The sequence below is a fragment of the Colwellia sp. BRX8-9 genome, assembly GCF_014077245.1.
GTDB lineage: Bacteria > Pseudomonadota > Gammaproteobacteria > Enterobacterales > Alteromonadaceae > Colwellia_A.
Genome location: NZ_JACGVN010000012.1, coordinates 57,672 through 115,342 on the forward strand (window position 1 = coordinate 57,672; position 57,671 = coordinate 115,342).

Below are 57,671 nucleotides of genomic sequence, written 5' to 3' on the forward strand. Positions count from 1 at the left end.
GCTACTGGTGCAGAGATAGGGTAAGGGGCGATGACCTTACTCAGCATAGTGATAATATCAGCATTAGCTAAAGTAAAGCCACAGCGTAAACCCGCTAAGGCAAATGCTTTTGATAACGTTCTAAGAATCACTAATTGCGGGTAATCTTTTAACCAGCTTGCGGTACTATTTTCAGGACTAAATTCAATATAAGCTTCATCAACAACCACAATTGCGCTATCACCAAACATCTCAAGTACGGTTCGAATTGAATCAGTGGTTAATACATTACCCGTTGGGTTACCTGGTGAGCATAAAAAAACAACTTTAACTTTACCCACTTGAGCTTTTATAGCCTCAATATTAAGTTGGTTATCAACTAGCGGTACGCGCATTATATTTGCGCCGTGATTCTCTGCGCTAATGGCATACATACCATATGTTGGTGGACAAATTAAAATACTGTCTTGATAGGCTTTACAAAAGGTACGTATGATAAGTTCAATACCTTCATCAGCACCGCGTGTAGCAAGAATATTAGCAGGGGACAATCCGGCATATTCACTATAAGCATTGATTAAGTTGTCAGGTTGAAAATCAGGGTAGCGGTTAATGCAATTGCTATCTATAGCATATATCCCTGGACCTGATGCTTCATTGGCATTAAGCCAAATTTTATTACTATTCGCAGACGATGTGTCACTTCCACTTGCATAAAGTCGCCTTGCTGATTGGTATGGCACCATATCAACAAGTTCCTCACGGGCAAGTTTATCAGCTATTGTTGACATGATTATTCCTCTAACCTGATGGTTACTGCTCGTTTGTGGCCGTCTAGTCCTTCGGCATCGGTGAGCTCAGTTATACATTCGGCAATATTTAATAAGCCTTGTTTAGTGATCTCTTGCACAGTAAATCGTCGAGAAAAATCGGCCAATGATAAACTAGAAATTACTTTAGAATAACCATAAGTCGGTAAAACATGATTTGTACCACTGGCGTAATCGCCTGCGGACTCTGGCGTGTACTCACCAACAAATATTGAACCTGCGTTGCGTAAGGTTTTTAATAGCTCTTGAGCATTATCGGTTTGAATAATTAAATGTTCAGGAGCATAAATATTTGAAACTTCAACCGCTTGCGACAAACTTTTTACTAAAATCAAACGACTTTGTGTAAGCGCTTGTTCTGCTATCTCTCGACGAGAAAGTACCGCGACTTGTTTGAGTAACTCATTTTGAACGTTAGTAATTAATTCGGCACTGTCAGATAATAAGATAACTTGGCTATCTGGTCCGTGTTCAGCTTGAGAAAGCAAGTCAGCTGCGACAAAGTTTGCTTTTGCATTGGCATCGGCAATAATTAACACTTCAGAAGGACCCGCTGGCATATCAATGGCAAAACCATTTACTTGTTGAGCAAGTTGCTTTTTGGCTTCGGTAACGTATTTATTACCTGGCCCAAATATTTTATTGACCGGTTTTATTGTTTCTGTGCCAAAAGCCATTGCTGCACAACCATGCGCGCCACCGACTGTGTAAATTTCATCAATTTCACATAATTTTGCGGCCACTAGAATTTCGTCAGCAAGGTTACCATTGATATCGGGAGGGCAAACTAAAACAGTACGCGGGCATTGGGCTAACTGTGAAGGTACACCAAGCATTAGTACCGTCGATGGCAAAGGTGCAGAGCCTGCCGGAATATATAAACCAACACTTTCGATTGCTTCAGTTTTTAAGGTACAACGAACGCCTGGGGATGTTTCTACAGTAATGTCGTCACATATTTGTGCTTGGTGAAAGCGCCTGATCTGACCATAAGCCGTTTCAATGGCTTTTAATCTTTTAGTCGACAATGCTGCTCTGGCTGCAGTTATTTGTTCATCAGTAACGGTTAATGTGGTTAGTTTTACACCATCAAATTTTTCCGTTAATTCATAAAGCGCTTTGTCACCATTTCGTTTCACGTTATTTAATATGTTTTCAACTTGCTGTGAAAGTAAACCACTCTCACTTATCGCGGGTCGAGCAAGTGCTGTTTGTTGCTCTCTTTTTGATAATGCTTGCCAATCGATCATTTTATTTATCATTACTTTTAACCTTAATACTTTACTTACCGTGAAAGGTACCCTAGATTTTTGGGATCACAGCCGTGGCGATGCAATCCCAAAGATGACGCGCATTAGCCCATCATTTTTTCAATTGGCATAACTAATATAGAGTTACAACCGAGTGCATTGAGTTTTTCCATTGTTTCCCAAAAAAACGTTTCGGTAGCAACAACATGAACAGCAACTAAATCATCGCGACCCGCTAAAGGTAAGATTGTTGGCGTTTCTTTACCAGGCATTAAGGCACTTACTTCGGCAATTTTATCTTTTGGCGCATGCAACATAATGTATTTGCTTTCTTTTGCTTTCATAACACCTTGGATGCGTGGCAATAAGGTATCAAGAATACTTTGTTTTTCGCTACACAAAGTACTCGCTGTTTGAATAAGCGATGCTTTAGATTTAAAAATCTCTTCTACTTCAACTAAACCATTGGCTTCTAGTGTAGCGCCGGTTGAAACTAAATCACAAATACCGTCAGATAAACCTACTCGCGGAGCAACTTCAACAGAGCCTTTTAATAAACAAAAATCAACATTGATGCCTTTTTCTTTAGCATAACGATTGAGTAGTTGAGGATAAGTCGTTGCAAAACGTAAGCCGTCTAAACTTTTGACGCCCTGATAATCAAAGCCTTCAGGCATCGCAATAGATAAACGACAACCACCAAAATTAAGCTGTGAAGTTCGAATGTATTGAGATTTTTGCCCCATCAATTCACGTTCTAATGCCGCTTCTTCTAGAGTGTTGTCACCAACAATACCTAAGTCACAAACCCCGTCCATCACTAAGCCTGGGATATCTGAGCTACGAACGCGCATTATATCGATAGGCATATTAGCAACATGTGCTAACAAACGTCGATCAGTAACATTGAGTGTTAAACCACAACGTTTGAGTAAGGCTTGAGTGTCGTCACTTAAACGACCTGATTTTTGCATAGCGATGCGTAAGCGAGTTTCTGTAGTCATGTTTGTATTTCCTTTAATAAAGCGTTGGCCAAAATTCTAGTACGTGTATATACAATTTCAAGGCCTATAAAATGCGAAAAACCCCCGAGAGAGATAGACTCTTTCGGGGGTTAAATCTGAGTTATACAACTCGCCGAAAGGTCACAGCCCCTCAGCGAATAAACCTGAGCAGCTAATCGATATGGTGATGATGGCGATGTAATGTGCTTAGGTTAATATTCATATTGTACTCATAGTTTGTTTTGTTATTTAACGAGTAAGTGTCATTCACTTTACACGTTAAATGGGTTAAATAATCTGACGAAGAATTTATTCCGTGACGATTATTCTCTCATGGCTTTTACAGTACTGATTATTTTTATAATGAGCAAGTAATAAATAAACACTTCTTATAAAATAATCGCATAAGGTAATAAAGAATTGTCTAAAATAGTCGATACTTAAGTAAAATGGTCGATACTTAAGTTAAGAGTTTAATAAAAGGACCTATAACTGATGGATATTTTTACCACCGTATTAACACGTGTTGTATCGGTGCCGATTAAACCTGAACGTCTGCGTGTGAAACCACTGACTAAAGAAGCTGCAATTAACGAGCTGACCGATGATTTGGATCATCTTGAAAATCATGAGCATTACGTTGTTTTAGCTAAAAAAGATTCTGATAAAAAAGAACATCAGCAAAATAAAAAGAAGCATCAATCAACGTCTGCTGTGATTGCCGATACTATTGTGGATAACACCCATGATGACACCGATAACGTGATCACTCATAAAGATGAACTGACTCACCCTAAGAAAAATCATGATGAACCCGATGAAGATATCACTCATTTGGATATTTTTGTTTAAGTTTTTTACTGGGCAACTCGCTCATTAATCGAATGTATATTTCTCTCTGGCTTTTTATTCTTTATACTGGTGGCAATATTTATCAGTAGTATTTTCTATGACCCTAGTTGAACAAGCATTTTCACCCTCAGGTATTCTCGCTAAAGTACTGAACGGCTATTCTCCTAGGCAGGCGCAAATTGATATGGCGATAGATGTTGAACGCGCCATCTCACAAAAGAGTTGCTTAATTGTAGAAGCGGGCACAGGAACAGGAAAAACCTTTGCTTACTTGATCCCATCTTTACTCTCTGAAAAAAAAGTCATTATTTCTACCGGCACTAAAAACTTACAAGAACAGTTGTTTCATAAAGATATACCGCTTATTCGTAATGCTATGGCAACGAATACGCAGATTGCTCTATTAAAAGGGCGGGCCAATTATCTGTGTATATATCGCCTTGAACTTTATGTAAAAGAGCGTGGTCAGCTAGATGCGGCAATGTTGACAGATTTTGTCAAAATTCGTACCTGGGCAACGTCGACTCGCAGTGGTGATATTGGCGAAATAGTCGATGTCGCTGAAGATTCTGGCATTTTTCCTTTTGTTACCAGTACCACAGATAATTGCTTGGCAAAAGATTGTCCTAACTTTGACGACTGTTACTTAGTGCAAGCTCGAAAAAAAGCGATTGATGCGGATGTTTTGGTTGTTAACCATCATTTGTTTTTTGCTGATATGGCCTTAAAAGACACTGGATTTGGTGAACTTATTCCCAAAGCAGATGTGGTGATTTTTGACGAAGCCCATCAAATACCTGATATCGCCAGTGAATACTTTGGTGACGCTTTTTCTACTAAGCAAATTCTCGATTTATGTTCTGATGTTATTCAAATATACAAAACAACCTTAACCGATGTGAAACAATTAGGCAGAGCTGCAGAGAAGTGCCAAAAAGCGGCACAAGAATTTCGTTTACTCTTTTTTTATGATCCTGAACGCGGCAACTGGCGAGAAAAATATGCCCAGCCAAGGTTTCAACAGGCCTTTGCTGCACTAAAAACAGATTTAGACTTTCTCTATCAAGTGATCAAGTTATGCATTTCTCGTAATGAAGCCATTGATAATTGCTACGATCGTGCCGTGGACATACTCGCGAAATACGACATTATGGCAAACGTTGATATCGATGGTATGAGCTTTTGGTATGAAACAACACGGCGGCATGTGGTCTTACATTTAACACCATTGAGTGTCGCCGACAAATTCAGTGATTATATTGCTAAGTCTGAAGCGGGTTGGGTTTTTACCTCAGCTACGTTGGCGGTAAATGGTGGCTTTGATCACTTTTCTCAGCAATTAGGTTTAAATATAGCGAAAACGAAAGCAGCGACCTTACTTGTTGATAGCCCGTTTGATTATCAATCGCAGTCACAGCTAATTGTACCGCGCTATTTACCTGCTGCTCAGCACCATAGTCGAGCACTAGCACTCGCTGAATTAGCGATACCGTTAATAACAGCAAGTAAAGGAGCTTGCTTTTTATTATTCACTAGCTATCGGATGTTAAACCAAGTTGCAGATATCTTAGCGGAAAAGATTGAATCACCCTTATTAGTGCAAGGGCGAATGAGTAAAGGACTTTTGTTAGCCGCTTTTATTGACAACCCACAAGCGATTTTATTAGCAACCGCCAGTTTTTGGGAAGGAGTTGATGTTAGAGGTGACAAATTAACTTGTGTCATTATAGATAAACTTCCTTTCGCTTCACCCGATGACCCGATGTTGCAGGCGCGCTGTGAAGATGTTCGACGGCGCGGAGGTGATCCTTTTGCTGAAATCCAATTACCACAAGCTGTTATTGCATTAAAACAAGGCGTTGGTCGTTTAATTCGAGATGTTACCGACCAAGGTGTCATGGTAATATGTGATGATAGATTAGTGAATCGTCCTTATGGCGAAGTTTTTTTAAAAAGTTTACCTATGATGAAACGCAGTCGAGATATTGAGCAAGCGAGTGAATTTCTTACTTCACTATCAGAGTAATAGTTAATTTAAATAGTAATAATGATAAGTATTAGAGAGAATAATTTGAATTTTTTGGCAATAGACGCTTCAACGGAAGCATGTTCAGTAGCATTAACGTTTAACGACCAAACGATCAGTGAATTTGAGCTAGCACCACAATCGCATAGCTTAGTGTTACTGCCGATGATTGACCGCTTACTTAAAAAAGCCGACATAACGTTAGCACAATTAGATGGGCTTATTTTTGGACAAGGACCGGGAAGTTTTACCGGCGTTCGAATTGGCGTTGGCGTCGCACAAGGCTTAGCTTTTGCTGCTGATTTAAAAGTTGTTGGGGTATCAACCCTGCAGGCTATGGCTCAACAAGCTTACAGTCGGCACCAGCAAGTAGAGGTTATTGCAACGATTGATGCTCGTATGTCAGAGGTTTATGCGGGCTATTATCGATTAAATGAGCAAGGTATTATGGAAGCTGCGCTGCAAGATACCGTATTAGCACCTGAAAAATTAGCTGAGTATTTGAATGAGTCTTTAACTGAAAATCAGCAGGTCTATGGTGTAGGAACTGGCTGGGACGCTTATAAAAATAAACTTGAGCCTTTAAAAATTAATGCGGGAACACCAGAGATACTTTTTCCTAATGCGGAAGAACTACTAGAAATTGGTCAGTATTACTTTTCTCAAGGTAAGGCGGTTAGTGCTGAAAACGCTCAACCGGTTTATGTACGTGATACTGTTTCATGGAAAAAGCTACCGGGTAGGTAATCGATTTTATTTAAGTGAAAATACAAAAAGTTTTGTAATTTGGCAAAACTTTGGTAAATTTAAACTATGCAAATAAATAGTACGAGTTCGTACACGCCCCAATCAAGCGCATCGTTGTCGGTTGATAATCAAAATCAGGTTGCTGAGCAACGTGATCGCTTTCGTGTCCAACAAATTGAGCAAAGTACAGGGCAAGCTGAAAAAACCAACAAAGACAGCACGCAACAAACCCAAGAGCAAGACCAACAAGCGAGTCAAGTTGCACGTTTTGATATCGATGAGCAAGCACTTGCTTTAGTCGAACAAGCTCAATTTGAAAATCAGCAAGCACAACCCAACTCAAGTGCATCACAAACCGTTTCAGCAAGTAATATTTCTTTTTCAGGCCAAACTAACCAGCAAGTCGGCAATAAAAATAATAGCCAAGCAAGTTATGACAGCCCATCAAAGCAAAACCAAACCGCAATTGCAGCATATTCTTCAGTAGATAATATCGCTCAACGTGAAAATATTCAGCAGGTATTTGGTATCGACTTACTTGTCTAATTAACACTAGCCGCGTTTTGTCACATATTCTTCTTTTATCATAATGAAAAATAATCCATGAATAGTAAGTCTTCGTCCTTTTTGAAAAAATATCACTTTTGGTTAATATTGATTACCGCATTAATTATTAGCCAAATCCCCATTGTTTCAATACCTTTCAAATGGCTTGAAAGTTATTTTCATGAAATCAGCCATGGCCTAGCTGCGCTCTTTACCGGGGGGACTATCGTACAAATTCAATTGTTTTCTAATGGGGCAGGGCTATGCACAACTCGTGGAGGAATGAATTTTTTTATTAGCTTTATGGGTTATGCTGGCGCGGCGTTATGGGGAATAGGGATTTACTTTATCGCGAGTATGCACCAACGGGCAGCACAAATACTAAGTGGTATTATCGCATTATTGTTACTAATCACTTTGATTTTTTGGGCGAGAGATATTTTAACGCTAATTATTATTAGTGTTTTGTTAGCACTCGTTTTATTGAAATTTAAATATAAAAAATTAAGTTACTTACAGACAAGTTTGCAAATAACAGGGGCAATTATTTTACTTAACAGTGTAAAAAGTCCTTGGTACTTGGTTGATGGACGAAACTTTGGCGATGGTGCTGCATTAGCACAACTCACTGGCATACCTGAATTTTTATGGGTCGTTATATGGTTTAGTATTGGTGTTGGTGGTATTGTTTGGTTAGCGAATATATCTAGAAAAGGTAAATATGATGAAAAAACGTAATATAATCTTAATGCTACCCTTATGGGTAAGTGCAATATTTATAAGTGGCTGTTCATCAGTTCCAGAAGCATTGCAGGTACCTGATAATACGGTATTAACAGACTTTGTCGTTGTTCGAGATAATGCTAATACAGAACAAGGAAATGCGGCTCGCTGGGGTGGCGTTATTGCAAAAGTAACCAATAATGCGAACAATAGTATGTTAGAAATTGTTCACTTTCCGTTAAAGTCATCAGCGATACCTAAGCAAGGTAATGAAACGTTGGGACGTTTTCGTGTTTATTTTTCAGGTCTACTCGATCCCGTTATTTATAAAGAAGGTCGCAGTATAACTGCATTAGGCACTGTCGCCGCTTCAGAAGAAGGGAAAATTGGCGAGCACGAATATAATTATCCGGTCCTAACCGCGACAAAAATACACTTGTGGAAAGAAAAAAAGCAAGTCGATGTGCGCGTTATCCATAATCCATTTTGGTCGTCTCCTTCTTTCTGGCAGCCTCGCTATTCCAATTATCCAAGAAGAGTTGTAGTGAGAAAAGCACCAGCGCCTGTTAAAAAGAAATAGTCACCTTGCGTATCCCCGATAACGTCGAAGAGGTGAGTTTTAACTTAGGTGAACTCACCCTGACTGGTCTAGCTTGTGGTGACAAAAACGACGAGCTAGTCTTGTGTCTACATGGTTGGTTAGATAACGCGGCTAGTTTTTTACCTATGTTACCTTACTTTAAAGGTAAGCGTGTTATCGCCATAGATTGGCCGGGGCATGGCTTATCGTCCCACAGAAGTACTGATGCCCATTATCATTTTATCGATTACGTTTATGATTTGTTATTGCTGTGGGAAGTAAATCACTGGCAGAAAGTTGATATAGTTGCCCATTCAATGGGCGGAATGATTTCATCAGCATTCTCAGCCGCTTTTCCTGAAAAGGTTAAGTCATTAACCTTACTTGATTCAATTGGCTTTATTAGTGGTGAAGCTGAGGAAGCGACCGAGCATTTACGTAAGGGGCTGTTAAGTCGTTTAACGTGCAATCAACAATTATCGCCTTCAGCAAAAAAGAAAAAATTTCACCCCAGTTTAGATTCTGCAATTAAGGCTAGAGTACAAGTGTCTGATTTAAACTTTCAACAAGCAAAATTATTGGTTGAACGGGGGATTATTGAAGATGGTAATGGCTTTATTTGGCGAACTGACCGTCGTTTAAGGAATACATCCCCGTATCGGCTGACGTTGGCGCAAGCAAAACAGTTTATTGAAGATATTACAATTCCTGTGCAATTAATTTATGGTGACAAAGGCTTGTCATTTGTACAAACTGGTTTGAAAGAATTTGGTCCATTGTTTGATAACTTTATTAGCTATAAATTAATTGGGGGACATCACTTCCATATGGCTGATCCTGAGCAGACTAGTAGACATATTTTAGAGTTTATTGGCTGATTTTTTCTAAATGTTACCGTTTATAAAGAGAAAACGGTAAACGTGGCTAAAATTTATAGACATCAGACCAGTAATCACGTAAAAAGAAAATTCAAACATCCGTTTTAAAAAATAAAAATTCATTCATATAGAGTAAAATGACGATATCGATTAAAAAATAATACGTAAAATATAAAAGTATTAATCGAGTAAAACCAATAATCGTCTACAGTTAAGCTATTATTAGAGGAGTCGCAAAGTGCAACAAACGCAAAAAATTTGGCTTGAAAAAAGTTATCCACCCGGTGTCCCATTTGAAATCGATGCAGATAAGTACTCCTCGTTATCTGATATGTTCAATAAATACGTTGATATTTATGCCGAACGCACTGCCTTTATTAATATGGGCGCAGAAATCAATTACCGAGATCTAGAGATACAATCAAAAGCGTTTGCTGCTTATTTACAAAATGATTTAGGTTTAGTTAAGGGCGATAAGTTTGCCATTATGGTACCTAATTGTTTGCAGTATCCTATTGCATTGTTTGGTGCTTTACTTGCTGGTTTGACCGTGGTTAATGTTAACCCGCTATACACGGCCCGTGAACTCGAGCATCAATTGAAAGATTCAGGCACTAAGGCAATGTTAATCATTGAAAACTTTGCTAGTACCTTAGAAAAAGTCATTGATAATACCTCAGTTGAACATGTCATTCTTACTTCATTAGGCGACCGACTGGGTACTGTAAAAGGTGCGCTAGTTAATTGTGTGGTCAAATATGTTAAAAAAATGGTACCAGCCTTTAAATTATCAAACACCATTAGATTTAATAAAGTTGTCTCTCAGGGGATGCTCAAAGCTTACACGCCAGTAGAACTTTGTGGTGAAGATCTTGCGTTCTTGCAATATACCGGTGGTACAACAGGTGTTTCAAAAGGGGCTATGCTGACCCATCGCAATATGATTGCGAACTTATTACAAGCAAAAGCCGCAATAAAGCCTTTGATGGAAGATGGCAAAGAACTCGTGGTCACCGCATTACCGCTTTATCATATCTTCGCATTAACGGCTAACTGCCTAACCTTTTTAACGTTAGGTGGTACCAACTTATTGATCACCAACCCTCGTGATATGCCTGGTTTTGTAAAAGAGCTGGCTAAATATCCTTTTACCGCAATTACTGGCGTTAACACTTTATTCAATGGCTTATTAAATACTCCTGGTTTTAAAGACCTTGATTTTAGTACGTTGAAAATGTCGCTTGGCGGCGGTATGGCAGTGCAACGTTCTGTGGGTGAAGCATGGGAGCGTGTCACAGGCACACGTTTATTAGAGGGCTATGGCTTAACTGAGTGTGCACCTTTAGTAACATTATGTCCTTATGATCAAAAAAGCTATAGTGGCAACATTGGTTTACCGGCGTCATCGACAGATATACGCATCATTAAAGATGATGGTAGTGATGCTGAGATTGGTGAACCAGGTGAGATGTGGGTAAAAGGTCCACAAGTCATGAAAGGATATTATCAGCGCGAAGCGGACACGGCTGAAATTCTAAAAGAAGGTTGGCTGGCGACAGGCGATGTAGCTCTTATGGATGATAAAGGTTTCTTTAAAATTGTTGACCGTAAAAAAGATATGATTATCGTTTCAGGCTTCAATGTTTATCCTAATGAAATTGAAGAAGTGGTCATGATGCATGAAGGTGTATTAGAAGTCGCTGCTATTGGTATAGATAATGACGCAACAGGTGAAGCGGTCAAGATATTTGTTGTGCTTAAGGATAAAACATTAACGGAAAAAGATCTGATTAAACATTGTCGCGCCAATTTAACCAGTTATAAAGTACCGAAGTATGTTGAGTTTCGAGATGACTTACCAAAAAGCAACGTAGGTAAAATTTTAAGAAGAGAGTTACGATAATTCTTAATTGATAAAACATAAAGGCTGTGAGTTTATTCTTACAGCCTTTTTTTTAGCTCTTTATTTTGCTTTTTGTGCGTTCACTCGTTGGCCATTAACAGCCAAACTATCACTCGTCATTAAATACACATAGGCTGGCATTATATCTACCGGTTTTGCTGAATCGTTTTCATGTTCTGCTGGGTAGGCAGTGTTACGCATATTAGTGCGTGTTGCGCCTGGGTTTATCGCATTTACACGTAACGTGGTATTTTCGTATTCGTCAGCAATAACTTGCATTAACCCTTCTGTTGCAAACTTTGAAACGCTGTATGCCCCCCAATAAGCTTTACCACTATTACCAACACCAGAGGTGGTAAAGACCAATGACGCATGATCACTGAGCAGTAATGCAGGGATTAACGCTTGAGCCATTAGATGCTGAGCCGTGACATTAACTTGCATTACATCTTGCCAAATTTGTTGATGTATCTGCGTGTAAGGTGTTAACTCACCTAGCATTGAGGCATTGAGTAACGCGCCATCAAGTTTACCAAATTGATTAACAATGGTCGCGGTCATATCTATGTAGTGCTGTTTGGTCGCACCCTTTAAATCAAGGGGGATAATGGCAGGTTCAGCGGAACCTTGTGCGATGATTTCGTCGTAAACTGACTCTAATTTAGCGGTTGTTTTTCCTAATAAAATAACCGTAGCACCTAATTCAGCATAGGTTAATGCCGCTTGGCGACCAATACCATCGCCTGCGCCGGTAACTAAAATTATTTTATTGGCTAAAGAATTTGCTGTTATTTGGTAATTAAACATAGTATCAATACAAATTATTTGAAGGTAAATAAGGCAGTAATTCTACTACTTTGACCTATTGACTGACGAGTAATATTTAAAAGTTTTAGCTAAAATGTTAGTTAAAGTTATAATAAAAGAAGAAACCGCTAGCACTTAGGCAGTTCTTACGGTAAGTTTAACTGGTCGAACAAGTTAGTTTTGTGAGCTACGCTTCACGAAATTACAGATAAATAAAAAATAAAAGCATAAAAAGCTAAATAATATAAAGCTCGTCTGTGGGGAGATAAAATGAAAAAGCTCGTACTTAGTGTTGCTATTGCCAGTGTTCTTGGACTAACGGCATGTGATGATGAATCAATTAAAGATGTTCAAAATGAAGTGGTTGAAAACGGCAGTGCCGTAACACCAACCGCTCGTGTTAAATTTAATCCAAGTGCGGGTGCTGCCGGACTTTCTATTCCGAATGACTTGATTTTTTCTGGTACCGTTGACGGTACGTTAGAAATTCCTGTTGCAGATCCAACTGATGGTTCAGACCCTTTTGTAGCCATTAGTGCACTGGACGGTTGGTCTATTTCTCAGCCTTTTCCTCTTGGAATTGAATTCCCAGCGGGTACATCTTTAGATGCCGCTAGTGCTTCTGAACCTGCGTCGGTAAGAGTCTTCGAAACAATTATGGGTGGTGATGCGAATGACAGTGATTGTACTGCTGTAACTCGTGGCCTTGCCTGTAAAGTTGTTGGTGAACTTGTGTTCATGCAAGATTTTGTTACGCAAAAATCTGGCGATAATGTTTTATTTATTCCGATTCAACCGCTTAAAGCAGAAACGACCTATGTTATGGTAATGACGAACAATCTTCGTGATAACAATGGTAAAGCTATTGCGGGTTCAACTACCTATGAATTAGCACGTCAAGATATTAATACTTTGCCACTAGGCAATGCATCGCAATTAGGTTTGCAAGCTGCAATTAATAGTTATGAGGCTGCTGTAGTCGCAGCAGGGGTTAGCAGTGATACTATTGTTTATACCGCTGCAATGACAACACAATCAACGACGCGTGTATTAAGCACGGTTAAGTCTTTGATGGCTGCGGGCGTACCTCAAATGGTTGCTAATGCTCAACAAGGAATCCCAGCAATTGGCGTAGCCGATACCGGTATTTCAGTTGCAAACGTATTAACGGGGTTAATTCCAGAAAGTTTGATCCCATTATATTCAGCAGCAAACTATATTCGTGGTTCAATTACACTTCCTTATTACTCAGCTGTACCTTCTGCCGAAAACCCATTAGCTCCTGTTAATGACTGGTGGCGTGCACGTTGTGATTCTGGCGCTACACTTGCTGGCTTAGCAGCAGCAAACCCAGGGGCGATCCCTGCTGATGCGTTAGATGCAAATGATGGTTTTTGTATGAATTTTGGTTTACGTGATTTAAGCTCAAGCGAAAATCCAGGATTAGCCACTCTTGATACTGAACGTAATTTAACTAAGTTTAACCCTATTCCAGCAACAAGCGCGATGATGCCAATAGATGTGCAAATGACTACCCCTGATTTAGCTTGGGCTAACCCAGTGCGTGCAAGCATGGGCTTACCGGCATTAGAAATGCCTGAAAATGGTTGGCCAGTAGCGATTTTAGTGCATGGTATTAATTCAATAAAAGAAGAAATGTTACCGATCACCGGTATATTATCGGCATTTGGTATCGCAACTATTGCGATTGATCAGCCGTTACATGGTAGCCGTGGTTTTGATTTAGACGGTGACGGTACTGATGAAATTAGTACCAATGAAGTGTCGATATTACACTATATTAACTTAGGTAATATGCTAACCATGCGTGATAATACTCGCCAAAGTACGGCTGATTTATTAGGTTTGCGTTTAGGCATGAACTTTTTAGGTGGTGCTGACAGCGATGGTAACCCAATTAAAATTGATAGCAGTAAAGTACACCTTCTAGGACATTCATTAGGTGGTATATATGGTATGAATGCTGTTGGTTTAGCTAATACCGAACTAAATCCACAAATTGATGGATTATTCAAAATTGCTAGTACTTCTTTAGCTATGCCAGGTTTAATGTTAGCTAACTTTGGTATAGATTCGCCAAGATTTGAAGGTACAGTTAAATCTAATTTAACCTTACAGTTGTCGCCTGGTTTTGCTGCAGCAGTTGCCGCAACATTACCTGCTGATTATACTCAAACCGAACTAAGTGCTTTCTATTTTGCTTTCTATGATGGTTTATCTATTGAGCAAAAAACAACACTAAATGCTGGTTTTGCGCAGTTTACTTTTGCATCACAAACGGTAACTGAATCAGGTGATCCTATAGCTTATGTTCAAACATTAGCAGCAACACAAACGCCTACTCATTTAATTGAAGTTGTTGGTGATGGTGCTGATAATCTTTCAGACCAAACAGTGACTAACAGAGCTCCGTTTACCCCTATGGGTGGCACTGAACCTGCAATCGCTTTATTGGGTCTGCAAAGTGTTAGTGAAACAACTGAAGGTTCTGGTGTAGTGCGATTTCTTAATGGACACCACAGTTCAATACTAGATCCCCGTGCCTACCCAGCTTCACCTGACGCTGCGTTAAGTGCTAGAGCAACACAAGAGATGCAATCTCAAGTAGCCGTTTTCTTTGCGACTATGGGACAATTAATTCAAGTAACAGATACAGGTGTTGTTAAATAACTTTAGCAATAACTAAAAAAACCCTCTTAGGAGGGTTTTTTATTGCCTTTTTATTGCCTTTTTAACTTATTAACTTTATTTATTTGCAATATGCCCCATATAGCTAATAGATAAATTTAAATATTAGCCTCAAGTCAATAAACGATTTAGACATATGAGGTTAATAACAGGAGAATGTATTGGAATTTTTGTATGAGTACGGGTTGTTTTTAGCTAAAGCGATCACCTTAGTTATTGCTATTGTCGCAATTGTCACGGTTATTGCTTCTTCAGCGATGAAACCCGCCGGTAAAAAAGGTGAGTTAGAGCTTAATGACTTATCTGAAGAATTTATCGATGTTGAAGAAGATATTATTCATTACCTCTTATCAAAAGAAGAATTAAAAGAAAAAGATAAGAAAGATAAGAAAGCAGCGAAAGAAAAAGCTAAAGCCGATAAGAAAGCAGCAAAATTATCAGCCGATAATGAAGGTACTATAGTTAAAGCTGAAGCTAGGATTTTTGTTGTTGATTTTAATGGTAGCATTGACGCAAGAGAAGTGAGTGCACTACGTGAAGAAATATCAGCAATACTAACGGTTGCAACCCCTGAAGATGAAGTGTTTTTACGTTTAGAAAGCGGTGGTGGCATGGTTCACGGTTATGGCTTAGCAGCTTCACAACTTGACAGACTTCGTCAGCATAATATCCCGTTAACTGCATCAGTTGATAAGGTTGCGGCAAGTGGTGGCTATATGATGGCATGTGTTGCCAATCATATTATCTCTGCACCGTTTGCAATTGTTGGCTCAATCGGTGTTATTGCGCAAGTTCCTAACTTTCATAAACTGCTCAAGAAAAACGATATTGACTACGAACAATTTACTGCCGGCGAGTTCAAACGTACAGTGACTATGTTTGGTGAAAATACCGATAAAGGTCGTGAAAAGTTTTCTGAAGAATTAGAAGAAACTCACTTACTCTTTAAAGACTTTGTTCGCGAACGTCGTCCAAGTTTAGATATTGATAAAGTAGCAACAGGCGAACATTGGTTTGGCAGTACCGCGAAAGAGCTTGGTTTAGTTGATGAAATTCAAACCAGTGATGATTTCCTTCAGTCTCGTAGTAAGTCGCACAAAATTATTGCTTTAAGATACGTAATGAAAAAAACCTTAGCGGAAAAGTTTTCAAAAGCGGCATCAATGTCTGTTGATTCTATCTTTAGTAAACTTTGGCAAAATAATCGTATATTTCCAAGTTAACGCATGCGTTTTGAGTGAATAAGAGCTAAAAAAGGATGCTAATGGCATCCTTTTTTGTTTCTTTTCGCTGGGTTATTATAGGTTATTATTTAATTATCCACTTTAGAGAAGTTCTAGAGAAACTTCCGTAAAAGCTTTTAAAGTATACCTATAATTAAGATAAGCGCTTACTCAGCAATCAATAGTGACTTTTCAAAGTCACGCGTAGACTTTACTTCTTTATCGCTTATTTGTGTCACTGGCACGTTAATATCAGCTGTTGCTAACATGGTGCTAAAGGTACTCAATTTCATTGAATCAGCGAGACTTTTTTCAGCCGCTAATGTTATTGAAAATTCAGCGACTGTTTCTACTTCTACCAATTCTATGGCTTGAACTTGTGCTACCATCATGGTTGCTGCTACTGTTAATATTGCTACTTTATTAAAAAATTTCATAGGGTCACCCTTAAATTAAACGTTATATCCATATAGATGTTCTGGGACCTTTTCTTACTTAATTCTTGAATATGGGTTGGGAATCACATTCAATAGCTAGCCCAATATGTTTGGGATAAAGATGAAGTCCTTCATCTATGAAACGAATTCTACGTTAACTCTGGTAACTTTTGAAATGACAATTTATAATGTTTATCATTAGAAAAACTAATGAATAATAGTTATTTATCATTGTTGCTTATTTATGCATTTATTTTGAATGCTATTCCATGTAAAAGTTATAATTAAAGGTGAATTTTGTCTAACAGGCTTCCGCCACTAAACGCTTTGAGAGCATTTGAGGCATCAGCAAGACAGTTGAGTTTTACTCGCGCTGCTGAAGAATTATTCGTCACTCAAGCGGCTGTCAGTCATCAAATAAAATCGCTTGAAGATTTTTTAGGCATAAAGTTATTTATGCGTAAAAATCGTGCTTTGTTGCTTTCTGAAGAAGGTCAAGCCTACTATCTTGATATTAAAGATGTCTTTAATGCCATTAACGAAGCAACTGAGCGATTGTTTGCCCGTGGTGAAAAAGGCGCGATAACTGTTAGCACACAACCAAGTTTTGCTATTCAGTGGTTGGTGCCGAGATTAAATGCTTTTTATGCTTTACATCCTGACATCGATGTTCGAATTAAAGCGGTAGATCAACCTGAGAATTCATTGACGGGTGATGTTGATGTAGCGATATATTTTGGTCGCGGCCATTGGGCCGATATTGATGCAGAACAATTACAAAAAGAATATCTTATTCCTGTTTGTTCACCTTTATTGTTGCAAGGTAAAAAGCCACTCGATAAAGTCGAAGATCTGATCAACCATACTTTATTGCATGATACTTCTCGCCGTGACTGGAAACGATGGTTCAAACAAGTAAACGTTAAAGCAACCAATGTCAATCATGGACCCATATTCAGTCATTCCGCTATGGTTGTTCAGGCGGCAATGCATGGGCAAGGTGTCGCATTAGCTCATAGTTTCCTGGCGAAACCTGATATTGATGCAGGTAGGCTTATATGTCCCTTTGAAGATGTTTTAGAAAGTAAAAATGCCTACTACGTCGTGTGTCGAGACCGACAAGTTGATTTAGGTAAAATTGCAGCATTTCGTGAATGGGTGCTTGATACTGTTGCCCAAGACCAAGAAGAATTAAATGACCAATAAGATGATTAATCTTACTCCTGATATTTCAACTATTATTAGTACCGTAGCAAAGCCTAAAGCTTTGGTTGTTTTTGCTCATGGTGCGGGTGCCGATAAAAGTCATGAATTTATGGAACAAGTCAGTCTTGCTTTAAACCAAAAAAATATCAATGTATTGAGATTTAACTTTTCGTATATGGATGTTCGCTTGGCGCAAGGTAATCGTAGACCACCCGATAGAATGCCAAAATTACTGGAATGTTTTTCCACCGTTATTGACGGGTTAGATAGTGATTTACCCCTTTTTATCGCGGGGAAATCAATGGGTGGACGTGTCGCTGCGACATTGGCTGGAGATAAAACAGCTAAGTTTTTAGGGGTAATGTGTTTAGGTTACCCGTTTCATCCACAGAAAAAACCTGAAAAATTAAGGTTGGCACCTTTGCAAGAAACACAAATGCCTATATTAATTTTACAGGGCACTCGAGATGCGTTAGGTAGCCAAGAAGAAATTGCACAATATGAATTTTCAGAGCGTTGTCACTGTATATTTTTTACCGATGGGGATCATAATTTGAAACCACGAGTAAAGTCAGGTTTTACCCATGCTCAACATATACAATCGGCGGTTAATGAAATGGTTAAATTTATTGATGAGCATAACCCAGATGAAATATAGTTGTGTTTATAGAAATTACTTGACCGCCATTATGATATTTATTGGTATCAGTGGCTGTTTTTCTGTATTATTCGGCGCTTGGTTTGCTCATGCTGGGGCAAATTTACCAAATGAAGTACAATCACGCCTTGCCAATGCATTGCAATATCAATTTTTTCATACTATAGCACTACTTACTGTGGCCATTTGGTTGCAAGTTCTAATGAGTAAGCGTCATGCGGCTAAAGTTATTAATCTTTTATATTTATCAGCAAGCTTTTTTATAGCCGGGATTTTATTTTTTAGTGGTGTTTTGTATATAAAAACATTTTTTGATTTTACTGTTATTGGAAAAATAGTTCCCTTTGGTGGTATATCATTTGCGCTGGGTTGGTTGTGTATCAGCTGGGCGGGAATTAATAGTACTCTGTGTACTTTAAACACAGACCAAGATCGTTTGTAGGTAAATTAGTTATGACCTCTATTATATTATATTGTCGCCCAGGCTTTGAAAAAGAGTGTGGTGCAGAAATTCAAGAAAAAGCCGCGTGGAATGAAGTGTTTGGCTATTTACAGCTAACTAAAAACGAAGGTTTAGTCTATTTTCATTTAAACAATCCTCAAGACGGTGAAGTTTTAATGGAAAAAATCCCATTGCGCCGCCTGATATTCGCTCGCGATTGGTTTGTTACCGTAACAGATAAAATTGACTTACCTGATTACAATCGTGTTGAAGCTATTACCGAAGTTTTAGGTACCGAATGGCAATATGCTGATTTACGGATGGAAATGCTTGACACAAACGAAGGTAAAGAACTTTCGAAATTCTGTCGTAAGCTGTCTGTACCGCTACGCCAGGCATTACGTAAGAATAAAATTCTTATGGAAAAAGGTGATAACGATGGCGCTATCTTACATGGTCTTTTTCTAAGTGGTAAAGAAGCTATTTTTGGTTTTTCGTTAGCCGATAATAGCTCTGTTTATACTATGGGTATTCCAAGGTTGAAGTTTCCAAGCGCTTCACCGAGCCGTTCAACATTAAAATTAGATGAAGCTTTTCTTCACTTTGTACCTCGCGATGAATGGGACGAACGTTTAACATCAGGTCTTAAAGCCGTTGATTTAGGCGCTGCTCCTGGTGGTTGGACATATCAATTAGTACGTCGTGGTATGATGGTGACAGCTATTGATAATGGCGCTATGGCTGAGTCATTAATGGATACAGGGCAAGTTAAACATCGCATGATGGACGGTTTCAAATATGTACCAATGAAACAAAATGTTCATTGGTTAGTATGTGACATGATCGAAAAACCTCAACGCGTAGCTAAGCTAATGGCTGAGTGGTTATTAAAAGGTTACTGTAAAGAAGCTATATTTAATTTAAAGTTGCCAATGAAAGGCCGTTATCAGGAAGTCACTAATGACTTACAAATACTTAAAGATGCTTTTAGTGAGCATAAAGTAAAGTATGAACTCTACGCTAAGCACCTTTATTATGATCGTGAAGAAATAACTGTTCATGCAAGATTATTATCTCCACCGCCAATGAAAGAAGAATAGCACGGCTCTTCTTGCATTAAAAAACCGACGTAATGTCGGTTTTTTAATGTCTGTTACAAGCGGGTATTACTAACAACTTCTAACCCGTTAGGTTTATAAACGCTCTAATACCGCTTGGGTAAAATCAGTGGTGCCGTGAGTGCCGCCTAAATCACGAGTCGTTCTATCACCCGTAGCAATAACATCTGTAATTGCATTACGGATCTTACTGGCTTTATCACCCATGTTTAAATATTCAAGCATTTGAATAGCGGCTAATATCACTGAAGTAGGGTTAGCTAAATTTTTGCCTGCAATATCTGGTGCACTACCATGCACAGCTTCAAAAATAGCGCAGTCGCCACCAATGTTAGCGCCAGGAGCCATACCTAAACCACCAACTAAACCTGCACACAAGTCAGATAAAATATCACCAAATAAGTTGGTTGTTACAATGACATCGAATTGTTCTGGGTTCATTACTAATTGCATACAACAATTATCAACGATCATTTCTGTCGATTCTATTTGTGGATAACGGGCAGCAACTTCACGCGCAACTTTTAAAAACAAGCCAGAAGTTGATTTCAAAATATTCGCTTTATGAACAGCTGTTACTTTTTTTCTACCTTCTTTGATAGCCGTTTCATAGGCAAAAGTAAGAATGCGTTCAGCACCTTCACGGGTAATTAAACTTTTTGCTTCAGCAACTTCGCCATCATCAGACAATATTTGTCCTAAGCCTGAATACATACCTTCGGTGTTTTCACGTACCGTTATGATGTTTATGTCTTCGTAGCGGGCTTTAGTGCCTTTAAACGATATTACAGGACGAACATTTGCGTAGAGTTGGAAATGCTTACGCAAAGTAACATTGATAGAAGTAAAGCCTTCGCCAACCGGTGTGGTAAGTGGACCTTTAAGGGCGATTTTATTTTTTTGAATAAGCGCTAAGGTACTTTCTGGGATCAAGTCACCATGATTTTCAAGAGCAGTAAGACCGGCGTCAGCATATTCATATGCAAAATCACATCCGGCTTTGTCTAGTATTTTAATTGTAGCATCGATAATATCGGGACCAATGCCATCGCCGGGGATCACTGTTATGGTTTGTGTAGCCATTTTTCTGCCTTTCAAAAGAGTTTGTCAAATTAGGAAACGGGTGCTGTTATAGCACGCGATACTTGTGTAATCTAGGATAAAACCTTTCAGGCACCCTATATCGTTTGGTTTTACCTGATTGTGTTTTATAGTTGTTAGTATAAAGGATCGTTTAATGAAACGTTATTAGACTTTTGTTTTATTAAAGCTGCTTTCAGCGTTAGTTTATAGTTGCTGAAACTGTTCGTAAGCTGTGTTGCCAATAGCGATAAGTGAGCCATTTTTAAATAAAAGTGCGGTACATTCGTCTTGGGTAGTAAATCCATCAGATTTAACGTGTTGAGTACGATAAAAGGTCACTTGAAAACTGTCTTCATTAACTTTTTTCGCCTCTGTTATATCTGGACTGCCTAATTCTTCTATCGCTTGGTCGAAATTAAACTTTTCTAAGGTTAATTTACCTATGTATTGCTTGTTATATGATTCGCGGTCACCCCATTCCATATCAGATGGACTGTCATCATAAAAGTTTACCACTAGGGCAACAAAAACACCGTAAATGGCTAATGCGATTAAGATACGAGAGATGACTTTCTTATTCATTTATTAAAATTTCCGTTAAATTGTTGATCAATATTGAAATATGAAGCTTAACAAGCGCTAATTATTTTAGTTAATTTATACAAGGTTTAATACAAATATTTTGTTCACTCCCCTATGAAGAAAGGCGAATATCTTTCAAATTAAAGCCCAGTGGTATGTCTTTTTTGAGCGTAATAAGCTCTTGGCTGAGTGCAATTTGTTCTTTATGTTCAGCAAGCTTATTGGCTAATGTTGCTTTAATATCAGTTGCTTCAAGTATACTTTTTAATGAGCCATACTGATTTAATAACTGTGCAGCAGTGACTTGTCCAATCCCCGCAACCCCTGGAATCTTATTGGTATTGTCACCGGTTAATGTCCATAAATCCATAAGCTGTTGTGGCTTAACATTGAATTTACTTAGTACAAAGTTAGTATCAAGATGGCGACGATTAAAGTGATCATAAACGCCGATATGTGGACCCAATAATGAGAGGAAGCCTTTATCTGTCGAAACGATCGTAACATTTTGATCTTTTAATGCCATTTTTACCGCCAATGTCGCAATGATATCGTCAGCTTCATCTTCTTCTGGTATTAATGAATCGACTTGTTGCTTCATTAACTCATCTTGAATATCAGGAAGGCTGGCAGCCAAATGTGCTGCCATTTTTTTTCTACCTTTCTTATAATCAGGGAATAGCTCGTAACGCCAACAAGGCTTATCACTATCAAATACCGCTAAAACATGGCTAGGTTGTAGATGATCAAGTATTTTTGTTAACGCTTGTCCGCAAGCGATCTGAGTATTAAACAGGACTTGTTGTTTGGTGTTTTCTGCAAGCTCGTTATTAAAAAGAAAAGGACGCTCTTGTACTGCGTATATTCTCCTAATTAAATTCAACGCATCAATTAATACAAGATGTGCGGACATTCATTTACCCTTAAATTACTTTATAGCATGGTATATATTTACTGCCAGGTAGTTTCATTCGTTGTTGCTCAACAAATGACGCCAGTAAATTATCCATTAGTTTCATTATTTTTTTATCGCCAGATATTTCAAAGGGACCATTCTCTCTGATTGCTCTAATACCTTGCGATTTTACGTTACCCGCTACTATAGCAGAAAAAATACGGCGTAAGTTTGCTGCTAATGTCGCTTTGTCTAAATCATAGTTAATTGGCAGGTCAGCAATGTTCTCGTGCGTAGGTTCAAAAGGCTGTTGAAAGTCGGGCTCAATCACTAAAGACCAGTTAAAATGGAAGGCATCACCCGTTTTTTTGCGATAAGTTATGACTTCATTTAATTTATGACGCATGGCTTTAGCTACCGCAATTGGGTCATCAACAATAATTTCATAAAGGTTTTGTGCTTTTTCACCTAAAGTTGCGCCAATAAAGCGATCAATTTGAATAAAGTATTCTGCGCTCTCTTTAGGTCCTGTCAAAATAATAGGTAATTTTTGAGCTTCATTTTTGCTATTGAGCATAATACCTAAAATATAAAGCAATTCTTCGGCGGTTCCTGCGCCCCCAGGGAAAATAACAATACCATGTGACATTCGAACAAAAGCCTCTAAGCGTTTTTCGATATCAGGCATGATAACTAATTCATTAACGATAGGATTAGGTGGCTCAGCCGCAATAATACTTGGCTCTGTTAAACCAATATAACGACCGTCTTTATTACGCTGTTTTGCATGAGCTATAGTTGCTCCTTTCATGGGACCTTTCATTGCACCTGGGCCACAGCCTGTACAGATATTAAAGCCTCGCAGGCCCAATTGATAACCCACTTCCTTAGTGTACTTGTACTCATTATCGTTTATAGAATGACCACCCCAGCAAGTAACCAGATTAGGATCGCTTTCAGGGATAATAACATTCGCATTTCGTAAAATATCAAATGTAAGATCTGTTATCTGCTGAGTATGTTTAGCATCGGCTTGGTATCGATTATGGGTAAAAAGAATATCGCGTAACACCGCTGATAAAAGCTCTTGTATACCTCTTATTATTTTACCATCAACAAAGGCATCACCAGGTGGGTTTGTTAAAGCTAATTTTACACCACGTTCGCGGCGCAAAACTTGTATCTCAAAATCTTGAAATTTTTGATATATTTGTTCGGCATCATCGGTATGGCTGCCGGCATTTAATACCGCGAGTGAACAATTTCGATAGACTTGATAAGTTTTACTGTTCGCTGATTTTTGAAGTTGCTCTATTTCTGATTGTGAGAGCAGGTTCATATTGCCAACAGGATTTATTTGCGTATTCATCATTGAGCTCCTTCAGAAAAATGTAAAGCTAATAACTTGAAACGTACCAAGGTTATTAGCTTTTTATGGATAATTGCAGGAAAAAACGGAATTTTCAGACGATATTTATAGGTAAACAACGTTGTTTTTGCCTTTCTCTTTGGCTTGATAAAGTGCACCATCTGCTCGTTCAAAAGCCATATGGACATTATCATCTTGTTGGATATGTGTAACGCCAATAGAAATGGTGATGGTCACTTTATTACTTTTAAATTTAAAGGGTAATTTTGCGACTTGTAAGCGCAGTCGGTTAAGTTTATCGATTAAGTTTTCTTGATTGGTACCAGAGAATACGAGTACAAACTCTTCTCCGCCATAACGTGCAATAAATGCGTCACTACCTATGTGTTTTTTTAAGGTACTTGAAATAACTTGCAAGGTTTTATCGCCAGCAGTGTGGCCGTAGGTATCATTAATACGCTTAAAGTTATCAAGGTCCATTACCACAATAGCCAAGTCGAAATTTTTATTATGAAAACGCACCATTTCTCTAGCGAAGTATTCATCAAATGCGGCGCGATTGTTGAGCTTAGTTAAGGCGTCTTGTAAGCTTCTGGCTTGTTGTTCTTGAATACGTTTTTCAAAGTTTCGGCTTTGTTTTTCTAATAATTCGACCTTTTCAGTCATTGACGATAATTGGCCGTGTAAAGCATCTTGTTGTTCACGTTCAAAGGTTGTTTTCTTTAAAAGTGTACCAGCAATAAGTTTTAACTTAGCATTAATATCAACTTTAATATCGGCTAGAGACGTGGCTTTATCTAAACCATTAGCCATATCTACAATCTGTTTTTGCAACTGTTCATTTAATAAACCATGTTGTGATTGAGATTCTTTGCAACTGTTTAGTGTTGTTTTTACTGCGAACTGTACCGTTGTTAAGGTTTCGCTTAATGTTGAAAGAAATACTTTTGCAGTATTTCTTTCATCGTTTAAATCTTCAATGATCACATCAAATACGGCCAAAAAACTGTCTAGTAAGCTGTTGTTTGATATACCTTCATTGAGCTGAGACTTAATCACAGCGATATCTTTTGCATGTTTATCTGAGACAACTAAGTCGGCAATAATTGTTTCAAAACGAGCGATGTATTTCAGCTCGGCATCGTTATTAACTTTAACCGTTTTTGTTGTTGAGTTCTGTTGTCCTAATAATCCCCCCACAGGAGCAGCGTCAATAAACTTTGCTGCTAAGGCGTCATCGTAAAAGGTTAATAACTGACTTAACAAGGGAACATATTGTATAACAGCATCTTTGGGATCTTTTGACTCCGTGATTAAACTACGTAATTTACGTCGTAAGTCAGCAGGTAAGCCATTGATTTTTTGCAAAGCTAAACCAGCGATATGGAATCTTTCGTGTAATTGGTTAAGATTTGAAATGTTTATTTGAGATTGCTGTTGTAGTAAAAGTGAAGTTGCGGCTATGTGTGCTTGAATGTCAGCAAGTGGCGCCGACTGTTTGAGTAAAAGTCGTAACTTAGCCAACTTATTATCTAACGTAATATCCATGCCCTTGCATACAAGAGAAAGCTTTTCAATAAAGGTTATTAACAGTGAAGACTGTGATTTTAGATCTTTTTCTACGTCGGCACGTGAAGTAATGGCGAGTTCGAGTTTTTTCTTCAGTAATGTTATTTCTTTGTTGGCGGCTGGGTTGTTGCTCATAAAAAACGGTCTTCCGTAAAGTACTTTATCGGCTAATGGACTTGATAAATTTGCATTGAGTATAGCTAAATATAGTTAATATAAAAATGAACACACTTTTAAATTATATGACTTAATAGTAAACCTAAGATGCTAAAAAGTCAGCATTGATAATGATTTATAATTGATTTAACTCAAATAGTGTTTATTGTCTTAGCGTTCTTCCGGTTGGTGCGTGTAAGGTAGACGTCGATCGAAATGGATTTATGTCTAAACCGCCTCGTCTGGTGTAGCGCGCAAAAACAGTCAACTCAGTCACTTGACAATATTTCATTAAATCACAATATATTCTTTCAACACATTGTTCGTGAAACTCATTATGTTGTCTAAATGATATTAAGTAAGCTAGCAAAGCGCTCGGTGAAATCTTTTGACCACTGTATTGAATATAAATACTTGCCCAATCGGGTTGATTAGTAATTAAACAGTTAGATTTTAATAAATGGCTGACTAAAGATTCATCCTTGACAATTTCCCCTGCAATATTTGCATTGTTGAGCAGCGTTGGATCAAGTTGATAGTTATCAATATCAAGTTCAACATCATCTATACATAGGGTGTTTTCAGAAAAAATCTGATGATTTATTTCCAGTGCAGGGCAATTATCAACAGGAAATAGCTTTACGCCCGCTTTGCCTTCAGCGGTATTGGATAGATCTTTAATTAAGCAATCTTCAACCTCTTGCCAAGATGAAAACCGACTCTGATTAAAGCTATTTAAATACAATTTAAATGACTTAGACTCAACTATGTTAGTGCTGGTGCAAGGAAAACGAAATTCTGCAACAGCAACAATGGGTTTACCTTTGCTATTGAGCCACGAAAGTTCATAGGCATACCAGACATCTTCGCCAATAAAGGGTAAGCTTTCGGCGTGAATAGCTAAACTGTCTCTATTTAAAGTTCGAGGTACCGCTTGTAAGAGTTCTGGGTTATATTCACTGCAATAATTAGTGGCTTTTCCAAGTGTTAATTGGCTTAATACTTTTGCGTTTTTATAATTTGTCATACAATGGCTAGTTTAGTCTATTGGCTATTTGTCGTTACATTTTAAAGGATCTTTTTAACAGATGAAATCATCACCATGCGAGTTAATGCAATCTTTATCATTATTTTCACAAAAATATTTATCACAATACCAAGAACGTTACCAGCATTTACCGCTTATAGAAAAAGACGAACAATGGCCTTCTCCATGTTTATCAGATGATTATGATGAAAATCATCAATATTGGCAACCTTGTGAAATCAGCGACCCGATTAACTTTGATAATGTTGAAAAAGCGTTAGAAATAACAATAAACGCGGATTTTAAAACCTATTTCACCAGTTTGTACAGCGACACCTTAGATGCAAGCTGTGAGGAAGGCGCTTTATCACTACTTTTTGCTTGGAGCAAAGATGACTTCCAACGTTTACAAGAGAATGTGATAGGGCATATATTAATGAAGCAGAAATTAAAGCAACCATTAACTTTATTTTTTGCCTTGACCGACGACGATAATATGATTTTAAGTGTCAACAATGACAACGGGGAGATCTGGGTCGAAAAAGTAGGTGCTAAAGCGCATAAGAAAGTGGCCGACTCACTGGTTAGCTTTATTAATATGCTCAGCCCTAGAATTCCTTAACTTATATTTTTTTTAGGCTAATGATCAGGGCTTTTAGCTCTGCTAATTCAGTTTCTATTGGCTCTAATGCCGTTGCTATTGCTTTAGTTATCATCATCTCTATTTCTGGAGAGTTCAAGGCTAGCGTTTGATTTTTTTCAACAAGCTTCTTAGTTTCACCGGTTAATGTGATCAGTTTAGGGTCATGGGTCCAATTTCTTAATATTGATATAAGGGTTGGCAGTGGAACTGGTGTTTTTAGTTTGGTTTTAAGCAAGGCTACCGTTGGCTTTTTACCTTGATTAGCTAATTGATTAGCGATGATTGTTATTTCGTCAGTTATGGTCATAAATTTATAATTACTTGTCAAAGAGGCTATGTTTTAGCGAATATCACAAAACATGTTCGCCGTGTTTACCTGGTTTTTATTTTATTTATATATATATCAATGTGTTGCCGAGTTGGTTTATCCCTTGCTATTAAGTAAGTTGTAGACCAATAACGTTGTTTAAATTATATAAAATATTTACACATAAAATATTAATCAGGGAAACTTATGAAAAAATCAATTATAGCATTACTTATTGCGGCACCTTTAACTTTATCATTAACGGGATGTGTTATTGCTGTTGGTGGCGGTGATGAAGGGCATTCAATGTCAACTTCGTTTGGCGATCGTGAATATGAAAACCGTAAGAAAATTGACAAAATTCAATTAAATGCCAGCTATAGTGATGTTAAGCAAAAGCTAGGGCTTGGCGACTTCAATGAAAAATACCAAATAGACGGTAAAGAAATACAGGTGCTCTTTTATCGTACTCATCGTGTCCATAAAGATGATTTAACCACTAAGGACGAGTGCACATATTTACATTTTGTAGATGGTGTTTTATTAGAAACGGGTAATGGTGCAGATTATAGACGCAACATTTCAGGTTAATCGTTATTGTTTATAGTGTAAAGGTAACCGCTAGTGCTACCTTTACAACTAAACCCTAATGTTTTTACTATAACGGCACCTGCTATCGACGGTTTATTATTACATATTTGTCTTAAGAAAATAGCTTGAAAGCGTTGGAGTTTTGTTTGACCTTATTCGTTTTTTACTGCTATGGTGATGAAATAAAAATAATAAACGCAAGGATGACAAGGTATGTCAGAAGTAATACGTGATAAAAAAAATCTTGATATAAAAGCTGCTTATTTGTCAGGTGAAGATTTAAAACTCGCTGCCTCTTTATTGTATCAAGCTTATCATGATGATCCTGTTTTTCTAGAAATATTTTCCAATGAAAACAACGATTACGAACAAAAGTTGCGTGCAGCCATTCGAGAAGAGTTAAGTGCTTTTTGGCATGCTAAACAACCTATGGTTGGCTTATACTTGGGGGAGGCAATGGTAGGTGTTGCTTGTTTAAATAGCCCAGATGAAAGTGTTAGTTCAGAGCGATTTTGGCACTGGCGTTTAAAGATGATGCTAGGTGCTGGCTACTTTAGTACCAAACAGATGATTGAAAAAGAAAAAACAGTACTTGCTGCTGTACCAATGAAGAAATTTCATATGCTTGCCTTTATTGCGATTCATCCTTTACATCAACATCATGGCTTTGGTCATTACCTTATGGCAGCCGTCAATACAATATTAGAAGAGCACTCTGCAAGTGAAGGGGTTGCTGTTTATGCGACAACAAAGAAATATCAACAATTTTTTAAAGAAGTTGATTATGAACTGGTTAAAGAGCTCTCTATTGGTAATGTTTCGGGTTCACTGATGATTCATTACCGAAGTAAAAGTTAAACTGAATCTCTTGGTCAACTTTAGATAAATACCAAATTAATATTTGGTATTTTTTTACTTAATTTAAGGTGTTTTTTTACCTAAGTTAAAAATGTAGCGGTTGTATTTTCAAAGTGGCCAATGTTATATTTTGTTGATTAATCAAATTTTTGTGCTTTAACTATCCATTTTAGCTTACAAAAAATGTTCAAACACTAAGTATTAGCTATAGGGTTTTACTTAATATTTTTGTTAAGGATATTATTGTTAGTGAATTGCCGTTAATAGGACATGCATTGCAAAGTTAAGGAGTTTAGATGAAGTTTGAAGCAGCACAGGAAAACATGCGCTTTTCATATTTTGATGGTGGAATTGGTGTATTAGTTTCTGGTTTAATTTGGTGTGCTGCTGGTTCAGTTGCCTTAGTGCATTCGAATCAATTGAGTATGCTAGCATTATTCTTTGGCGGTATGTTTATCCATCCGTTGTCGATGCTATTGTCAAAATACTTTAAACGTCCTGGCAATCACTATCCTAAAAATCCACTTGGAAAACTGGCATTAGAAAGTACAATTATCTTATTTGTTGGTTTATTTTTGGCTTTCTATGTAGCAAAGCTGCAAGTTGAATGGTTTTATCCGATAATGCTGATGATCATTGGTGTACGTTATCTAGTGTTTAATACGCTGTATGGCTTAAAAATATATTGGCTTTTAGGAAGCGTGCTGATATTTTCTGGTATGTTATGTATATTGTTAGGTGCTAATTTTATCATTGGCGCATTTATTGGTGGAGCAACAGAAATTGTCTTCTCACTTGTGATCATTAATCAATCGAAAGGTTTGGTTTTAAACGCCACTTAGTTGCTCATTCCCGCCTCGCCATTATTTGATGATTTGTTGACCACCACTAAGCACGATCTTTTATGCTATAGGCGGCGAACTGCCGTCAAATTATGCTTCATTTACCTTATCATTTTGGAAAAACAATGGAAGAACTCAATAAACAATTAGATTTTATTATTGAATTAGATAGGCTCAAAGGAATTTATCGACAAGCGCTGGTCAAGTCTGATAAAAATAGATTTGAGAACAGTGCAGAGCACAGTTGGCATATTTCATTAACGGCTGAAATACTTCAAGAGTATGCAGTAGAGAAGGTCAATATAGCACGAGTGATGAGTATGTTACTTATTCACGATATTGTCGAGATAGATGCAGGGGATATGTTTGCTTTTTCCGATAAACAAGCACTAGCAGAGCAACAAGAAAAAGAAATTGCTGCAGCAACCCGTATCTTTGGTTTATTGCCGGATAAACAATTTCAAGCTTTTAATGCCTTATGGTTAGAGTTCGAAGAAGCTGAAACTGTTGATGCTCGATTTGCTAAAGCCATAGACAGCGTTTTACCCTTTTTACAAAATATAAAGAATGAGGGGGGCAGTTGGGTTAAGCATAAGGTTAACAAATCACAGGTACTAAAACGTAATAGTTTTCTTGAAGGACTCGCTCCTCAGTTATGGTTATATGTTTGTCAGCAAATTGATAATGCGGTAGAGCAAGGTTGGTTGTTGGACGAGTAATCGGCATAGCTAGTCAGTAAAGTATTACGCTGTTTGATTACACAAGCTATTATTTATATTGTCGATAATAATTGTTCGAGCAATTATTGCACCGTGGCATGCTTAAGGATAATTTAGTGAAAATATATGCGGATATTCAGTCAGGTAATTGTTATAAAATTAAGCTTGTCACCTCAATTTTAAAGATAGAGCATGAGTGGATTAATATTAATATACTTGCAGGTGAGAGTGGCACAGCGTCGTTTTTGAAAAAGAACCCAACAGGAAAAATTCCGTTACTTGAGCTCGATGACGGACGTTTTTTATCAGAATCTAACGCTATTTTGAATTACCTTGCCTCAGGTTCATCACTGTTACCTAAAGATAGATATGAAAATGCAAAGGTACAGCAGTGGCAATTTTTTGAACAATATAGCCATGAGCCATTTATTGCTGTTGCTAGGTTTATTGCTAAATATCTTGGTTTACCTGATAACCGTAAAGCGGAATATCAATCCAAACAAGAAGGGGGTCACAAAGCTCTAAGAATTATGGAGAAGCAATTGGAAATAACACCTTATCTTGTCGGGAGCACATTGACTACCGCTGATATTTCACTTTATGGATATACACACGTAGCAGAAGAGGGTGGTTTTAACCTGCTTGAATATCCTGCGATTCAAATGTGGATCAATAGGGTACAAGCACACCCCAACTATACTGCTATGGCGTAACATCATCGTGGGAAACCATGAAGTTGGAGATAAATGTCACGTTTGTCAATACTGCAAAGCTATGCTTTTTATTACGGTATTCGAAAATTAATTACATAAGGATTAACTATGATAGATTTTAAAAACTCTTCGGTGTTCAAATTAAAACCAATAGAAATCGAAGATGCGAGAGAAGACTTTCACAAGTTTATGATTGAGGGGGAGTCAATTTTTGCGGCCTTTAAAAGTATTAGAGACCAAGTGGTATTCACGAATAAGCGCATTATTGCCGCCAACGTTCAGGGAATTACCGGTTCAAAGGTCGACTATACTTCTTTACCTTATAGCAAAATACAGGCTTTTTCAGTTGAGTCATCGGGCACATTAGATTTAGATTGTGAAATAGAAGTCTATGTCAGTGAACTCGGTATGGCTAAATTTGAGATTAAAGGTTCTTTCGATCTTATCCAATTTAATCAGCATATTAGCCAACACGTACTTGCGTAAATTCAGTGTTATTAACAAAGTAATAATGAATTTATTGGTTAATATTTTAGCTAACTACACCCTACCTATTAATAACTATCACTAGGGCGAAATGATGAAACTGCTTTATGCTCACGAAAACCATTTTATGGTTAACAATGTTAAAAACCTTATTGAAGCACAACAAATAAGTTGCTTTATTAAAAATGAATTTGCTCAAGGAGCCGTAGGTGAAATATCAGCTTTTGATGCTTGGCCAGAAGTCTGGCTTGTTAATGAGGCTGATTTTGAACGTGCGACGACGATATTAACGTCATATCAGCAGGCAAACAAAGGCGAAGACTGGCTATGTAAAAGCTGCGCCGAAACAAATGATGCTTCCTTTGAGATATGCTGGAACTGTCAGCATGAAAATAAAGAGTCGCTTTAAAGAAGCTCTTTAAGTTTGAACATTGTTTTTATAATAATATATTAGCCAACAATTATCAGCGATTTCTTTAGGCTACTCACTTAGGATATTGAAATGACACCAGGAATCAATGTAGCTAAAAAAAATAAAATTTTACATAAAATACATGAGTATTCTCATGATGAAACCGCGGAGTCCTATGGACTCGAAGCAGCCGAAAAATTAGGTGTCATCGAACAACGAATATTCAAAACTTTAGTGGTAATGCTAGATGATAAAAGCTTAGCCGTAGGTATTATTCCGGTTTCCGCTATGCTTAGTATGAAGCTTATTGCAAAAGCTGTTGGAGCTAAAAAAGCTAATATGGCTGATAAGTCTGATGTTGAACGTTCAACGGGGTATGTTCTTGGAGGAGTAAGCCCACTTGGGCAAAAAAAAGCACTGAGAACAATTGTTGACGCCTCAGCTAACCATTACGCCTCTATCTATGTGAGTGCAGGCCGGCGAGGATTAGAAATAGAATTGAGCCCCGCCGACTTAATAAAGCTCACGAATGGAATGCTGACGAAAATATGTCAGTGATACTTTTAATAAATCATTAAAATCAATAACTTAAGGTTGTGTTGCTCAGTGTTTCACTCAGTTTTACTGGAATACCACTGATTTTCATAGGCTAAACTTCCCCATAAAGCATGGGCTAAAGCGATCTCAGCAAGTTTCGCGTTAATTGCTTTAGGTTCTAGTTTCTTTTTCTTTAAAGAATAGTCAAAATTTACTGGTGGCTTTTGTGGTTGCAGTATTGTGACATTCTCATCGGTCATATAGGCAAAGTTATCGGCATATTGCATCATTGCCCTTCCTTTGACCTGGGTATTATTTAAATCACGGCCAATCATAGGGGAATCGTTAGTTACGCCCATTAAGGACAGCAAGGTCGGAGCAAGGTCGATTTGACTTACAATTCTTTCATCAGATAAATGTTTATTGCCTGAATTAAGAATAACGCCTGGAATATGGAAATTTTTAATAGGAACAAGGTCGTTTCCTAACGCTCTAGCATCATGGTCAGCAACAATAATAAATATAGTATCTTGCCAATAGGGTTGTTTTTTTGCTTGGTCGATAAACTTACCCAGAGCATAGTCTGCATATTGGATCGCCTGATGGCGCAATAGTTCTTTTGAATCGTACAGAGCTAATTGCGCTGTTGAATATGCTAGTGGCGTTATTTTACCTGAGGGTATTTCAAAAGGATCATGATTGCTGGATGAAAAAATAAAACTTAGAAAAGGTTTATCACCTTTGTGTAATTTGCTTAATTCGATATCAGCTTGATTAAACAAGTCTTCATCACTGGCTCCCCACGAACCGACAAACTGAGGGTTTTGTATTTTGTTAAAATCAACAATATCGCTAAAGCCATTGCCTAAAAAGAAACCTTTCATATTATCAAAATGGCTTTCTCCACCATAAATAAATTGCGTGGTGTAATTATTTCTCTCAAGTAAACTTGCGATGGTGAAGAAGCCATGCTGAGATTTATCAAGCTTTACTACTGCTCGAGCTGGCGTTGGTGTGAACCCAGTAATAACCGCTTCAATGCCCCTTACAGAGCGTGTACCGGTAGCATATAAATTTTTGAACGCCCAGCCTTCAGTATTTAATTTATCAATTTCAGGCGTAAGTGGTAGCCCTCCTAATGATGAAACAAATTGCGCACCTAAACTCTCTTCTAAAATTATCACTAAATTTTTAGGTTTTCCTTGGTAAACGGGTGCCCTAGCGCTAAAAGAAGGTTGCGCATTATTATTAAAAACTTGTGTATTTAAGCCAGTTTCCTGGCGAACAAGTTTAATAACTTGTTCTGTAGCCATAGTGCCATAAAGTTTTGATGCATACTTTTCATTACCGAACTGTTTATAGGCATGAGCAACACTATAGATTGAATTTAAGGTTAATGAATTAATCAGTGGGTCGGTAGAAAAATAAACGAATGACGGGTTAATAGGGCGATGACCTACAGTACCTCTGGCGCAGAGAAAAAGCACAATAAAGAGCATGATAAATGATAGGGATGATGATGAGGGCGTTACAGCAATTATTGGCTTTTTGGTACGAGTGAGTTTACCTACCGTACGCCAAATAAACGGACTAGACACCATCATTAAGGAACATAATACAACTATGGTCAATAAGTGTCCGTTGAATAACATTTTCATGACTTCATCAGGATAAGCTAAATATTCGATGAATAACCTGTTAGGTCTAAATCCATATTCATTAATAAATGCAGGTGTGGCAAGCTCAAAAAAGAGCACTGCCATAAAAATAAAGAAAAACATTGCTCTTAACGCGCTAAGCCATGTGCTTTGAAATTTAGACAGCATTAGCAAGGGATGAACTATTCCAGGTAAAATTAATAGATAACCTAGCGTGCTTAAGTCGATTTTTAGCCCATTAAGTATCAGGGTAACCATACTGCTAAAATCGGTAAAACGTTCAATTTGCCAAATCGCAAAGCCAAGCCTAGCGACAAAAAGTGTAAAAATTAATAATAATGCAAACAGTAAAAATGGACGAACTAAAGCGGTTGTAGAGGTAAACATCGTTATTAATATCTCTAATAAAACACGATACTTACCTTAAAGTATAAAACTTAAGGAAAGCTTAACTTAAACTGAAGTTAAGCTTTTATGAGCATTACAGAAGTATTATTAGCCAAATGCTACTGGCGACAATAAGGCTGATCATCACTGCTGCAGATCCTAAGTCTTTTGCAAGCCCAGACAATGGATGAATCTCTAAACCAACCCTATCAACAACAGCTTCGATGGCGGTATTTAATATTTCTGTAAATATAACAAAGAGAATCGCCAGAACTAATATCACTTGTTCTTTGAAGCTTATATTAAAAACAAAAGACAGTGGTATGGCTATAATAAGCAGTAAAAGCTCTTGTCTAAATGCTGACTCATTGGCGTAAAGCCATTTAAATGCGCGTAGTGAATTTAAAGCCGCTAAATAGACTCTATGCAACCCTTTGGGTTTATTTATATTGTCAAACACTAGTCTTGAATCTCCATTGATTTGTCTTGGGTTATAGTGGTGCGTGCTATAGCACCTTGTGATTTACACGCCAGAAAAGGGTCATTATCAATATAATATGCTTTTGTTCGAACTGACATAATACTAAGTAAAGTGTCAAAAACATTGTCATGAGTTATAGGTGATTTTGCGGATGTTTTCAAGCAATTAAGGTCAAAGTCATTTTGCATTGGGTCGTTCCAATAGATCATGGGAACATGGGTTTGCTCCTCTGGAGCGAAGGCGTAGGGCAAACCATGTAAATAAAGTCCATTCTCACCAAGTGATTCGCCATGATCTGAAATATAAAGCAAAGAAGTTTCAATATCATTTTTCTCAGCCACTTGATTTAACTCATTAATAATTTTTGAGAGTACCAAGTCGGTATAAGCGATAGTGTTGTCATAACTGTTAATAAGTTGCTCTTGTGTACAATTTTGAATATCGCTGCGTTGACAATCAGGAGTGAAAATACGTTTGTCTTTAGGGTAGCGTTTAAAATAAGTGGGTCCGTGAGAGCCAATCATATGCAGTATGATCATGGTGTTTTTATGGGTTAGTTCATTAAGCTTACTTTTTAAGGGCGCTAAAAGTGCTTCGTCATAGCAGTACTCACCATCACACAAAGGGTTTGATTTGTTAGTGTCTATTTGTTTCGTTTTTACCCGCGTGCAAACGCCTTTACAACTGCCGTTATTATTACTTATCCATAAAACGTCAGCCCCCGCTAAGTGAATAAGATCTACAACATTTTGTTGTGCCATCGCAACACGTTTGTCATAACCCGTTTTATTTAATCTTGAAAACATGCAGGGGACAGAAACAGCCGTTGCCGTTCCACATGAACTCATATTTGAGAAAGAGACAACACCTTGTTTTTCGGTATATGGGTTAGTCCGTTTACTATAGCCATTTAGTGAAAAACTTTGAGCGCGAGCTGTTTCTCCTAATACCATTACGGTGACATGCTTTTTCTGACTGTCACGCACTATTGATGGTGTTGTATCTAAGACCTTAAATTCTAATGGTGGATAAAAATAATGATTTCGGACAAATTTGAATGACGAAACCACCATTTTATAAGGGATGATGTAGGTAATAAGGTCTTTATTATTTCTGCCAACAGCCGCGTAATTTGAATAGAAAAAGACGCCTATTAAAAAGACCGAGATAAGACTTAGGCCAATGATTTTTAGTCGACTTAACAGTTCTTTGAAAAAGGGCTTATAAATTAATTGTACCGAATAAATAATGAACGAGGGGAGCAATCCAAAAAATATAAAGAATATAATAGCGTGAAAATTTATGTAGGACCACGCTTCAGCCGTGTCGGTTTCTATAGTATTTTGCACCATACCGTAATCAAAAACGATCCCGTATGAAATGGTGCCATAAAATATTAAAGCAGAACAAATCACCGTAGCGATCAACAAAGGTTTAGTTAACCATCTAAATGAAAAAAGCCCTTGAATGATCATGGTTAACGCTAATAAAAATATTGGCAATGACACCAGAAAGAATAAATTATAGTTATCAAGCGCCGTAATAATCGTTGTGGATTTGATCAAAAAAGGTAAATTCAAGATCAGTGCTATGTAGCAACTGGTAAAGAACAATAATTGATTCGTTGTTAATTTTATATTGTTGAAATAAGAGATATATTTAATTATTAAATTCATAAAAACACCTATGGGTTAGTGTCTTCATAGTAATAATACAAACTTAAGGTTCGCTTAGGCTAAACTGAAAATAGCCTTTAAGATAAAAATCAATTTACCTTGGACGTGATTTACGCTAAAAAGAGAACGTTTTCCATGTGATTTTTCTGCATCACCACCACAAGGTACTATTTGGATGTTTCTCTACTCTCATTTTTTACGCTCAACTTATATTCGAACTTATATATTGTCCTGTTTAGTTATGGTCAGTTGTTATGCACAAAGTACAGAGAAACCCACTGTAGCGAATAATGCCACTTTGGCAGAATATACAGCGCATTATACCGTTTATCGAAAAGGTGATAAATATGGAACAGCAGAGCGGATGTTATCAAAAACTGCTGATAATCAGTATAAATTGACATTTAAAACGGAGGCTTCAAAATATTTTTATGTTATTAATACCGAAGAATCTAGTGAGTTTTCATATGATGCTCAACAGATAAAACCAATAAAATATACCAGCAAAGATGAGCGAACATTTAAGAAGACAAAGAATCAAACGATTGAATTTGATTATGCTAACCAACTTGTTTTAGGGAGCGATACCGCTGAACAATGGTCGCTTGCTTTAAAAGCTAATATACTCGACCCGTTATTAGTTATCGAGAAATTGAGCCATGACTTACAAAAAAAAGAACAGCATTTAGAATATTTTGTTTATGATGATAATTCAGTTAAAAGTTATATATTTGAATATTCAGGTAGAGAAAAAATTAAGACACCAATGGGGCTGGTTGATACGTTAAAGGTTTCTCGAGTAAAAACCAATAGCTCAAGAAAAACCCATTTTTGGTTAAGTGTCGAGCATAACTTTATTCCTTTTAGAGTAGAGCAAGAAAAAGAAGGTAAAGAAGTTGCAACACTCGAATTAAAAAAATTGATAATACCTGCCGTAAACTAGAAGAATCTTAAATAGGTGATTCTTCTAGTTTACCTATTCGGTTAAAGCGTGACTAGATTAAAATTCAAGCCTCAGTTTAGTCAAAAGGCGAAGAGCGTTTTGTTTTAAGCTGTCTTTTATAAAGATTAAGATTAGTATTTTTAAATTGAGTCATGTCATCTGGCATTCGCCACTAAATCGATAGTTTAGATAAAAGGTGGCCAGTGTTAAAAAACATATTTGTAACGAAACTGAACGACATTGGCATTTATTTCAATAATAGGTACTTCTTTAGGCATTACTTTTTTGAATAATAACATCGGTTATGCCACCCAATTATATTAGAACTTTCGATTTCTACCATTGACTACTGCGACCTAATACATTGACCAGCTAATGTTATTTAGGTTAACCACCAACTTTCAGAAATAAATCATCATCATTTCTGAAAAAGAGTCGTTAATACTCATTTTTATAATAGTAACTGTTCCGATTAAGCGACGTTAGCATCAATATATTATTAGGCCACTGAGCATAATCATAAGTCATAGATGCGGATTTATCCTAACTGGCAACTAAGCCAACATTGAAGTCATTAGGGTTTTAAATTTGAAAGGCAACCTCTGACAAAGTAGATACTTCAGCAGTATACAAACCATGTAATGCCTTTCAATAACCAGTACGGTATTAACCTGCAATGCCTTGTTGAGTCAGTGCGTTAAGATCAATTAATGCTTGTTCTGCATCCTTAACGGCAATAAAAACATGATCATGATAGTAAGCAGCAACCACATTTGCACTAATATTGGATTGCGTCAATTTAGTAGAAACCGCAGCGGTTAACCCAACTGCATCAAGGCTTGAATGTACATTCAATGTAATACATTTAAAAACACCAGAGTAAGAAATGTTAAATTCATCGGCTTTTTCTTTCGTCAATATAACGGTTAATCCTTCCTTTTCTTGAAAAGTGCTTATAGGGTTTAGCAATAATACTTGTTGATAATCATATGTCTCAAGAGTACCAAACACATATTCATCTTCGATTAAAACAGGCGTCATTGACGCGATTAATTTTGCTAAGTTTTTTTCACCAGACATATATATTTCCTAAGTTTAATTTTTGTATTAATTAGATATTTTTAGACCAACCACACCAACAAAGATCAAACAAAAGAAAAACAATTGTTGAATTGAAAGTGGTTGATCAAAAAAGTAATGGTTTATGATTGAAATTGATGACGCACCTATAGCTAACCAAACGAGGTATGCTTGGCTAACAGGAATGTCTTTTAATGCTATTGAGAACAACACTAAGCTAAGCGTCATTGAAAGAACAGCGAATATTACATATGGGATATTTGTAAAAGATTCTGATTTTTGAATACCAACTAACCAGCCAGCTTCTAAAATTCCTGCGAGAAATAAGATGAACCAATACATATAGACACTCTATTAAATTTAGGGGTCGTCCCCTGAAAAAATAGAGCGGTGAGGTCGTCCCCACATCGATACTGATTTAACGCACTGGCACATTAACAAATAAAATTGATAAAGGGAAATAGCTATTATATCTACTTATGATCGTTATGGGGGCATAGTTAAAGTTAAAAGTTTTATATCATCAATGTTTGACAAAATATTAATGGCAGCTTAGTTGCATGGTAACTGCCTTGACGTTTACGAATTATCGTAGCTTTATCGCAAATATTTAATTTTAAAGCGGTAAACATAAATGCAATTGAGTGGTACTGATGGTCGTTATTTTTCATAACGCCACAAGCTTAGTCATAGGCTAGATAAAATAATACCGTAGATCATATTATAATAGTAAAAGTAATACGTTGGTCAGGTGCTATTGCTACGTCTAAAATAGCCCCTATTCTCTCACAGTAAGATTTAACAATTGCTAAACCTAGCCCGTACCTTTCTTCGGATGTTCTTGATGAATCTTTTTGCCACAAAGGTTCAAAAAACATCGTTAAGTCTTGTTCTGAATATTCAAAACTGCTGACGTTTGAAATATCCAGCCGTATTTTATTGGTATTTTTTTCTGGTCTTACGGCAATAATCACCGGAGTTGTTTCTGGGCTATAGTAGAGCGCATTATTAATCAGATTAGTTAGCACAGTAGTGAAAGCAAATTCATTGGTCTGAATATAACCACATTGCTTACTAAAGCTAAGGGTAATATTTCTGCACTGCTTATTTTCAGAGACCATGATTGTCTTAAGTAACAGCTCAACATTTACTTGTTGTTTCTCTAATTCAGCTTGATAAGTACTTTTTTGCAATAAAAGTATCCCATTGACGATATTTCTTAATCGCTGTGTGATCGCAAGTACATCCGTCTTAAAGCTTGCGGCTAACTGCTCTTCATGAGGGAATTTTATTGCAACTTCACTTAAATTAAGTAACTCGGCGATTGGCGTTTTTAACTCATGTGCAATATCAGAGGTAATTCTTTTTTCTCTGGAATAAAGAATTTTATTCTCGCTGATAAAATGGTTAATTCCGTCTGCTATTGCGATAAGTTCTTCGGGGAGTTGGCTAGTTGATATGGTGCTAATTTCAGAATTTAAATTAATCTTTTTCAGTTTGATATTTAACTCATCGAGCGGTTTTAACCCTCGCTCAACAACATTAAAAACGATAATCCTTACCGCGATAACCGCGAAAATCGAGGTCAATATAAAAATAATATCAACAAACCAAAGAATTTGATTTAAGCCCTCGTTACTCGTTGCATAGGCCAACTCCATTGGCTTTTGAGTTTTTGCAAAGAACGCTTTTGTTATTCCGTATTCTTCTCTCACATCACTGTCGATTTGAGGGATGAATTTTGTGAAATACATCCGGCCAGAACGCCCATCGGGTAGCGTTATATTTGTTATTGATGATTTGTGTAGTGTAACGTCTAACTTGGGTAAGTCGTTATTTTCAAAAAGCTTAAGTGTTTCAGAGCGCTCAAATACCTTGTCATCTCGCCATAATTGAAAATATTCAGGATCGTTAGCCCCTGAAAACTCAGGCATAAACTCATCAGCAAAATCAAAATCTACTTTGTCAGGATGCTCGCTTACTAAGGTTTCTAATAAACCGGCTTTATTAATCATCGCGCGGTCAAACTGACTGCTGATCCAACTATCAACACTAATATCAGTAATTAAAAAGAGCGAGACTAACAATATCGATATTGATATTGATATATATCGACTTAACTTTTTCTTAATAGAAGTCATTAATTTTTCTCAACAAAATAGCCGAAACCACGCTTGGTTTTTATGGGTAAATCATGACCTATATCTCTTACTTTTTTTCGGGTAGTTGATAGATGGGCTTCAATGGAATTTTTTGCTACTGCATTGTACTGGCCGGCTAGATAGTCACTTAGTTTTTCAGGAGAGACGACTTTACCTTGATTGGTAAATAAACATTCAACAAGCTTATATTCATTAGGTGTTAAATGGGCATCGATGCTATTGCATAGCAATTGTTTTAAATGGATGTCTAATGAAAAAACGCCAATATTAATTTTGCTGTCATTTATATTTAAGCTGCCTCTGCGCATTAAGCAAAGCAGACGAACATGGAGTTCATCGAATGAAAACGGTTTTGTTAAATAGTCATCAGCGCCATTTAGTAAGCCTGATATTTTATCCTCAGTCAGATCTCTTGCTGATAGTATCAGTACCCTTAGGTCTTTATTGGCTTTTCTTATAGCTTTTAATATTGCAGTGCCATCAACAGATGGCAGCATCAAATCAAGTATTAGTAGCGAGTAATCACCAGCTAAAGCCATACTCAGGCCTTCAGAGCCATCGCCAGTATCATCTACCGTGAAACCTAAGTTTGACAGCCCTATTTTTAGACTTCTTCTTAATGAAGTTGAATCTTCAATAATTAATATTTTCAAGGTAAGCCTATAATAAACAGTTTCTCTTTGTAGAAGATAGCAGAGTTAACTTAAGATTTGCTGAGTTTTTACTTAGATTATGCTGTTAGATATAACCAGTAGATAGCCTAAATAAGCGCTATCTAAAGTGTCATTTAAGAGAAATTACATGTGAAAAAGTAACTTGAAAATCATAGAAATAAAAAATTACATTTACTGACTTGAAAAAATAAACTTGTCACTCAATATATATTTAATAGTAATTTATTTTGAGAACCGCTTGAGTAAATTTATCTTCGCCATACTTTTATTTGTTATAACCAGCTCCCATGGAGAGTTAGGATATAGTATTGGCGATGAAATAAACTCGAACATTGCTCAACAATTCACTCTTGAAGTCTTCACTGATATCGCATGTGATGCAGAACCTGATGTATTGCTTATCAGCAATAAAACAAATAATCGCATCAACCAAGTTACCTATCTATTTAAAATCTCAACAAACAAAAACATCATATTATTGAATGACAAATTTCAATACCTGCACCCAAGAGCTCCTCCCTTAAAAATCGTATAAATTTCATTGCTTTTAATCAGGCCATTTAAATATTGATTTTTGACCTAATCTCGACAATTTTTTTGTGGAGATTTATTTAAGATGCTATCAACGATATTTTGTTATTAAACGTAGGACGCAAAATTAAAATCCTACGTTAATAAAATCGTATAAACCTTAGTATACACACACATTTAATTCATTGTGTTCACGTTACTTTTGAGCTTGATAGTTGTCGAAAAGGTCATGCTAAGTTCGGCTGTCATATTTCATTTACTAGGCAGAAAAAACATCAATATAAAAGTGATTTGTAATTATACAAAAGATGCTTTTAATCAAGCGTTTAATTAACTGAGTAACACGATTAAAACCTTGATTAAGCAGCAGGAAAATATCATTTATTTAGTATGTGTTTTTCTGTTACAGACAAGATGATTCTTAATAAAGTGAGTAGTAATTATGACCAGTTTACAGTTATTTGATTTAGATTTAATAGATAAGATTATATCACCAGAAGATTTTAACAATATATCTTTAACATCGCCAGCTACAGATATCTTTACTGATTTTAAAGAACATAAGGCGTTAGTGATTGAAGGGGATACTGATGCTGCCGATACTTTAAAGTTGATGCTCAAAGCACATGTAAAAATGAAAATAGTTGTGTCAACAAACAATGATTTTTTAGGTATAGTGAGTACCAATGAGTTGTCAGAGCAAAGTATCGTAGCAGAAGTTGCGAAGGGCATTGCTAGAGATGAAATACTAGTAAAAGATATGATGATACCAAGGTCTATGCTACACGCACTTGATTACAAAGATATTGAAAATGCTAAGGTTAATGATGTTGTTTCAACATTAAAAAATTATGGATTACGCCATTGTTTAGTTGTTGATAGGAGTAATCACCATATAAGAGGTGTTATATCTTCGAGTGATATTGCGCGTAAATTACATTTACATATTGATATTATTACTAAAACCTCATTTAAAGATATTTTTGAGGTAATTCATGGATAGATATTAACGACCATAAGACCCTGTAACAAAATCTGTGTAACTGCCTATTATTAATACCCATGTAGGGTTAAGGATAGGCAGATTATGAATAAGAAAGAACTCGAAGCGTTTGGTAAGCAAGCGGCTAAATCAATTAAGACGGAAGCAGACTTAACTGACTTTCGTAGAATGTTAACCAAGATAACGGTCGAAGCAGCACTTAATGCTGAACTAGACGAACACCTTGGTTACGCTCGCCATGAACAATCTCAGCAAAATAACTACCGTAATGGTTATTCATCGAAGACTATCAGAACCGAAGATGGTCAAGTCGATTTAGATGCCCCACGCGATAGAGATTCAAGCTTTGAACCTCAACTTGTGAAGAAAAACCAAACCCGCTTCACCTCGATGGACGACAAAATTTTATACCTGTATTCCAAGGGCATGACCACGCGTGATATCGTCGCTACCTTCAAGGAAATGTACGATGCTGATGTGTCACCCTCGCTTATTTCTCGTGTAACGAACGCCGTTATTGAGCAAGTGATTGAATGGCAAGCCAGGCCACTCGATGCGATTTACCCCATTGTTTATTTGGACTGTTTAGTGGTTAAAATCAGGCAAGACAAACGCGTTATTAATAAAGCAGTTTATCTGGCTTTAGGCGTCAATATTGAAGGCCATAAAGAATTGCTCGGCATGTGGATATCCGAAAATGAAGGGGCTAAGTTCTGGCTCAACGTGTTAACTGAACTTCAAAATCGAGGGGTAAAAGATATTCTCATCGCCTGTGTCGATGGCCTTAAAGGTTTTCCTGATGCCATTAATACCGTTTATCCCCAAACGCAGGTACAGCTCTGTATTGTGCATATGGTGCGTAATTCATTGAAGCTTGTGCCATGGAAAGATTATAAGACTGTTACTGGTGACTTAAAGCAAATATATCAATCAGTAACCGAAGAAGAAGGCTTGATGGCGCTCGACCAATTTGAGCAACGCTGGGACAGTAAATACCCCAGTATATCGCGTTCGTGGCGCAGTAACTGGCAAAACGTCAGCACAATATTTAACTATCCTAATGATATACGCAAAGCCATTTATACCACCAATGCGATTGAGTCATTGAACAGTGTTATCCGTAAGGCTATTAAAAAGCGTAAACTATTTCCGCATGATGATTCGGCTAAAAAAGTTATCTATTTAGCGATTGAACAAGCATCTAAAAAGTGGACGATGCCGATAAGAAATTGGAAAACGGCCTTGAATCGTTTTATGATTGAATTTGAAGACCGTTTGAAAGATGTTATTTAAACCTGGCAGTTACACAAAATCTGTTACAGGGTCGACCATAAAGATAAATAATATCTTTATGGTCTCGTTATTTAACAGGTTTATTAACAGTCGTAAGCTATAGGTTGTTTGAATCAGTAAAAATGGATACAAGTGAGTATCCATTTTTATTTAGTGGTCAGTCAATTTCACCTCTTTATATTGCAACTTTAGCTACTTAGCGTTACCTTTGCTTTATTTTGTTAACATTGCCTATATTTTATTTTTTGCCAAGACAGAGTTTTGATGATGAAAGCTTTCATCAAGCGACCAAACTTATTTGTTGTAAAAATGGCAACTTGTTGATAAAGCAAAATACAATCTAAGATTATGTCAATATGTAGATGCATTTTAAATGCTTGTTCTAGTCAGATAGTATAGGGAAGGATCACACCGTGAAAAACGTATTAATATTAGCTATTTTGTTACTTTGTTTTTCACTGCCGAGTCAAGCTGAGAGAGTTATTAATAGTGTACTACTTAATGGTACTCCAACTACAATAGTTTCAGCGAGCGAAACAATATCAGTGCTACTTAATGTCACTACCGATGGGAACGGTGATAATGGGCGTTGGCGATCCACTTCTTACATATTAAATGGTACGACTACTTGCAATAATGACGCTAATATAGAACGTGCGGGCACTTATAATCGTGGTTTTGATATTACTGCACCTTCAACAGCAGGTAGTTATACTATTTCTTTTTATGCCTATAGAAAAGATGGTTGTGACACCAACAAAGAAAGTGATGTTTTTTCAATTACATTTGGTATTACGGTGATTGGAAATGAGCCCGATATTTCTGTTGATGATATAAGTATTGATGCTGGCGATATTGCCACTTTTACTATTGAGCTGACGAGTAGTTACTCCGAAGATATTACCTTGGATTATGCCACCTCAAATGGTGCTGCTACTTCAGGAACTGATTATACGAGCGCTAATGGCACGGTAACGATATTCGAGGGTGATATCTCTAGTACAGTAAATATTATTACTTCACCTTTAGGGAGTGGTGACTTTACTCTTACATTAAGTAATGCAAGTGCAGGTTCTATCACTGATGCAACTGCTACTGGAACAATTGTTAAAGCCGCGAGTTTAATCTTAGATTACCGTTTTGATGATTGCAGCTACACTGGGGCTGATGATGAGGTTTTTGATCAAACGGGAGATTATTCTGGTAAAACCTTTGGTGTATTAGATCCTGTTGATGATGCTGTTATTAATCGGTCACTCGACTTAACTGCTGATGGCATTAATGACTGGGTTATGGTGCCTAGTGGTTCTGTTAATGGCCTAGATGACTTCTCGGTGAGTTTCTGGGTTAATACAACTGTAGATAAAGCTCAGCAGGAAGTTTTTCATGCATTAGGTGATAATGAAAACGATGATGAATTAGAGGTGTTCCTTAAAGATGAATACGAAGTTTATATTAAAGTTAGAGATAACAGTGAAACCTTAACAAGTAGTATCGAACTCACTGATGGCTCATGGCATCATATTGCCCTTACCCGAAGGGGTGAAGATGTTTGCTTATTTGTTGATGGTAATGAACAAGATTGTGATGATGGTGTTAATAGCGGTGTTTTATCTGTCACTAATAGTAATGCAATTGTTATTGGCCAAGAACAAGATGAATTTGGTGGTGACTTTTCTGTGGCTCAAGGTTTTGAAGGAAAACTAGATGAGTTTCAAATTTATGATGCTGTACTTAACTCCGATAGAATAGCTAATATATATGCCAAGCAAAAAGCCGGTGACAATGCCGATGGCTCAACGCGCGACCCAGTAGCTTGTGGCGAAATTGAAGTGGTCGCAGGGCGTATTACCTTAAATAACACAGCAGATAACCCTTCATTTACTCATGTTTGTTTTGATACACCTTTTTCAGTTGCTCCAGTGGTTTTTAGTTTACCTACTACTGCGAGTAATAGTGATCGCCTTGCACTTAGGATCAGCAATGTTACAGAAAGTGGTTTTGATATTGCTCAGGTGGAATCACCAGAAAAAGCCAACCCTAGCGCACCCGCAGGTAACATAGCTCAAACAGTAGATTTTTTGGCTATTGTAGAAGGAGATTATGATCTAGATGGAGGTGCTAAAATGCGGGTGAGCACATTGGATACTAAACGTTTTCAAGGGAGATATTTTAGCGGTAGTTCTTGGGATACTGTTGATATTACCGATTTAGGGTTTTCACAACCACCCTCTATCATTGCATCCATTCAGACAATGAATAATGAACCCAACGTAAATAATCCAGACGGCCCTTTCCCTATTTCAGAGCCCTTTTTAGTTACCGCTATTAGAAGTGTTACTAAAACTCAGTTTAATATGGCTTTAGATCGAGCAGAAACAAACACAGGAACTATTGCTTCCAATGAAACCATAGGTTATTTGGCTATTACCCAAGGTGTTATTGGACAGCTAACGGATGATATAAGATATGAATCTTTTCAAACAGGCAATAATATCGAAGGTCTAAATAGTTGCCGTATATTCAACTTAATTGGCAGTTATAGCGACAACCCACTTATTATTGCCACCCAGAACACTCGTAATGGTGGTGACGGTGGTTGGCTAAAACGGTGTGCTATCTCACCTGTAAATGTTGGGTTTAGTATTGTCGAAGACAGTGACAGAGACACTGATACTTATCACACAAATGAACAAGCTGGTGGTCTAGCATTGGTCGGTACTTTCAAGGATTTTACCAATAACTGTGGTGATCCTATTATTGATCACTACGAAATTGAACATGATGGGAGTGGTTTAACTTGTGAAGCTGAAAGTATCATCATAAAAGCTTGTGCAGATGCCGATTGTAATACAGTTAACTTAGACGCTACGGACGTAGAACTAGCAATTAATGGTATGGTAAATCAAACAGTGACCGTTGTTGGTCGCACCGGTGTCAGTTTTGACTTCACCAATCCAGGAGCGGCTACATTAAGCTTAGATCAAACTTATAAGTGTAAAAATGATGCTTCAGCAAGCTGTGATGTAGTTTTTGAAGATACTGGTTTTCGATTTTTCTCCGATACAGAAGGGACAGCTATTCCAGAGCAATTATCAGCCAAGCCCTCAAATACTGGTTATAAAGCGAGTACATTAAAAGTACAAGCGGTAAAGAAAAACCCTACAACGGGTGCTTGTCAGGCAGCATTTATTGATAGCAACACTATTGAAATGCTAGCAACTTGTGTTGACCCTAACGAGTGTGCAGGTAGCCAAGTAACAATCAATAACTTAAGCACTGATATCCCTATTAAAACTTTAAATAATGCGGCGAGCAAAACGTATACGGGTGTGGCTCTTAATTTTAGTAACGAAGCCGTAAACAGTGCAGAATTTATTTTTACTTATCCTGATGCGGGCAAAGTACAACTTCATGCTAGATATAATATTCGTGATGAAAATGGCGACCCAACAGGTAATTATATGCTCGGTTCGTCTAGCGCTTTTGTGGTTAGGCCGCTTGGGTTTTATATTAATGTTAATGGCAACCCAAAAGCACAGAGTGCTAATCAAGTTAATAGTGCTTTTAAAAAAGCAGGGGATGATTTTACTACAAGTTTAACAGCCGTACAGTGGCAAGCCACAGATGACAGTGATGGAAATGGAATACCAGATACAGGTGCTGATTTATCTGATAATACCACTACTGTTAACTTTGGTAATGAAGCCACATCAGAAAACGCTATTATAACCGATAGCCTTTATCTGCCAACCCTAGGTACAGAAGGGGTTTTAACCAATGTCAGTTTTACTGATTTTAGTAATGGTATTGCTACTAATGGTGTTAATAATAATAAAAGTATGACTTATGACGAAGTAGGTATTGTCAAATTTGCTGCAAATTTAACGAATGGTACTTATTTAGGGGCAGGTGATATTACAGGAGTAGCACCTTATGTTGGTCGCTTTATCCCTCATCATTTTGAATTAACAACGGGTCTGGATGGCGATCTAATGTCGGTTTGTGATATTAATAACCCCTTTCCAGCAATGACTTTCGCTTATAGCGGGCAAATGAGTAGAACATCGACATCATCAATTTCAAGTAAAGGATCGTTGCAATATCAATTTGCTCCTGAATTATTCATTACGGCAAAATCATCAATCTGTCCTAGTGGAACTTGCACAACAACAAGTAATTACACGGGAGATTTCATAAAACTTTTACCGAGTAATGTTACCTATATTACGCCAACAGAAGATGCTGACACTCTTGATTTACTTGGTGCGAAAGTTAAGCTTACTGCCAATTTAAGTGAAGGGGTTTTTCTTGAAGAGAGCGGAGGAGTTATTACTTACGCATTTAACGCTGAGGATAACTTTGTTTACCTTCGAGATCAAAATACAGAGATAACTCCTTTCCCAGCTAAAATAGAATTAGGAATTGCAGCCGTAAGTGACACAGATAGCGTAGTCGCTATTGACAGTGATGGTGATACCGATAATGGTCGCTTATGGGCTTTGAACCCTGAAGGGAAAGAAATTCGTTTTGGTCGAGCTTCTCTTAACAACAGCTTTGGTCCAGAAACGTCCCGTATAGGGCAAGTTTTATCAGTAGAGTATTTTGATGGCACTAACTTTGTTTTAGCTGATACTGATACTTGTATCCAATACAATTCGACTAATGTTAGTTTCGGCTCGCTTAATGATGTTGGCCTTGATTCTGCTGATATTCCTGCTGTTTCGGGTGCATTTGTAGATATTGATGATTTACCTAATGGCGTAACGCGACAAATTGTTTTACCTGCTGTAGCATCAGGGAATCAAGGAAAGGTAGAAGTCATCTATAACATATATCCATGGCTGCAATACGATTGGCACTGGAATGGTGTAGAAGTGAAAACTTTAAATGAAAACCCTAGCGCGATAGCCACCTTTGGAGTCTTTAGAGGAAATGATCGAGTTATCTTGTGGCGAGAAGTTATTAACTAATCATAGGTGGGCATAGTTAACAAAATAGCTTTGTGCCTTTATTATTTAAAGGATGAAATATAAACCCTATGCTCTAACAACCGCTCTCTAAATTATTAAAGTTTGGGTAGAAAACGTTTATTGCTAGACATCACGCTTAAAAATAACCTTTTTAATCGTCTCATTAATATTTTTGGCATACGCTAATTAGTCATATTAAAAATGCTTTTTAAACCACTTTAATACCGCATATACTCCGCGCTGATCCTGTTCGATGGTCGGCGAGTGACTCGTATCCTCAAACTCTATATATTGAGATTCAACTCCAGGGGATTGACCTTCTCTAAACGTAATTCCCCCTTAAACAATCGCTACATCCTTGTCTGCGTTACCCTGTATGATTAAGGAGGGAGGATCTGCACAATTATGGATCTTCATGAATAATTAGAACTCTCGTTCAGGATTTTCTTGGCTGTAGCTAGATTGAGTTAAATCGATTGAAAAATTTTCGTCAAAAATCGTGAGAAAACTATAAAAAACGTCACAAAAAATAAGGAAATTTAAAAACCTCCTAAGCTATGTACTGAATGGTCACTTATTAGCCATTAGCGGACCTTAAGTTTTTGTGAATCCATGACAATGTTATAGGTAATATTACCGAGATCTTATGCTCGCTTATCAGACAGATTTAAGGCTCAACGCCGACTGTGAATTTCAAATCGGACTGACAACGGATAAAACACCGTTAGTACTCATATATTAAATTTTATTATCTTGTTTCAGTCGAAATCCATTAAGATATGGTATTGATGCTTATTTTTTAAAATCAGCACGTTAATCTTGAATCGGTATCAACTGATGACATATCAAACCAACTGATTACAAATTATCGGCTTGGTATCGATGATTCTACTGGTAATGCGGCTTAATTGCATGAATAACAGCTTGCAATACAATAACAACCCTATTGTTTTCCTTTCAAATTTAATATGCCGATTAATCGGTAACTAAAAAATAAAATAAAATAACTATTAGCTATGATTAAATATTTTTGATATCTTTGTTAAAAAATTATAAATCATTGTAATATCTACGAAGAACTTCAACATCGGCTTATTAAATAAACAACAAAATCATTTCCAGAAACTTGTATCATTTAGCAACGACTTCTGCAAGCTTATTATTGCCTGTACTTAGCAATAATAATAAACGCAGTTGCTAACAAATATAATTTTAAGGCTTTTTGTTCAAACTGTTTTTTAATTTTTTAACTATGACGAATAACTGTAGATAGTATTAATAATTTATTTCAAAGGAATGAGTAAGGGTTATGAAAAAAGTAGTATTTTTAGTTTTATGGATGGTATGCACTAATAGCTTTGCCACGACTTGGACAAAGTCTTTCCAAGTAGATTACGTACTAGGAGATGGAGATAGCAAATCCACAGCAAGGGAGTTAGCCATTGAGCAGATAAAAATTAAGGCCAGTAATGAAGCCGGCACTTATATTCAAACAACCAGCACCCTTAAAAATGATTCATTAGAAGAAAGCATTCAAGTTATCAGTGCCTCTATGATTAAACTAACCCATATTAAGGAAAAGCTAACAACCAAAAATAATACTATCACTTTAACTATTTCAGCTAACGCCAACATTAATGAAGAAAAGTTAAAAGATAGAATAAAAGCGATACAAGGTGATAAAGCAAAGGCTAAACAAATAACTAAGCTTAAAAAGGATAATGATCTGTTGCTAGTTGAGCTGAATACAGTCAAAACCTTATTAGCGCAAAAAAATGTTAACACTCAACAAGTATCAGCTATTCTAAAACGCCAAACCAACCTCATTAATCGCTTTAAAAATAATGCTTCTGCGGTTTCCCGTGTTTTTAGTAAAGGCACACTTTTGCAAATGGCTAAAAAAAGTTCAGGAAAGATTGAGCAAATTAAAGCACAACTCGAAACTGAGTTTTTTGGCCCTATGATGGAGACAAAGGTTAATGCAGAAATTACTGATGTTATAGAAAGTGGCAATGGTTACACGGCATTAGTTAATGTTAGCTGGAAAATGCCATCAACATTATCATATAAAACGTTAAGCACCCACTTGTCAACATATGAGTTTGATAAACGGAGGAATAAACCCATTCAAGTAGAGGATTTAAGCATAAGAGATTCCTCAAATACTGGAACCGATGCAAAGACTTCGTTAACTGAGCTTTTATTCAGCTATTTAGGGCGCCAAAGTGTAAATATTCAAATCAACCTAGGTTCAAAAAGGTTTTCGATACCGCTTGTTTGGTCTAGGCCTTCAGGATCATTTTCTGCATGTAGTTCAGGAAAAGGGAAGTTTTCTTTGGATAGTGGTCAAATCTGTTTTCGTGCAACACAAAAGAAAAATGAAGACTTATCTGGTGTAGGTTACAAAAATGATGCTAACCCAATCAAATTTCACCTAACACGCTCAGAAGCTGAAAACATCACAACTATAGAAGCTAAAGTTACTCGAAGCTAATTAAAATAATAAATAGGACAAGACTCCATGAAAAAAACGATACTGTTAAGTGCTTTTATCAGCACAGCTATACTCTCTGGTTGTTCATCTACAGTTAATGAAGACATCGTTAAGCAACAAATGGCTCTCGAACAGCAGCGTCTTGAGCTTGAACAACAAAAATTAGAAATTGCTCAAGAAAAACGAGAAGAAGAAATTGATGCTATCCCTAAATGGGCCTTAGCGCCTCCCCAATCCGATGGTTCAGGTTTTTATGCTGTAGGTATTTCTGAAAGTAACAAGCTTTCTTTTGCCATGAAAAAGGCAAAAATGCAGGCCGAATTTGAACTAGCAAAGCAATACAAACAACTACTATCAGGCTCTGAAAGGTCATTTGAAAAAGAAAATGATAAAGGGGAAATACAGTCTCAAACTGAAATTCTTATTGATAAAATTATTGATGAAGTACCTATTGTAGGTTACGACGTTGTGAAGCAGGAAGTCAAAGCTCAGCAAGGTAAACACGTAGCGTATATTTTACTTAAAATGCCGTACGAACAATATAACAAAGTATTACAAGAACAAAAACAAGATAGCACAGAAGCTTCTGTAGTTAAGGCATTCGACGATTTCGAACGTCGTTTAAATAACCGTCGAGCACAAGAAAAAGAAAAACAAGAGATTAAGCATCAGCAAAAAATTGAAACAGAGGCTACACGCAATAAACAATTAAATTCTATATCACCAAGCAGTTAGGCATTAGAAGGAAAGTAACTTTTAAAGGTAGAATATAGGCTGTAAAATACAAGCCTATATTTTGGAGAGTATAAATGCTTTTACGTTTTTCTTTATTGTCTCTGTTAGCTATTTCCTTTTTTGTCAACTCAGTTGAAGAGACAATAAAAGGGTGTGCTTCTTTAAGCCTTAATAAGGAGGAAGCAACTAAAATAGCAATAATAAGAGCACAAGCAGAATGGGTTAAATTACATAAAGGCATTAAAGTTTCTGGCAAAGAGTCAGCAGTTCTCTATGAAAATGATGTTAAAGATCATATCGATCAAGAAATAACTATTCATAGTATAGGAAACATGGATTCTTTCGATGTAGTAAAAAGTAAACAGTTATCAATTGATTCAGAACCACATATTTGTGTTTACCTAAAGCCTAAAAACATTAAGCTTAACCCTTGATTTAAAATACAAAAAACCTCCTGTCGAGTGTCTATTGTGGTGGCTTAGTTCTCTGTCATGACCAAGATAGATTGAACACTCTAAATAGCTCAAAAAACTATCGATGCTAATGTCAGCTATCGTATCTTTGCCGTCGTTAGGCATTAATTGAGCCTTAGGGTAACTGCTAGCCATATATAGTCATTAAACCTTTGCAAAGTCATGATGATATTCAGGGAAATACTAACCGGAATTTACTGCTCACTTGTGGGGCTGGTTTAAGCTCAGGCTGTGTGAAAACTATTTTGAACTTGCGTAATTTGGAAATATCAACGACAAAAGGCTCTGTAGATTTAAATCTGTAGTAAGTTTGGTGTCAAACTACCTTTGAATTTACATAGCGTTGCATAAAAATTGTAAGCTGAGTGTTTTCACACAGCCTGAGCTCATACCTGCCTGTGTAATCCCATCTCATAACGCTAACTTTTGCCACTTTGAAGCCATTAAGAGTTAACGGCGGAATGACGTTTAGGATTAGATTTGGTATCGTACGCCGCTTTAAATTCTTATAGTTTGACCACGTCATGACAATCGCCACACTTTAAAAAGACCACCATTTGCTTTTTTTCTTAGCTGGAGCTGGAACATTTGCAGGCATAAGATTACTTAATGGATTTTTTTTAAACTCCTGTAACTCTTTCAATAGGTATTGACGTGATTCTTCATCTAGATGTGGGAATTTACCAATTTTAATATCTCCACCAATTCGCTTCAAAGTTGCAAGATCTAAATAGTGATCTGTCATAGACAAAGAAAGAACTAAATCTTCATCCGCGGAAGGTGTTGCACTGCAATGAGAGCATAACATGAAAGCTCCAAATTTGATTTCACCACATTTAAAACACACTGCTTGGGTCATATATATTTCCTCTTATTTGAAATTATAATACTAAAATGGAGTGATTCCGCTGACGTAATCCACAATAAAGTAGTGCAGGAAAACGCCTCATTAAGCGAAAGTTAATGGTTGGCTATAATAGAGAAGCGATGGTCAACTGTTAATTTTCCGTTTAAATGACTTATAGTGTTCCTTGTCTTTACTTAGACATGCGTAAATTCATCATCTAGATATTTATCACGTAAGCACTCATTTATTTCTAACTTTGTTTTTTCATTCAGTAATTGAACAGGTATATTAGCTAAATCGATTATAGTATTTGGTTCTTTTCCATAACGTAGAGTTGTATTTTTAGGTTCATTCTCTAGGGCCTTGGATTCAAACGCATGCAAATCAGCAAGCTTCCGTGCGATATCTAACTTTGCTTCTTCGCTAAGGTAAACATCAGGTATATTGGCTAGGTCAATTGTAGTGCCTCTTTTTTCACCACGGACTTTGGTTCCTGAAGGTTGATTCAACCATGCCTGTGTTTCAGGGGATATAACAAATGGTTCGGGTGGGTGCCTTTTAGACATATATACTTATCCTTTTGATTAGTTTACTCAATTTTTAAACTTATTTTATTCGTTTATTGGTAATTACACGCCTTTTAATTTATATGGTAACGATATATCACAATTCAATAGATTAAGAATGGTTTATTGATTTGGGTTTTAGAAATACGGGATTTTGCTTTGTTACATGCATTCAGTAGATAGCATTAGAAAATGTATCACTACAATAAATTTGATTTAGTCCATTCTATGCACTTTGAAGTCATCCCGAGGCAACATCGTGCCTGGCGGGTTTAGTGGCTCAGTTGTCTGTCAGGATAAATTCAAGCCTATACCTCTTGAAAGCTCAAAGGGCGTGCTAAATATCCGCGATTTACCAACAGAAGAAGTCTAGATCCGCATTGATTAGTTCTACATTGCGCAATGCTTCTTTTGGTCCTAGATCAACTCTATTTAGCATTGTTACCATATATTAAATGATGGAGATGTTGATATTCGATGAATTCGGATTTAGTTATTTTCTGCGTTAGTAATTTATCTATTAATTGATTTAAACGTCTTATTTGGTAGGTGGTCATTTTACTTTCCTTGTAAATAATTGAACAACTAAAATAAAGAATAGCAAACAAATAGAAATAACCAAGTAAACATATTTAAACCTCTTTCTTTGTGCGGCTAATGACTTTAAATACCACAAAGGAGTCTTTAGCAACGTCGAATTTTTAACGTGTTTTTTGTTCGCTGTTGATACGTAGAGCTGACGTTAATCCTTGCTTATCTAACGATCTATTTCAACTAGGTTAATTCATAAGATGAAATTTTTTTTTGATTAAAAGACAAAAATATAATTTGAGAAAAGCGATGCTAATTTATTATATTTTTTATATCATTCTATTAATGTGAATAGTACGTATTGTTATAAAGGAGATAAACAATGTCTAAAGCTGATGATGATAATCATTCAAACCAAATGAACCCAAATAATGATGCGTATCACTCATCCCGCGGAAATGACGATGATGGCTACGATGATGATGGGTACGGTGTGAGATCAAAAAGTACACTATCTAACCTAGAATGTTACAGGTCGGTATCTGAAGGGTTAAAAATGCCAACTCTCGATGTTATGGTTGAAAGCCTTGTGCCTGATAAGGTCCTTGAAAGCTCGAAAAAGAAGATACTAGAAAATATGACAACTGAAAAAATTTCCCAATATTTTATAGCTTATTTGCTACATAACTTCGAAAATATATCTATAAATGTAATTGCTGAAACTAAAGTATTGGAAATAGAGAATTGTAATTTTGATGTAGCACAGCATGAGGCTATTAGAACAAAATCAAAACACTGGTTCTACGAAAAAAAATGGATGATACCCGATAACTACAAGGGTTATACAATACAGTTCATTAATTAAATACACTTGAAATTTTAGCGATTTGTTGACCTTAAAAGCACTCAATAGCTAACGTCGGTAACGCGCACTTTGTTAGCGTTAACTGATAAATGATGAATGACGGGTTTGGTGGCTCAGGAGTCAGTTATGGTGATGTTCAATCGGGTTGGATGATGCTATGACAGCTATGACTCCTGCAATGTAAAAGGCGAATTAATAAATTCCAACATCAAGTCCGGCAGCCATTGTCATGCCAAGTTCTTCACATTGGTCAAGAAACGTTAATTGCCAGTCACCACGGCACAATAATGGTGGTCGAATCCAATTCCAACGCAAACCTGTACAGATCGATTCGACTGCCCGACAAGTAACAGTTCCATCATTCCCAGCACGAACATATAACGCACAAGGCAATCCCTGCTTTACTTCCAGACAAGGATAATAGCAGCGATCAAAAAAATCTTTCAAAGTTCCACTCATATAACCGAGATTTTCAGTCGTCCCCAAAATTATCGCATCACATGCTAATACATCCTCATGTGTAGTTTCTAAATGCGGTATCCAGCTTGTTTTAACCTGTTCAATATCAGAATGCTGTGCACCTTTCAAGATCGCTTCAACCATTAATTGTGTATTTTCTGAAGGAGCATGCGCTACAATTAAAAGTTTTTTCATTGGTCAACTCACTTTGACTTAAAATACCCCTTTGGAAATAAAGGTTCATCGAAGCTTAGTCCGCTTATAGTGACATAGTCAATTTAGCCACAAAGTTAGCATTAACAGTTTGATGACGAATGACCTCTGTGGTGGCATCTTTGCCAGTTAGCTTATTCGTTTAATCGGTAATAATTGTCGTCAAAGAATGCATATATATATCTGTGGAGAATGTCCGCTATCGTATCTTTGCTGACCTTATTGGATCGTTGACGGGTTACAAAATTTTCTCCGGTGTAAATTAAATGTTAAATTTCCTCATCGTGTGAGTCATTTCTTATTATTTGTGACGAACCACGCAATTTATTGCAGACTATTGCATTTTTGATTAAATATTTGTAAGACATATCTTACGTTAATGTAAGATATTGAGTAAGTAGATGTAAAAAAAAAGACGTGTTATATACTTTAGTTGTTGATTATGTTGGTTTTTGTATATTTACATGCTTGTTACATTTTTATATCGTTAAATATAAAATATTATTATGGGTACGAATAAATCTTAATTAACGTAATATTAACCACATCAGGAAGATGCAGGTCAGGAAGACCGATAGAGTAGAGTACTCTTAAAAGGACGCTTGAAGGAATAGGCCCGATGACAGGAGTCATCGAAGGAATTAAACGGATTTAGGTTAAAGGAATAACGGCTAGAGGAACAAGCCAGATGACAGGAGTCATCGAATGAACTAAATGGATTTAGGTTAAAGGAATAACGGCTGACGGAATAAGCCCAAGGATGAAATATCACTATTGATGTGACTCAGGACGAGTTGCAATCACGGAAGATGAATGGAAAGCAAAGGATTATTAGGAAACACTACGGACAGTTCTTTATGGATGAAGCGGGACACATATAATATGCAGGATGCATATAAGCTAGTTCAGGAAATACGGCT

At 36.9% G+C, this 57,671-nt stretch carries 53 protein-coding genes (1 of these 53 only partly in view); 31 read left to right on the plus strand and 22 right to left on the minus strand.

Annotated elements, in window-relative coordinates; genetic code table 11:
- From hisC to hisG, 3 genes are all read right to left on the minus strand, one after another.
- Positions 1–770 carry the 5' portion of a histidinol-phosphate transaminase gene (gene hisC / locus H4J70_RS11670; protein ID WP_182222473.1) on the minus strand. It extends 337 nt beyond the left edge of the window, so only the first 770 of its 1,107 coding nucleotides appear in the window; its start codon is at positions 768–770; its stop codon lies off the left edge, out of view.
- A gap of 2 nt (positions 771–772) precedes the next feature.
- Complete coding sequence (hisD, locus tag H4J70_RS11675) at positions 773–2,071, minus strand: histidinol dehydrogenase (RefSeq protein WP_182217521.1); 1,299 nt, start codon at positions 2,069–2,071, stop codon at positions 773–775.
- A 92-nt stretch (positions 2,072–2,163) separates the two neighbouring features.
- The gene (gene hisG / locus H4J70_RS11680; RefSeq protein WP_070376230.1) at positions 2,164–3,063 is read right to left on the minus strand and encodes an ATP phosphoribosyltransferase; all 900 of its coding nucleotides are present in this window, start codon (positions 3,061–3,063) and stop codon (positions 2,164–2,166) included.
- Between the two features lie 495 nt (positions 3,064–3,558).
- Between hisG and H4J70_RS11685 the strand changes: the two genes are divergently transcribed.
- The 8 genes from H4J70_RS11685 to fadD all read left to right on the plus strand — a co-directional run bounded on the left by H4J70_RS11685 (position 3,559) and on the right by fadD (position 11,318).
- Entirely contained in the window at positions 3,559–3,915 is a 357-nt protein-coding gene (locus tag H4J70_RS11685; protein ID WP_182251190.1) for a hypothetical protein, read from the plus strand.
- 97 nt (positions 3,916–4,012) lie between these two features.
- Complete coding sequence (locus H4J70_RS11690) at positions 4,013–5,941, plus strand: ATP-dependent DNA helicase (RefSeq protein WP_182222475.1); 1,929 nt, start codon at positions 4,013–4,015, stop codon at positions 5,939–5,941.
- Between the two features lie 21 nt (positions 5,942–5,962).
- Positions 5,963–6,688 (plus strand): tRNA (adenosine(37)-N6)-threonylcarbamoyltransferase complex dimerization subunit type 1 TsaB, encoded by a 726-nt coding sequence (gene tsaB, locus H4J70_RS11695; protein WP_182251191.1) that lies wholly within the window; start codon positions 5,963–5,965, stop codon positions 6,686–6,688.
- A 66-nt stretch (positions 6,689–6,754) separates the two neighbouring features.
- Entirely contained in the window at positions 6,755–7,234 is a 480-nt protein-coding gene (locus H4J70_RS11700; RefSeq protein WP_182251192.1) for a hypothetical protein, read from the plus strand.
- A gap of 57 nt (positions 7,235–7,291) precedes the next feature.
- The gene (locus tag H4J70_RS11705) at positions 7,292–7,972 is read left to right on the plus strand and encodes a M50 family metallopeptidase (protein ID WP_182251193.1); all 681 of its coding nucleotides are present in this window, start codon (positions 7,292–7,294) and stop codon (positions 7,970–7,972) included.
- Positions 7,959–8,537, plus strand: a complete 579-nt coding sequence (locus H4J70_RS11710; RefSeq protein ID WP_182204073.1) for a Slp family lipoprotein — start codon at positions 7,959–7,961, stop codon at positions 8,535–8,537. The genes H4J70_RS11705 and H4J70_RS11710 overlap by 14 nt, the downstream gene beginning before the upstream one ends.
- Positions 8,538–8,542: 5 nt before the next feature.
- On the plus strand, positions 8,543–9,415 hold the full coding sequence (locus H4J70_RS11715) for an alpha/beta fold hydrolase (RefSeq protein WP_220470384.1): 873 nt from the start codon (positions 8,543–8,545) through the stop codon (positions 9,413–9,415).
- 238 nt (positions 9,416–9,653) lie between these two features.
- Positions 9,654–11,318 (plus strand): long-chain-fatty-acid--CoA ligase FadD, encoded by a 1,665-nt coding sequence (fadD, locus tag H4J70_RS11720; RefSeq protein ID WP_182251194.1) that lies wholly within the window; start codon positions 9,654–9,656, stop codon positions 11,316–11,318.
- Positions 11,319–11,378: 60 nt separating this feature from the next.
- On the opposite strand, the gene H4J70_RS11725 is transcribed toward fadD, so the two are convergent.
- Entirely contained in the window at positions 11,379–12,125 is a 747-nt protein-coding gene (locus tag H4J70_RS11725; protein WP_070376239.1) for a YciK family oxidoreductase, read from the minus strand.
- A 270-nt stretch (positions 12,126–12,395) separates the two neighbouring features.
- On the opposite strand from H4J70_RS11725, the gene H4J70_RS11730 reads away from it, so the two are divergent.
- Positions 12,396–14,816, plus strand: coding sequence for a VolA/Pla-1 family phospholipase (locus H4J70_RS11730; protein ID WP_182251195.1), 2,421 nt, complete (start codon positions 12,396–12,398; stop codon positions 14,814–14,816).
- 179 nt (positions 14,817–14,995) lie between these two features.
- Entirely contained in the window at positions 14,996–16,057 is a 1,062-nt protein-coding gene (gene sohB / locus H4J70_RS11735; RefSeq protein ID WP_182217537.1) for a protease SohB, read from the plus strand.
- 167 nt (positions 16,058–16,224) lie between these two features.
- Here the strand turns inward: sohB and H4J70_RS11740 are convergent, their stop codons facing one another.
- Positions 16,225–16,494 (minus strand): hypothetical protein, encoded by a 270-nt coding sequence (locus tag H4J70_RS11740; protein ID WP_070376242.1) that lies wholly within the window; start codon positions 16,492–16,494, stop codon positions 16,225–16,227.
- 297 nt (positions 16,495–16,791) lie between these two features.
- Here H4J70_RS11740 and H4J70_RS11745 point away from each other — a divergent pair, with 297 nt between their 5' ends.
- The 4 genes from H4J70_RS11745 to rlmM are packed head-to-tail and all read left to right on the plus strand — an operon-like array spanning position 16,792 to position 19,900.
- Positions 16,792–17,700: a transcriptional regulator GcvA gene (locus H4J70_RS11745; protein WP_182251196.1), complete on the plus strand. Its 909-nt coding sequence runs from the start codon at positions 16,792–16,794 to the stop codon at positions 17,698–17,700.
- Positions 17,690–18,358, plus strand: coding sequence for an alpha/beta family hydrolase (locus H4J70_RS11750; RefSeq protein WP_182217540.1), 669 nt, complete (start codon positions 17,690–17,692; stop codon positions 18,356–18,358). Before H4J70_RS11745 ends, H4J70_RS11750 begins: the two co-directional genes overlap by 11 nt.
- Positions 18,348–18,800, plus strand: coding sequence for a DUF423 domain-containing protein (locus H4J70_RS11755; RefSeq protein WP_182217541.1), 453 nt, complete (start codon positions 18,348–18,350; stop codon positions 18,798–18,800). The genes H4J70_RS11750 and H4J70_RS11755 overlap by 11 nt, the downstream gene beginning before the upstream one ends.
- Before the next feature lie 11 nt (positions 18,801–18,811).
- Positions 18,812–19,900, plus strand: coding sequence for a 23S rRNA (cytidine(2498)-2'-O)-methyltransferase RlmM (gene rlmM, locus H4J70_RS11760; RefSeq protein ID WP_070376245.1), 1,089 nt, complete (start codon positions 18,812–18,814; stop codon positions 19,898–19,900).
- A 93-nt stretch (positions 19,901–19,993) separates the two neighbouring features.
- Here the strand turns inward: rlmM and H4J70_RS11765 are convergent, their stop codons facing one another.
- The 6 genes from H4J70_RS11765 to queF form a co-directional block, all read right to left on the minus strand.
- Positions 19,994–21,001, minus strand: a complete 1,008-nt coding sequence (locus tag H4J70_RS11765; RefSeq protein WP_070376246.1) for an isocitrate dehydrogenase — start codon at positions 20,999–21,001, stop codon at positions 19,994–19,996.
- Between the two features lie 204 nt (positions 21,002–21,205).
- Complete coding sequence (locus H4J70_RS11770; RefSeq protein WP_182217543.1) at positions 21,206–21,583, minus strand: DUF3192 domain-containing protein; 378 nt, start codon at positions 21,581–21,583, stop codon at positions 21,206–21,208.
- Between the two features lie 112 nt (positions 21,584–21,695).
- Complete coding sequence (gene xni / locus H4J70_RS11775; protein WP_182217545.1) at positions 21,696–22,496, minus strand: flap endonuclease Xni; 801 nt, start codon at positions 22,494–22,496, stop codon at positions 21,696–21,698.
- A gap of 10 nt (positions 22,497–22,506) precedes the next feature.
- On the minus strand, positions 22,507–23,847 hold the full coding sequence (ppnN, locus tag H4J70_RS11780) for a nucleotide 5'-monophosphate nucleosidase PpnN (RefSeq protein ID WP_182251197.1): 1,341 nt from the start codon (positions 23,845–23,847) through the stop codon (positions 22,507–22,509).
- 105 nt (positions 23,848–23,952) lie between these two features.
- The gene (locus H4J70_RS11785; RefSeq protein ID WP_182217548.1) at positions 23,953–25,551 is read right to left on the minus strand and encodes a GGDEF domain-containing protein; all 1,599 of its coding nucleotides are present in this window, start codon (positions 25,549–25,551) and stop codon (positions 23,953–23,955) included.
- A 184-nt stretch (positions 25,552–25,735) separates the two neighbouring features.
- A complete protein-coding gene (queF, locus tag H4J70_RS11790) occupies positions 25,736–26,599 on the minus strand; it encodes an NADPH-dependent 7-cyano-7-deazaguanine reductase QueF (protein ID WP_182217550.1) in 864 nt (287 codons plus the stop codon).
- Positions 26,600–26,660: 61 nt separating this feature from the next.
- On the opposite strand from queF, the gene syd reads away from it, so the two are divergent.
- Positions 26,661–27,221 carry a SecY-interacting protein gene (gene syd / locus H4J70_RS11795; RefSeq protein WP_182217551.1) on the plus strand — a complete coding sequence of 187 codons (561 nt, stop codon included), beginning with the start codon at positions 26,661–26,663 and terminating at the stop codon, positions 27,219–27,221.
- Between the two features lies 1 nt (position 27,222).
- Here syd and H4J70_RS11800 read toward each other — a convergent pair whose 3' ends face one another.
- Positions 27,223–27,549: a hypothetical protein gene (locus H4J70_RS11800; RefSeq protein ID WP_182217553.1), complete on the minus strand. Its 327-nt coding sequence runs from the start codon at positions 27,547–27,549 to the stop codon at positions 27,223–27,225.
- Between the two features lie 207 nt (positions 27,550–27,756).
- On the opposite strand from H4J70_RS11800, the gene H4J70_RS11805 reads away from it, so the two are divergent.
- The 8 genes from H4J70_RS11805 to ybaK all read left to right on the plus strand — a co-directional run bounded on the left by H4J70_RS11805 (position 27,757) and on the right by ybaK (position 32,728).
- Positions 27,757–28,140 (plus strand): DUF3192 domain-containing protein, encoded by a 384-nt coding sequence (locus H4J70_RS11805; protein WP_070376254.1) that lies wholly within the window; start codon positions 27,757–27,759, stop codon positions 28,138–28,140.
- A 213-nt stretch (positions 28,141–28,353) separates the two neighbouring features.
- Positions 28,354–28,998, plus strand: a complete 645-nt coding sequence (locus tag H4J70_RS11810) for a GNAT family N-acetyltransferase (RefSeq protein WP_182217554.1) — start codon at positions 28,354–28,356, stop codon at positions 28,996–28,998.
- A gap of 296 nt (positions 28,999–29,294) precedes the next feature.
- Complete coding sequence (locus tag H4J70_RS11815) at positions 29,295–29,840, plus strand: DUF7010 family protein (RefSeq protein ID WP_182217556.1); 546 nt, start codon at positions 29,295–29,297, stop codon at positions 29,838–29,840.
- Positions 29,841–29,965: 125 nt separating this feature from the next.
- Positions 29,966–30,559, plus strand: coding sequence for an HD family hydrolase (locus H4J70_RS11820; RefSeq protein WP_182217558.1), 594 nt, complete (start codon positions 29,966–29,968; stop codon positions 30,557–30,559).
- Between the two features lie 116 nt (positions 30,560–30,675).
- A complete protein-coding gene (locus H4J70_RS11825; RefSeq protein ID WP_182231321.1) occupies positions 30,676–31,272 on the plus strand; it encodes a glutathione S-transferase family protein in 597 nt (198 codons plus the stop codon).
- Positions 31,273–31,380: 108 nt separating this feature from the next.
- On the plus strand, positions 31,381–31,758 hold the full coding sequence (locus tag H4J70_RS11830; protein ID WP_182173093.1) for a PH domain-containing protein: 378 nt from the start codon (positions 31,381–31,383) through the stop codon (positions 31,756–31,758).
- A 94-nt stretch (positions 31,759–31,852) separates the two neighbouring features.
- Complete coding sequence (locus H4J70_RS11835) at positions 31,853–32,167, plus strand: DUF2007 domain-containing protein (RefSeq protein ID WP_182218720.1); 315 nt, start codon at positions 31,853–31,855, stop codon at positions 32,165–32,167.
- Between the two features lie 93 nt (positions 32,168–32,260).
- Complete coding sequence (ybaK, locus tag H4J70_RS11840; RefSeq protein ID WP_182218719.1) at positions 32,261–32,728, plus strand: Cys-tRNA(Pro) deacylase; 468 nt, start codon at positions 32,261–32,263, stop codon at positions 32,726–32,728.
- A gap of 53 nt (positions 32,729–32,781) precedes the next feature.
- Here ybaK and H4J70_RS11845 read toward each other — a convergent pair whose 3' ends face one another.
- The 3 genes from H4J70_RS11845 to H4J70_RS11855 form a co-directional block, all read right to left on the minus strand.
- Positions 32,782–34,752, minus strand: a complete 1,971-nt coding sequence (locus H4J70_RS11845) for an LTA synthase family protein (RefSeq protein WP_182231322.1) — start codon at positions 34,750–34,752, stop codon at positions 32,782–32,784.
- Positions 34,753–34,846: 94 nt separating this feature from the next.
- The gene (locus H4J70_RS11850) at positions 34,847–35,212 is read right to left on the minus strand and encodes a diacylglycerol kinase (protein ID WP_182218560.1); all 366 of its coding nucleotides are present in this window, start codon (positions 35,210–35,212) and stop codon (positions 34,847–34,849) included.
- Entirely contained in the window at positions 35,212–36,909 is a 1,698-nt protein-coding gene (locus H4J70_RS11855) for a phosphoethanolamine transferase (RefSeq protein WP_220467878.1), read from the minus strand. Before H4J70_RS11855 ends, H4J70_RS11850 begins: the two co-directional genes overlap by 1 nt.
- A 175-nt stretch (positions 36,910–37,084) precedes the next feature.
- On the opposite strand from H4J70_RS11855, the gene H4J70_RS11860 reads away from it, so the two are divergent.
- On the plus strand, positions 37,085–37,852 hold the full coding sequence (locus H4J70_RS11860) for a DUF3108 domain-containing protein (protein ID WP_182218558.1): 768 nt from the start codon (positions 37,085–37,087) through the stop codon (positions 37,850–37,852).
- A 666-nt stretch (positions 37,853–38,518) separates the two neighbouring features.
- Here H4J70_RS11860 and H4J70_RS11865 read toward each other — a convergent pair.
- From H4J70_RS11865 to H4J70_RS11880, 4 genes are all read right to left on the minus strand, one after another.
- Positions 38,519–38,932, minus strand: a complete 414-nt coding sequence (locus H4J70_RS11865) for an ACT domain-containing protein (RefSeq protein ID WP_182251198.1) — start codon at positions 38,930–38,932, stop codon at positions 38,519–38,521.
- Between the two features lie 27 nt (positions 38,933–38,959).
- Positions 38,960–39,274, minus strand: coding sequence for a multidrug efflux SMR transporter (locus tag H4J70_RS11870; protein WP_182218554.1), 315 nt, complete (start codon positions 39,272–39,274; stop codon positions 38,960–38,962).
- 374 nt (positions 39,275–39,648) lie between these two features.
- Complete coding sequence (locus H4J70_RS11875) at positions 39,649–41,073, minus strand: HAMP domain-containing sensor histidine kinase (protein ID WP_182251199.1); 1,425 nt, start codon at positions 41,071–41,073, stop codon at positions 39,649–39,651.
- The gene (locus H4J70_RS11880) at positions 41,073–41,747 is read right to left on the minus strand and encodes a response regulator transcription factor (protein WP_182218550.1); all 675 of its coding nucleotides are present in this window, start codon (positions 41,745–41,747) and stop codon (positions 41,073–41,075) included. Before H4J70_RS11880 ends, H4J70_RS11875 begins: the two co-directional genes overlap by 1 nt.
- Positions 41,748–42,741: 994 nt before the next feature.
- On the opposite strand from H4J70_RS11880, the gene H4J70_RS11885 reads away from it, so the two are divergent.
- The 6 genes from H4J70_RS11885 to H4J70_RS11910 all read left to right on the plus strand — a co-directional run bounded on the left by H4J70_RS11885 (position 42,742) and on the right by H4J70_RS11910 (position 53,231).
- Positions 42,742–43,302: a CBS domain-containing protein gene (locus H4J70_RS11885; RefSeq protein WP_182222495.1), complete on the plus strand. Its 561-nt coding sequence runs from the start codon at positions 42,742–42,744 to the stop codon at positions 43,300–43,302.
- Between the two features lie 84 nt (positions 43,303–43,386).
- Complete coding sequence (locus tag H4J70_RS11890) at positions 43,387–44,595, plus strand: IS256 family transposase (protein WP_182251200.1); 1,209 nt, start codon at positions 43,387–43,389, stop codon at positions 44,593–44,595.
- Between the two features lie 413 nt (positions 44,596–45,008).
- The gene (locus tag H4J70_RS11895) at positions 45,009–49,568 is read left to right on the plus strand and encodes a DUF6701 domain-containing protein (protein ID WP_182251201.1); all 4,560 of its coding nucleotides are present in this window, start codon (positions 45,009–45,011) and stop codon (positions 49,566–49,568) included.
- A 1,309-nt stretch (positions 49,569–50,877) separates the two neighbouring features.
- A complete protein-coding gene (locus H4J70_RS11900; protein WP_182251202.1) occupies positions 50,878–52,062 on the plus strand; it encodes a hypothetical protein in 1,185 nt (394 codons plus the stop codon).
- Between the two features lie 27 nt (positions 52,063–52,089).
- Positions 52,090–52,797, plus strand: a complete 708-nt coding sequence (locus H4J70_RS11905; protein ID WP_182251203.1) for a hypothetical protein — start codon at positions 52,090–52,092, stop codon at positions 52,795–52,797.
- A gap of 74 nt (positions 52,798–52,871) precedes the next feature.
- A complete protein-coding gene (locus H4J70_RS11910) occupies positions 52,872–53,231 on the plus strand; it encodes a hypothetical protein (protein ID WP_182251204.1) in 360 nt (119 codons plus the stop codon).
- A gap of 580 nt (positions 53,232–53,811) precedes the next feature.
- On the opposite strand, the gene H4J70_RS11915 is transcribed toward H4J70_RS11910, so the two are convergent.
- Both H4J70_RS11915 and H4J70_RS11920 read right to left on the minus strand, forming a co-directional pair.
- Positions 53,812–54,129, minus strand: a complete 318-nt coding sequence (locus H4J70_RS11915; RefSeq protein ID WP_182251205.1) for a hypothetical protein — start codon at positions 54,127–54,129, stop codon at positions 53,812–53,814.
- Positions 54,130–54,311: 182 nt separating this feature from the next.
- Positions 54,312–54,683 carry a hypothetical protein gene (locus H4J70_RS11920; protein WP_182251206.1) on the minus strand — a complete coding sequence of 124 codons (372 nt, stop codon included), beginning with the start codon at positions 54,681–54,683 and terminating at the stop codon, positions 54,312–54,314.
- A gap of 913 nt (positions 54,684–55,596) precedes the next feature.
- Here H4J70_RS11920 and H4J70_RS11925 point away from each other — a divergent pair.
- On the plus strand, positions 55,597–56,079 hold the full coding sequence (locus H4J70_RS11925; RefSeq protein ID WP_182251211.1) for a hypothetical protein: 483 nt from the start codon (positions 55,597–55,599) through the stop codon (positions 56,077–56,079).
- Positions 56,080–56,271: 192 nt separating this feature from the next.
- Here H4J70_RS11925 and H4J70_RS11930 read toward each other — a convergent pair whose 3' ends face one another.
- Positions 56,272–56,733 (minus strand): flavodoxin family protein, encoded by a 462-nt coding sequence (locus H4J70_RS11930; RefSeq protein WP_182251207.1) that lies wholly within the window; start codon positions 56,731–56,733, stop codon positions 56,272–56,274.
- Positions 56,734–57,671: the final 938 nt, after the last annotated feature.

Excerpts from the sequence above, each read along its gene's own strand:
- tsaB (WP_182251191.1), top strand. The coding sequence starts at position 5,963 with ATGATAAGTATTAGAGAGAATAATTTGAATTTTTTGGCAATAGACGCT.
- H4J70_RS11900 (WP_182251202.1), top strand. The coding sequence starts at position 50,878 with ATGAAAAAAGTAGTATTTTTAGTTTTATGGATGGTATGCACTAATAGC.
- H4J70_RS11870 (WP_182218554.1), bottom strand. The coding sequence starts at position 39,274 with ATGTATTGGTTCATCTTATTTCTCGCAGGAATTTTAGAAGCTGGCTGG.
- H4J70_RS11860 (WP_182218558.1), top strand. The coding sequence starts at position 37,085 with ATGTTTCTCTACTCTCATTTTTTACGCTCAACTTATATTCGAACTTAT.
- H4J70_RS11730 (WP_182251195.1), top strand. The coding sequence starts at position 12,396 with ATGAAAAAGCTCGTACTTAGTGTTGCTATTGCCAGTGTTCTTGGACTA.
- H4J70_RS11865 (WP_182251198.1), bottom strand. The coding sequence starts at position 38,932 with ATGTCTGGTGAAAAAAACTTAGCAAAATTAATCGCGTCAATGACGCCT.
- H4J70_RS11750 (WP_182217540.1), top strand. The coding sequence starts at position 17,690 with ATGACCAATAAGATGATTAATCTTACTCCTGATATTTCAACTATTATT.
- H4J70_RS11805 (WP_070376254.1), top strand. The coding sequence starts at position 27,757 with ATGAAAAAATCAATTATAGCATTACTTATTGCGGCACCTTTAACTTTA.
- ppnN (WP_182251197.1), bottom strand. The coding sequence starts at position 23,847 with ATGAATACGCAAATAAATCCTGTTGGCAATATGAACCTGCTCTCACAA.
- H4J70_RS11890 (WP_182251200.1), top strand. The coding sequence starts at position 43,387 with ATGAATAAGAAAGAACTCGAAGCGTTTGGTAAGCAAGCGGCTAAATCA.
- H4J70_RS11920 (WP_182251206.1), bottom strand. The coding sequence starts at position 54,683 with ATGTCTAAAAGGCACCCACCCGAACCATTTGTTATATCCCCTGAAACA.
- H4J70_RS11710 (WP_182204073.1), top strand. The coding sequence starts at position 7,959 with ATGAAAAAACGTAATATAATCTTAATGCTACCCTTATGGGTAAGTGCA.
- H4J70_RS11835 (WP_182218720.1), top strand. The coding sequence starts at position 31,853 with ATGAAACTGCTTTATGCTCACGAAAACCATTTTATGGTTAACAATGTT.
- H4J70_RS11815 (WP_182217556.1), top strand. The coding sequence starts at position 29,295 with ATGAAGTTTGAAGCAGCACAGGAAAACATGCGCTTTTCATATTTTGAT.
- H4J70_RS11875 (WP_182251199.1), bottom strand. The coding sequence starts at position 41,073 with ATGACTTCTATTAAGAAAAAGTTAAGTCGATATATATCAATATCAATA.
- queF (WP_182217550.1), bottom strand. The coding sequence starts at position 26,599 with ATGACAAATTATAAAAACGCAAAAGTATTAAGCCAATTAACACTTGGA.
- H4J70_RS11690 (WP_182222475.1), top strand. The coding sequence starts at position 4,013 with ATGACCCTAGTTGAACAAGCATTTTCACCCTCAGGTATTCTCGCTAAA.
- H4J70_RS11685 (WP_182251190.1), top strand. The coding sequence starts at position 3,559 with ATGGATATTTTTACCACCGTATTAACACGTGTTGTATCGGTGCCGATT.
- H4J70_RS11765 (WP_070376246.1), bottom strand. The coding sequence starts at position 21,001 with ATGGCTACACAAACCATAACAGTGATCCCCGGCGATGGCATTGGTCCC.
- H4J70_RS11700 (WP_182251192.1), top strand. The coding sequence starts at position 6,755 with ATGCAAATAAATAGTACGAGTTCGTACACGCCCCAATCAAGCGCATCG.
- H4J70_RS11830 (WP_182173093.1), top strand. The coding sequence starts at position 31,381 with ATGATAGATTTTAAAAACTCTTCGGTGTTCAAATTAAAACCAATAGAA.
- H4J70_RS11725 (WP_070376239.1), bottom strand. The coding sequence starts at position 12,125 with ATGTTTAATTACCAAATAACAGCAAATTCTTTAGCCAATAAAATAATT.
- H4J70_RS11915 (WP_182251205.1), bottom strand. The coding sequence starts at position 54,129 with ATGACCCAAGCAGTGTGTTTTAAATGTGGTGAAATCAAATTTGGAGCT.
- hisD (WP_182217521.1), bottom strand. The coding sequence starts at position 2,071 with ATGATAAATAAAATGATCGATTGGCAAGCATTATCAAAAAGAGAGCAA.
- H4J70_RS11755 (WP_182217541.1), top strand. The coding sequence starts at position 18,348 with ATGAAATATAGTTGTGTTTATAGAAATTACTTGACCGCCATTATGATA.
- H4J70_RS11905 (WP_182251203.1), top strand. The coding sequence starts at position 52,090 with ATGAAAAAAACGATACTGTTAAGTGCTTTTATCAGCACAGCTATACTC.
- H4J70_RS11925 (WP_182251211.1), top strand. The coding sequence starts at position 55,597 with ATGTCTAAAGCTGATGATGATAATCATTCAAACCAAATGAACCCAAAT.
- H4J70_RS11800 (WP_182217553.1), bottom strand. The coding sequence starts at position 27,549 with ATGACCATAACTGACGAAATAACAATCATCGCTAATCAATTAGCTAAT.
- H4J70_RS11845 (WP_182231322.1), bottom strand. The coding sequence starts at position 34,752 with ATGTTTACCTCTACAACCGCTTTAGTTCGTCCATTTTTACTGTTTGCA.
- H4J70_RS11885 (WP_182222495.1), top strand. The coding sequence starts at position 42,742 with ATGACCAGTTTACAGTTATTTGATTTAGATTTAATAGATAAGATTATA.
- H4J70_RS11820 (WP_182217558.1), top strand. The coding sequence starts at position 29,966 with ATGGAAGAACTCAATAAACAATTAGATTTTATTATTGAATTAGATAGG.
- H4J70_RS11705 (WP_182251193.1), top strand. The coding sequence starts at position 7,292 with ATGAATAGTAAGTCTTCGTCCTTTTTGAAAAAATATCACTTTTGGTTA.
- ybaK (WP_182218719.1), top strand. The coding sequence starts at position 32,261 with ATGACACCAGGAATCAATGTAGCTAAAAAAAATAAAATTTTACATAAA.
- H4J70_RS11740 (WP_070376242.1), bottom strand. The coding sequence starts at position 16,494 with ATGAAATTTTTTAATAAAGTAGCAATATTAACAGTAGCAGCAACCATG.
- H4J70_RS11770 (WP_182217543.1), bottom strand. The coding sequence starts at position 21,583 with ATGAATAAGAAAGTCATCTCTCGTATCTTAATCGCATTAGCCATTTAC.
- H4J70_RS11785 (WP_182217548.1), bottom strand. The coding sequence starts at position 25,551 with ATGAGCAACAACCCAGCCGCCAACAAAGAAATAACATTACTGAAGAAA.
- H4J70_RS11930 (WP_182251207.1), bottom strand. The coding sequence starts at position 56,733 with ATGAAAAAACTTTTAATTGTAGCGCATGCTCCTTCAGAAAATACACAA.
- xni (WP_182217545.1), bottom strand. The coding sequence starts at position 22,496 with ATGTCCGCACATCTTGTATTAATTGATGCGTTGAATTTAATTAGGAGA.
- H4J70_RS11810 (WP_182217554.1), top strand. The coding sequence starts at position 28,354 with ATGTCAGAAGTAATACGTGATAAAAAAAATCTTGATATAAAAGCTGCT.
- hisG (WP_070376230.1), bottom strand. The coding sequence starts at position 3,063 with ATGACTACAGAAACTCGCTTACGCATCGCTATGCAAAAATCAGGTCGT.
- rlmM (WP_070376245.1), top strand. The coding sequence starts at position 18,812 with ATGACCTCTATTATATTATATTGTCGCCCAGGCTTTGAAAAAGAGTGT.
- H4J70_RS11855 (WP_220467878.1), bottom strand. The coding sequence starts at position 36,909 with ATGAATTTAATAATTAAATATATCTCTTATTTCAACAATATAAAATTA.
- H4J70_RS11910 (WP_182251204.1), top strand. The coding sequence starts at position 52,872 with ATGCTTTTACGTTTTTCTTTATTGTCTCTGTTAGCTATTTCCTTTTTT.
- syd (WP_182217551.1), top strand. The coding sequence starts at position 26,661 with ATGAAATCATCACCATGCGAGTTAATGCAATCTTTATCATTATTTTCA.